The organism is Arthrobacter sp. Y3225116, assembly GCF_059091245.1.
On sequence record NZ_JBNHGL010000005.1, the window covers coordinates 1 to 52,360 of the forward strand.

Consider the following 52,360-nt stretch of genomic DNA (forward strand, 5'->3'; position numbering starts at 1 on the left):
AGCCGCCGCGCCGCTCCGCGCCGGACTGCCCGCGTTGCCGGGCTCTCGCCGCGGGCTGTACCTCTGGGGTCCCGTCGGACGGGGCAAGAGCTGGTTGGCCCGGGCATTCTTCGAGGCCATCGACGTGCCGGACAAGCAGCGCTGGCACTTCCACGACCTGTTCCGACAACTGCACGTCCTCCGCCGGGACGCGCAGGACCCGGAGGCCAGGCCGCCGGGCACCAGCGCCATCGAGGTGGCCATCGACGGCTTGCTGCGCGGCTGCGCCCTGCTGGTCCTGGATGAATTCCATGTCCACGATCCGGGGGACGGCCAGTTGCTGGCCCGGCTGCTGCGCGAGATCCACCGCCGCGGCATAGTGCTGGTCACCACCTCGAACTATCCGCCCGAGCGGTTGATGCCCGGCGAGGCCTTCCATGAGCTGTTCGAGCCCACCATCGCCCTGATCCGCCGCACCATGCACGTTGCCTCCGTCGCCGGGCCGGTCGACTACCGCACGCAGACCGCCGGTCGGGCCGACGCCCGGTTCGACGACGGCGGTGCCCGCCCCGGCCGGTTCGACGACGGCGCCATGGTCGTTGCCCCGGATGGTCCCGGGGACCCGCGGATTGCCGAGGCAGGCCTTGACTGGCCGTCCGCGGCAGAAGCGCGCGAACTGCGGCCGGCGAGCTGGCCGCTGCCGGTCCTTCGGAGCACGCCGGCCGAATTGTGGTTCGATTTCCGCGACCTGTGCGAAGGACCCACGGCCGCCTCCGATTATCTGGGCCTGCTGGCGCATGCAGCCCACTGGATTATTTCCGGTGTGCCGGCCCGGGAAGCGATCAGCATGAACGGCTGGCAGCGCTTCAGCAATATCGTGGACATCCTCTATGACGCCGACGTGCCGTTGACGGTCATCAGCGCGGAGCCGCTTGATTTGGCCCCCTCAGCCAGCCCGTCCGCCGTCGACATCTCCCGCATTGCCAGCCGGTTGGGCACGCTCGGCCGGGTGGGTGCCGAGGCCTGACTGCCTTTCCCGCCGGTCGCGCCGGCGGGACAGCGCTACGCCCAGCAGGCACACCCCGCCGCCGATGACGGCCAGCACGGTTGGCGTCTCGCTCAGGAACATCCACCCCAACACGATGGTGACCGGAGGAACAAGGTAGGACGAAACGCTCAGTTGCCCGGCCGGCATCCGGGCCAGGGCATAGGCCCAGGTGCTGAAGGCCAGGGCCGTGGGCACCAAGCCCAGATACACCACTCCCAGGGTCGCTTCGGCCGGAGCGCTGCGCAGGTCCGCCAGGAGGTCACCGGCAAACGGCAGCGACGAGAGTGCACCGATGCTGCAGGCCAACCAGGTGACCTGCCCGGCGGGCACGCTGCCCAGGGCAGGCTTCTGGAGCAGCACCCCGGCGGAGTACGTCACCGCCGCTGCCAGCGCCCAGAGCAGCCCGACGCCGCCGGCGGCACCGCCACCGGTGCCGAAGCCGATCATGACGACTCCCGAGAAGGCGACGCCGGCGCCGATGGCAAGCCACCTGGGGATGCCTTCGCCCAGGAACAGTCCGGCGCCCAGGGCCGTGAGCACGGGTGCGAGATTGACGATCATGGCGGTGGTGCCGCCGTCGAGCGTTTGCTCCGCGGTGTTGAGGGCGAAGTTGTAGACGCCGAACCACAGCAGGCCGCAGCCGACGATCAGCAACCACGCCCGGCGGCCCGGCCTGACCCACGGCCGCCCGACCAACAGCAGCGCCAGCGCGGCCGAGCCGATGGCAAGCCGCATCAGGCTGAGCGGCCCGGGCCCGAAATGCGGCAGCACGCCGCGGATCACGACGAAGGCGCTGGCCCACGCCAGGACCGTCACCGTTATGGCCGCAAGGACCGAAAGCGGGACGGCGGCGATCCGCGGGACGTGCGTCATGGTCGCAACGCTAACCCAAGCGGCAGTGCACCGGCCGGGGCCGGAGCGGAATGTCCGCTTCCCGCGCCAGGTGTCGGGGCCAGCACCGGCCCTGCTGCGGCCAGGCGGAAGGTCTCACAGGGTTTGCCGTTTGGTGGTCCGCACGCCGACGACCAGCCCAACCGCCGCGGTGAGCACCGCCGCGACCAGGCCCCACAGCGTGTCCGAGCCGATGGCGCCCGCGAACAACTCCCGCTCGGCATTGACCAGATAGGTGAGCGGATTGAACCGGCTGAGCACCTGCATCCAGCCGGGCCCGGCCTCTACGGGCAGCATGATGCCGGAGAGGATCATCAGCGGGAACAACAGGGTCTGCTGCACGCCCCAGAACACCCATTCCGTCCCCTGCGTGACCAAGGCCAGCGTGTAGGAGAGCGCCCCGATGCCGACCCCGAAGATCCCGAGGATCAGCAGACCCAGCAGGACCTGCAGCGGATGGAAAACGAACCCGAACGGGATGCAGACCACGGCGATGAGCAATCCCTGCGCCACGAGCGGCGCCCACTCTTTCAGCGCCCGTCCGATCATGAGCGAGGAGCGGGACAGCGGTGTCGCCAGGACCCGCTCATAGGAGCCGGTCATCAGTTCGTATTGCAGGTTGGAGCCGGTCATGGTGGTGCCGAACAGGGAGATCATGACGACGACGCCCGGCAGGAACCACTGGAGCGAGCTCTCCCCGCCGAAGGCCTCGGTCCCGACGGCCGCGCCGAGCAGGGGGCCGAAGAGGGCCAGGAAGATCAACGGCTGCAGCAGCGAGAAGATCAGCGAGAACGGATCCCGCAGCACCAGGAGCAGCTCGCGCCAGAAGACAAACTTAGTGTCCCGGACGATTTTGCCCAGGCCGGGTTTGGTCACAGGGGCGCTCCCGCTGAGGTTTGCCGCGTCTGTCCGTTGCGGTTGCATCAGGCCTCGGCTCCTTCCCGCAGGCTGCGCCCGGTCAGTTCCAGGAACACGTCGTCCAGGGTCGGCGGGTTGAGCTGGAGCGACGTCACCGGGGCGCCGGCATCGTCGAGCGCCTTGAGCAGTCCCGGAGCCAGCCGGGCGCCATCCGTGAGGCGGACGCGGAAGCGGGCGGCGCCGTCGTTGCTGCTTTCTTCGAAGTCACCGTCCGCGGCAGCGCGGCCGAGGATGGCTCGGGCGGACTGGGCGGAGTCCCGGGAAACCTCCACGGCCAGCAGGTCCCCGGCCAGGTTGGCTTTCAGTCGGGCCGCCGTATCGTCGGCAATGATGCGGCCGTGGTCAATGACGATCACCCGCTCGGACATGGAGTCCGCCTCGTCCAGATAGTGGGTGGTCATCACGATGGTGGTTCCGTGCTCGGCCCGCATCCGCATGATGTGCTCCCACAGGTTCGCCCGGTTCTGCGGATCCATCCCCGTCGATGGTTCGTCGAGGAACAGCAGTTGGGGCGAATGCATGAGCCCCAGGGCCACATCCATGCGGCGGCGCTGGCCGCCGGAGAGCTTGACGACCGTCCGCTTTTCCAGTTCCTGCAGGTCGAGCGTTCGCAACAGTTCGCGGGCGCGCGACCGGGCGTCGGCGGCGTTCATCCCGTAAAAACGGCCCTGCATGACCAGCTCGTCGATGACCCGAAAACTGTGCCCGCCGCCGTTGCCCTGCCCGATGTAGCCGATGCGTGAACGGACCCCTGCAGGGTCGGCCGTCACGTCCACTCCTGCGACGGTGGCGCTGCCCGAGGTGGGCCAGAGCAGCGTGGTCAGCATCCGCAGAGTGGTGGACTTGCCGGCGCCATTCGGGCCCAAAAAGGCCACCAGTTCGCCGGGCGACACGTCGATGTCGACGCCCTTGACCGCCTCCACCGTTTCCTTCTTGTTTTTGAAATGTTTGGTGAGTTTGTCCGTATGGATCACCGGGGGCTCCCAGTCGTTGCGATGGAAAAACGCTACGCCCGCCGGGAGCCTGGAGTCTACGGACACGAAGCCATCGCGGACAGCCTAGGTCCTGGAAGCACGCAGCGGCCTTTCGGGGCCGGCTACGGGGGAGGGGTGCGCGCCGGAGGCAGGAGGGAACTTCCCGTCGTACCGGTGGGAGCACTGCTACTCTTCATTCATAACGTCGGGGGGCCGGGACGACGCCGGGCCGCGTTCAATGCAGGAGGAATGCAGTGCGGACCGTTGCAGGTGAGCCCGGGGCGGCAGCGCGCCCAACCGTACTGGTCGGCGCGGTGGACCCTGAGACCCGCGGGTTCCTGCGCAGCGTCCTGAGCGATGCCGGCATATCGGTCGCGGCGTTGACTTCCGCGGCCGAGGTGTTGGCCGAGGTGCAGCGCAAACCGCCCGACATTCTTTTGGTGGACGCCGCCGATATGTCCCTGGCAGGGATGGAAGCCGTGCGACGGCTGTCGGACAGCCAGCCGGGCGCGCAGTGGCGGGTGATGCTCATGGCCACCGAGGACGAGTTGCACTTGGTGGAGCGCGGCTATGAGCTGGGCGTCTCCGACTACCTGATCAAGCCGTTGACGGCCGCCAGTGTGGTGAACCGTGTCCGCGTGACCCTCGCGAGATCGGAACACCGGCGACGGGAACGCAACGGGGTGGCCGTCCTGCGGGAGCGGATCCGGAATGTGTCCGACGGCATTCGCAGTACGAATGACCCGGACGAAATGATCAACCTCGCGTTGCGTGGCATCGGCGAGGCCTTCGAAGCCGACCACGTCTGGGTGCGTACCCTGGCGGACGAGCGGGTGCCGCATACCACCGCTCAATGGATCGGCGAATCCACCCAGGGCTCCATGCCCTACCGCAGCGACGAACAGGTGCTGGAGCTGTCCTCGGCGCTCTGGGCCAAGCACAGCGTGCTCACGTCGGCCGACGACGGCGGCATCGACATCGCCGCATATCCCCATGTGGCCGAATGGCTCGCCACCCCGCGGGGTAAATTGTCCTTGCTCGCGCCCTTGGGGCAGGGCCCGCAGGCTTTCGGCTTGCTGTGCCTGATCCGCACGGGGCAGCCGCGGCCATGGTCGCCGGCCGAGATTTCACTGCTTCAGCACGTAGCCGGCAACCTGGCCCACGGTCTGATCCAGGGGCACCTGATTACAGTCCAACAACAGGTCGTGGAAAAGCTCCGCGAGCTGGACCAAGCCAAGTCGAACTTCGTGGCAACGGTCAACCATGAGCTCCGGACTCCGTTGACCTCTATCGCCGGGTACCTGGAGCTGGTGCTGGATGGAGACGCCGGTGAGGTCCCGGAATCAGTGGCGCGGATGCTGAAGATCGTGGGTCGCAATGCCGCGCGGCTCCGCGAGTTGATCGAAGACATGCTCACCCTGTCCAGGATGGATTTCCAGAGCAGCGGGTTGAAGACGGAACCGGTGGACCTGCCACGCCTCCTGCGCACGGTTTCCACCGCGCTGGAACCGGTGGCGCAGGCCAAGAACGTAAAGCTGGTCGGTGAGGGGCTGGACACCCGGCTCGCCGCTGACGGCGATACCAAGATGTTGGAGCAAGTCTTCACCAACATCCTGTCCAATGCCGTCAAGTTCACGCCGCAGGACGGGGAAGTGCGGGTCACGGTCGGCCTCGGCGGCGAGAACGACGACGGCGTCCCCTGCGCCGTGGTCAAGGTCGCGGACAGCGGGATCGGCATCCCGGAAGAAGACCTGCCCCAGCTCTTTTCGCGTTTCTACCGGGCATCCAACGCCCATGCCATCCAGGGCACCGGCCTGGGCCTGGCCATCGTCAAGGGGATGGTCGACCAGCACCGCGGCGATATCTCCGTGGAGTCTAGGGTCGGCATCGGCACGACCTTCACGATTACACTGCCGCTGGATTCCGGACCGAAACAGCAAACCGCCGATGCCTCGGACGCAGTCGCGGTCTCTTAAACCACAAAGGCCGTGGCAGGCGTCCGAAGATGCATGCCACGGCCTCAGCCGGAGAGCGGAACTCCCGCTCTATTTACTTACTTAGTGCGGCCAGTTGCCGGTCTGAATCGAAAAGCCACCAGAAACCGGTGCCGACTTGACTGTAGTGGCCGGCGCAATCGCTGTTTCTGCTGCTGATGCAGCCGTCGCGCCGGTAATGGCCAGAACTGCAGCAATGAGTACTGATGCCGAGAACTTTTTCATCGGGTGCTCCCTCGTTTTTTATGCATAGACTCGCAAATCGATGCAGTGGTGATGACACTGTTTAGTGTACAGACAGGGGGACGTTCTAACTACCAGTTAAACGACACATTTCACGGCTTCCCCAGTTGGCGCGCCGGGCCTAATAGGATGATGCAGATGGGACCACTTGCCTGTCTGAATAAACTTCGATGCATGGAGGATAGGCACCATGGCTCCTGATCCGTCCGGAGATAGTTTCCTAATCGAGCTGCGCGCGCGGGAAGCTTTCGGCCGAAGGGACTTTCTGCACGGGCTGGAGCTTGCACTCCAGGCCGCGTGTCGTGCGAAACAGGCGGGTGATGAAACGGCATGGTGGCAGATGACCTTGTTCCAAGCCGAATGCCAGCGCGGCATGGGTGACATACGATCTTGCATTAATACGGCAGAACTTCTCCGAAATCATCCCATCACGCTGGGGTCGCGAGAACTCGAATGCCGTGTGCTCACCCTGCTGTCGGATGTTTGTCAAGCAGCGGGTGAGCTAGACCGAGCTGTTCAGTTCGGGGCCAACGCGGTTCACATTTCCTCGCACATAGACGTAGGTGAGAACCTGAGAATAGGTTCTTTCCTGGCCTTGATCGCTTCCCTCGCGGAGAGCGACGAATTGGAGCAGGCCTGGCAGGAGTGCCTGAAGCTTGTCGGAATCTTGGGGTCAGGCATCGATTCACAGGCTACAGGTAAGGGCTACTGGGTCATCGGTAATGTGGCCTTCCTGCGGCATGAGGCCGAGGACGGGATTAAATACCACAAGCTCGCAGCTGAGTACCTGTCGCCCTTGAATGATCTGGCTCTGTGGGCTTGGTTCAATCGCGCTTCTGCGTCAATGCGATTGTCGGCAGGTGTGGCAGACGCAGAAACAGAACATTGCATGGAGCGCGCTGAGTTGGCCGCGTCGATTATCGGTGAGGATGGCAGCGACCGGTTTAAGAACCGCTTGAACCGCGCCAACTGGCACGTCCTAAACCAGGAATTGGATCAAGCCGTGGCGATACTCGTCGCTATCTGCAGCGAGTCGGAGGCAATGGGCCATCAGACCGCGGGAGAAGCAAATCTTCTCCTGGGCAGGGCCCTGCGGGAGCAGGGCGACTTCATGAATGCGCTGCGTTGCCTTAAGGACAGCCAAGCGTATTTCACCCAAGCCGGTGCCAAGGATCGGGCGGCGCAGGTCGCGGCTGCAATCGCCGAGTTTCCGAAGGCTTCGTAACATGCATTCTTCACCGTGTCATTGAGCGTGTCGTGAACTCCGTTCGTTTACGCTGTGAACAATTGGCAGTTCTGAAGCAGTAAGTTCTGGATTTGTTGGACGGGAGCGTAAGCTTCCACCGAATCGTTGGGGAGCGGATGCACGTGCTAGGTCATGGCTGGCCCGAGAGGGTTGCAGGAGCGGTATCCAACGATGACGCGGCCGCATGAGGCGCGTGGTTGACGCGGCAGATGCCGTTGCAGCCGATGTGATCAGTGCCGGCCACGGCATCATCAGCGTCGATCTTCCGCGCGGAGCGGCCTTTACCGACGAAGTCGCGGCCCACACGTCAACGCAGCTTCGCGTGCTTTCCGGCGGCCACCCTTGCCGCGTCCTGATGCGGATGACGGGAGTCACCTCGATTTCCCGCATGGCCCGGTCGATGCTCGGGCGGCAAACCAATGCATCCGCCATTGCCCTCGTGGGCGAGTCTCCGGTAGACCGGGTGATCGCCAATTTCGTGCTGGGAACCGAACCGTCCGAATGCCCGGTCCGCTACTTTGATTCCGAACCACAGGCCCTCGCGTGGCTGGAACGGGACAATGCCGCATAATTCCGACCCTCGGCTCCAGCAGTTGGTCGACGGGATGGTCCGCCTGGCCGGAGGCGATCTGACCACTAGGATCGCCCCTTCCCCGGCACGCGACGATATTGACGCCGTCATCACCGGCGTCAACCTCTTGGCCGAGGAACTGCAGCTTAGCTACATGGAATTGGAACAGCGCGTCGAGCAACGGACGGCCGAACTGCGCCAGGCCCATCGGGACATGAGCCGGATGGCCCTCACAGATGCCTTGACCGGGCTGGCGAACCGCACGGCCTTGGCCAAGGACATGGACGTCGCGCTCGATGATGCGCGGTCCGGCCAGCGCGCCCCGGCATTGCTCCTGCTGGATATGGATTCCTTCAAGCAGGTCAACGACAGTTTTGGCCACGACGCCGGCGACCGCGTACTCACGGTCGTGGCGAACAGGCTGAGGTCCGTCGTGCGCGACGGCGACACGGTCGCACGGCTGGGCGGCGACGAATTCGCGGTCCTTCTTCCGCGCGCGACGACGGACCTCGCGCTCCAGGTGGCCCAGCGGATTTTGGGCGTGCTCAATGACGAAATCCAACTGGACGAAGTCACCGTCTGGCCCCAGGCCAGCATTGGCGTCCGGGTGGCAGATGCGGGACAAACCGCACAGAGCCTGCTGCTGGACGCGGACACGGCCATGTATGAGGCGAAAAAAGACCCTCAGAACCGCACCAAGGTCTTCCAGTCCCACATGCTGCAGGCGCGCCAACTGCACAATCAGATGGCGTCCGAACTCCGCGGCGCCATCGCGACCGGCGGCTTCGAGCTCGAGTACCAACCGGTGGTGGACCTGTGCACGGGCCTGCCGATCGGGGTGGAAGCGTTGATCCGGTGGAATCACCCGGTGCGTGGACGGGTGATGCCGACCGATTTCATCCCCGTGGCGGAACAGACCGGCCTGATTGTTGACCTGGGCCGGTGGACATTGTCGGCGGCCGCACACCAGTTTGCCCAGTGGTCCGCCGAACTGAACCTGGACCCGGCGTTCCAGATCCGCGTAAACCTCTCGGTAGCCGAGCTCCAGCGCATCGACCTGGTGGAGCACGTTCGGGGCGTCTTGAGGGATTCCGGAATGCCGGCCGAGTCGCTGGTGCTGGAAATCACGGAGACCGGTTTGGTTACCGGGGGAGAAGTCGAGACCTACTCCTTGCTGGCCCTTCGCAAGCTCGGCATCGGCATCGAAATTGATGACTTCGGAACCGGCTACTCATCGATCAGCTACCTGCGCCGGTTGCCCGTTGACATGGTGAAGGTGGACCGGTCCATCATTGCTACGCATTCGGCCGACGGCTCCCAGCAGGATTTCATCGGTGCCGTACTTCAGCTCATTCGTGCTGCGGGGCTGGACGCGATCTTCGAGGGCATCGAGACGCGGGAACAGGCCGAACAATTGCGCGATCTTGGCTGTAGCGGTGGCCAGGGGTTCTACTTCAGCAAGCCGGTGCCTGCAGCACTCATGACCCAGCTGTTGCGCAGCGGTACCAGCCTGCCGGCGGCCCTCGAGCCATCCTGTGAGGACGTACCAAGCCTGGCGACCGGGGTGGAGTGACCGGCACGAAAGCCATGTGTCGGCGGCCCGTGCCGCCGAGTCGCATCGAGGTTGGCAAACGTGGCAAAATGGACACTTGTGCCACCGGGTCAGTGTTCTTGGCGGCACGGTCCGCCCTGGTGTAATGGCAGCACCCCGGCCTTTGGAGCCGTGGAGTATAGGTTCGAATCCTATGGGCGGAACGACCACCGGCCGGTAAACCGGAGGTGCCGCGGCAGGTAGGATGCCGTTAACCCAAATGCACCGGCCACACCGGAATCACCGCAGCGAGGAGTGCTACTTAGTGAGCCCCCAGGACGTCCCTGAACAAAACGTCACAAACGCTTCAACACCGGCAGCGGTCATCGTCCTGGCCGCGGGGGCGGGCACCCGGATGAAGTCCAAAAAGCCCAAGATCCTGCATGAGATCGGCGGCGTCTCCATGGTGGGCCACGCGCTCGCTGCGGCCCGCGGCCTGGCACCCACGGTGCTCGCCGCCGTCGTACGCCACGAGCGTGACCAGGTGGCGGAGCATATCTCTTCGCTGGATCCGGACGTACTGATCGTTGACCAGGACGAGATCCCCGGTACCGGGCGCGCAGTGGAGGTGGCGCTGGAGGCCCTTCCCGCCGAGCCGGACGGACCCGTGGTGGTCACCTACGGCGATGTTCCGCTGCTGACCACGGCGCTGCTGAAGGAACTCGTCGCCGAACACGCCTCCAGCGGAAATGCCGTTACCGTGCTGACCGCGGTCCTCGATGACGCCGGCGGATACGGGCGGATCATCCGCGCCGACGATGGCAGTGTCCAGGGCATCGTCGAGCACAAGGACGCCACGGACGAACAGCGCGCGATTCGTGAGGTCAACTCCGGAATCTATGCCTTCGATGCCGGAGTTCTTCGCGCCGCCCTGTCCAGGATCACCACGGACAACGCCCAAGGCGAGAAGTACCTGACCGACGTGCTGTCGCTGGCCCGGGCCGACGGCGGTCGGGTGGCCGCCGTCGTCACCACCGACCGATGGCAGGTGGAGGGGGCTAACGACCGGGTCCAGTTGGCGGCCCTGGGGGCGGAGCACAACAGGCGGGTCTTGGACGCGGCCATGCGGGCCGGCGTCAGCATCGTGGATCCGTCATCCACCTGGATCGACTCGACGGTGACGTTCGGCACCGACGTGACGCTGCTGCCCGGCACCCAGCTGCACGGCGCCACGCACGTCGCCTCCGATGCCGTGGTGGGGCCGGACACGACCCTGACGAACGTGACTGTGGGCGAGGGCGCATCGGTCATCAGGACGCACGGCACCGATTCCGAGATCGGGCCCGGCGCCACCGTTGGCCCGTTCACCTACCTGCGCCCCGGCACGGTGCTGGGCGAGAAGGGCAAGATCGGCGCGTTCTACGAGACCAAGAACGTGACCATCGGCAAGGGCGCCAAGCTGTCCCACCTGGGCTATGCCGGCGATGCCGAGATCGGTGAGTATGCCAACATTGGCTGTGGCAACATCACCGCCAATTACGACGGCGAAAAGAAGCACCGTACCGTCATCGGCTCGAACGTGCGCACCGGCTCGAACACCGTCTTTGTGGCTCCCGTGCACGTGGGTGACGGTGCCTACTCCGGCGCAGGTGCGGTGATCCGCAAGGATGTGCCGCCCGGAGCGCTCGCGGTCAGCGTCGCACCGCAACGGAACCTTGACGGCTGGGTGCAGAAGAACCGCCCCGGCAGCTCATCTGCAGAAGCTGCCACCCGAACTTCCTCCACGCAATCCCCAACTGCAGAAAGTGATCCTTCATGAGCGGTATCAAGGCACAGGGCGAAAAGAGGCTGGTGCTGGCCTCCGGACGCGCCCATCCGGAACTGGCGCGGGAGATCGCCAAAGAGTTGGAGATCGACCTCCTGCCGACGTCCGCCTACGACTTCGCAAACGGCGAGATCTACGTCCGGTTCGAGGAAAGCGTGCGCGGTACCGACGCCTTCGTGATCCAGGCGCACCCGGCTCCCATCAACGAATGGCTGATGGAGCACCTGATCATGGTAGACACGCTCAAGCGGGCCTCGGCCAAGCGCATCACCGTGGTCGCTCCGTTTTACCCGTATGCCCGGCAGGACAAGAAGCACCGCGGCCGGGAACCGATCTCGGCCCGTCTGGTGGCCGACATGTACAAGACGGCCGGCGCGGACCGGCTGATGTCCGTCGACCTGCACACGGCGCAGATCCAGGGCTTCTTCGACGGTCCGGTCGACCACCTCATGGCCATCCCGCTCCTGGCCGATTACGTGCGCACACGGGTTGACCTGGACAACGTGACCGTGGTGTCCCCGGACACCGGCCGCGTCCGCGTTGCCGAACAGTGGGCCGAGCGCCTGGGCGGGGCTCCGCTGGCCTTCGTGCACAAGTCCCGCGACGTGAACGCGCCCAACCAGGCCGTGTCGAAGCAGGTCGTCGGCTTGGTTGAGGGCCGCACCTGCGTGCTGATCGACGACATGATCGACACCGGAGGAACCATCTCCGGCGCCGTCCAGGTCCTGAAGAACGCCGGCGCCAAGGACGTCATCATCGCGGCAACGCACGCCGTGTTCTCGGATCCCGCCGCCCGCCGGCTGTCCGAGAGCGGTGCCCGGGAAGTGGTGGTCACCAACACGCTGCCGATCCCACCGGAGAAGAACTTCAAGGAGTTGACCGTCCTGTCGATTGCTCCGCTGATCGCCCGCGCGGTCCGCGAAGTCTTCGAAGACGGCTCTGTCACGAGCCTCTTCGACGGCAAGGCCTGACAACGGTGGGCTGACTTAGTTTCAACCAATTTTCACGGGTTCCTGAGCGGGGCCGGCGACGGGGGGTGACTGCCTGCCCCCGTGGTCGGCTCCGTTCCCGTCTCAGGAGGCTTCCCGTCTCCGGAGCCGTGGCCGCGGGGTGGAGTAGTCCTTCGAGACCGGGACTGTACCTTCGCCGCCGTGGATCATCTGCCGCTGCCGTTCCCGGCCCACCCGCCTGCTGCTCGTGTACAAGGCCGGACTCGCTGGCTATGGTTAATTCCACGTCCGATGGGGGTTGGGCGTTGGGGGCAGGGGAAGAAAGACGGTCTCGCCATGAAGGCTGACACTTTATTCAGTCATGCGCTTGTGCCCGGCCCGGACACCGTTCTGATCGGCCGGGTGGAGGCCGCAGGAGCGGTTCTTGCAGCGCTGACGGACAGGGGATCCGCGGGCGCGGTCGTCGTCGCGCCCTCTGGATACGGGAAGACCCTGCTGGCACGGCATGTGGTTGAACATCTTGGGGAACGCGTCCTGGTCGTCCAACTGCGCGGCACCGAGTACGCGCGCAGCCGCTCCTACGGGGCGCTGACATACTTGCTGGCCGAGTTGGATGACTCGCAACTGACGCACCCGATGCTGGTTTTGGACGGATTGTCACAACAACTGAGCCAGGCAGCCGGCGGCAGAGACATCGTCCTGCTGATCGACAATGCGGAGCATATCGACGGCGACTCCGCGACACTGCTCGGCCAACTGGTCACGAGGGGAGACGTACGAACCATTATTCTCGCCCGGGATTTTTCGGCGGTTCCGCCGGCGTTCCTGAGCCTGGGCCACGACCCGCGAATGCGGCGGATCGACCTGCCTCCCCTGAATCAGTCGGAAGTTGGGCAGCTGGTTGCGACCGGGCTGGACGGACGGCTTTCACGCGAAGCGGCGCGGGTGCTGCAGGCGCATTCCGGCGGGAGTCCAAGGCTGGTTCCGTTGCTGGTCGGGGATTACGTATCCTCAGGTGCTCTCCGGGAACGGAACGGCGTATGGGTCCACACCGGAAAACCGGTCCGGCTGGGGCCGCCCACGGTGAGCACTGTGTGCGCGACCCTGAGCGGTTTGAACGACGACGTTCTGGATCTCGCCTGCCAACTCGCGGAATCCGGCGGTCTTCCGCTGTCCGATCTGCAGGCGACCGGGCGCGGCGGCGCCTTGGACCAGCTTCAGTATCGCGGGATAGTTGGCATCGGTTACCGTCCGGCCCCAGTGGCCGAAATCGCTGACCGGCTCATGGCCGAGGCCCTCCGCGCTACGTCGCCCGACGGCCACTATCGGTCCCGGCCACCGGCCGTGACCCGGACGGCCCTCCACAGCCACCCGGAACCAGTCCGGAACGGCTTGGTGCCGCCGCTGGATACGGCCCGGTCCATGGTCTTCCGGGGTGAGTACGCTGGCTCGGTAGACCTGCTTCGGCGCTGTGCAGAGGATCCCTTTGTCCCGACGTGGCAGAGGCTGCTCAGCCGGGCCCTGCTCTGCGAGTCCTTGGCAGTCACCGGGCGCAGCGACGATGCGCTGGCGGTTGCCGACGAGCCGTGGCCCGACCTTGCAACGGTGGCTGAAGAACGCCGCCTGGAGATCCACCAGCACCGCGCCGCAGCCTACTTGCTGTCCGGCTCCTGGTTGGACTCCGCCGGGCATATCCGCCAGTGCGGTCGCCGTGGTGATCCCGGCGGTACGTGGGAGGAACTCGTTGACGGCATCGTGCTGGCCTTGACCGGTGACCTGCACCCTGCAGCGGGCCTGCTGCGCTCTGCCCGCGCGCAGTTGTCGGAAGCGGATCCCGACGGCTTGGGACCTTTGGCCGAAGCGGCCTCGGCTTACTGCCGGGCCATGCTCAATGAAGCCGGCGGCGAGGCGGGAACAGAGCCACCCGGCGGCGGGGCAAGCCCCTGGCTCATTGACCGCCTGGAACGGCACTTTCGCGCCATGGCACGGGCGGCCAGCGGCGACGTCGAAGGTGCGCTGCGGCTGCTGCGGCAGCACGCGGCTGCGGACCGGTCGGCGGCGGTCGGCGCACTCGAGATGATGGCGCTGGCGGCCATGGCGCGTCTATCCGGGGTGGACGAGGATCAACGGCTGTTGGAACTTGCCACGCGGTGCCAAGGACCTTTCGCCGGTGTCTGCGAAACGTATGCGAAGGGCCTCGCTGCCGGAAACGCCAGCCTGCTTCTCCAGGCGGCCGAGCAAGCGGCTCGAGCCGGTCAACTGACCTTTGCCCGCGACGTGGCCGGCCAGGCTGAGGAGGCCGCAGACAGATCGGGACGGGCCGATGTACTCCGCAGGGTCAGGCGCAAGGTTCGTACACTCCTTGAGGACGGGACGGAATCAGGCTACGAGGCCGCCTGGCGCGGGCGCCTCACGGCGCGTGAACAGGCTGTTGCCAGGTTTGTTGCCGAGGGCCGCAGCAATCACGCTGTTGCCCGGGAACTGGGTGTCTCGACCAGAACGGTCGAAGGCCACTTGTACCAGGTATTTTCCAAACTGCTCATTCGCAGCCGTCAAGAGTTGGCCGAGATGCTGGCTCCTGAGTCCCCTGGCTCAACCGCATGAACGTGTCCGGCTCCGGGGGCGGGCGCCGGAACCTCGTCGATGCGGTGACCGCTTGCCTCGCCGGCCAGGCAACCGGCGGCGCGGTGCTTTACGGAGACGCGGGCATTGGGAAGTCCACTGTCGCGGATGAGGTTGTCCGGAACCTGGGGGACACGGTGCGGGTGCAGCGGGCACGGGCCGAACCAACCCTGGCACAGGTGCCCTACGGCGCGCTCTTTCCTTATCTGAGGGGAGTGACCCCCGCGGAGTTGGAATCTCCACTGGCAGTCCTGCGGACGGTGCGCTCCTCCCTTGCCAAGGGCCCCGCAGGCGAGGCTCGTCCCCTGTTGCTGATTGTCGACGATGTCCATGATCTGGACGACGCGAGCAGCCACCTGCTGGCACAACTGGTCATGGCGCGCTCGCTCAAGATCCTTGCGCTCTGTAGAAGCTGGAGCGCGCAGCCGCGGGAGCTCCTTGAATTGTGCCAGGACGGGATCCTGGAGGCCTTCGAAGTGTCGCCGCTCACGACGGCGGAAGTCCGCAACGCCCTTGAACAGATGTTCGGAGGGACCGTAGCAGGCGGGACGGTGCTGATGCTGCAGCACAAGTCCTTGGGAAATCCGCACCTCCTGAAGGCCCTGGCCGCCCACGCTGCTGCAGCCGGCAATGTGGTGCAGCACCACGGAGTGTGGCGGATGATCTGGGAACCCACTGGCCTGGATCCAGGTACCACTGATCTGTTCAAGGGACTGGTTAACGGGCTGGAGGCATCTCAGCGGCGTGTAGTGGACATCGCGGCGTTGGCCGGCTCCGTGCCCGCTGCAGCGGCCGATGCCCTCTTCGACAGTACGACGATCCGATCCTTGGAGGAGATGGGGCTGTTGGCGGATATGCGCACCGGAAACCTCGCCGTGCGGCTTCGGTTCCCGCCGTACGCGGACGTTATCCGATCCATGGTGCCCGCAGGCTGCAGCGGGGAACTTCTCAACCAATTTTTGGACGTCATGAACCGTCTGGAACCTGCGCCTGAGAGAGCCAGGGTGGAGCTGGTGCGCTGGCAGGTTGACGCCGGCCGGCCGCCGTCACCTGAAGAATCACTGCGTGCCGCGTGTGCCGCCAATGACGAGTGTGACCATCCGCTGGCCTTGAGGCTTGCCGATGCCGGCACGAACGGCCAGCCTGCCGCTCTGGTGGAACGAGCGCGCGCTCATTGGGGGCTGGGTGACAGCTCGGAGGCCAAAACGGCACTGGACCTGATCCATGAGAACGTGGACCATCGGACAATCGCGGCCGCCGCGCTGCTCCGGGCGTCCCTCGTGGAGCCGGAAGCCGGCTACCGGGCCCAGCTTGAAAAGATTTCCTCCGGTTGGATGGAAGCAGCGGGGGCGCAACCCACGACAGCCCCGGGCGACGCTCCGGTCGCAGCGGCCGCGTGCCTGGATGCAGCAACCGGTGCTTGGTTGCTGCAGGCTTATGCCCACATGTTGGAAGGAGACTTCGGAACAGCCCTTGATCGGCTGGCGAACGCCCCTGCCCCTGGGCCTGAGGATGCTGGAGTTACCCGGCTGCTTGCCGGTACCGTCAAGGCGCTTTGCCTGGCGGAAACCGGCCGCTTCCGGCAGGCGGCGGAAGCCGGGACAGAGGCCCTGAAGTTGGTCGCGGCAACTCCCTCGCTGCGGGCCTTTTATCCCTTTGTCTTCTCCCGGAATTTGGAGTCTCTGTTGATCGCCGGCCGCTATCAGGAGGCCGAACGCGCCCTGGATGAATACAGCAGGACCGCGCCGTGCCGGCACCGTTGGTTTTCAGGCAATGAATCCGCTCTGCGGGGACTGCTTCTCTTTCGAAGGGGCCGGATGAAGCCCGCAGTCCAATCGTTGGCGGAAGGTATCGGCCCGCTGCGGCATGAGGATCAGGGGATGCTGCTTCCCTCCGTGCTCGGAGCTGCAGCAGCCGGAGCGGCTCTGTTGGGCAACGGCGGGCAAGCCAAGGACTTCCGGATTGGCCTGCAGGAAGAAGCGGGCGCCGGGAGCCGCCCGCGCCTGCTTGTAGCCTCTGCCTACGCTGCGGCTGCTGCAATAAACCGCGAGGGCCTGCCGGGAACGGCAGGCCCGAATCCGGTTTTTCTACTGGACGAACTTCAAGCCGGCGCGGCAACGGCCAGTGCCGCGGGATGGGTCAGCGCAGAGAAGGAGATCCTGGAGCATCAGCTCCTGCTCGGGGACGGTAGCGGGGCGGCCCGTCTCGCGGAACTGTGCGCCCCGTTGGACGGACCTGAAACCCAGGCTTTGGCGGCTGTGGCGTCCAGCAGGGCCTCATCGGATCCGGGGGGTTTGATGGCAGCAGCCGAGGTGGCAACGCAGGCAGGCAAAGATCTTCTAGCGGCCACGGCGATGTCCTGGGCATCGGGCATCTACGAGCGGCAAGGGCTTCAACGCCAGCACAACGGTGCACTGCACCAATTGCGGGTAGCCCTGCGCCGACTCGACGGCGTCACGACTCCTGCGACCGAGCGTGCCCGGGGGAGTGCACCGGCTTTGACCGCGCGGGAGCAACAAATTGTCCTCTTGGTGCGCCGGGGCGCCAGCAACAAGCAGATCGCGGAGTCCTTGACGCTCTCTCCTCGGACCGCCGAGGGACACCTGTACCGGATATACCGAAAACTCGGGGTCGAGAACCGCCAGCAGTTGATCCGGTATGCCGAAGTACTTGATCAGTGAGGGCCAACAGCGAGTATCTGACGCGCGGATCCAAGTACCGCCCGCGGAGCAGCAAGTAGGTCATCGGTCATGCCGGGGCAGGAATCAGCCGAATTGTCGCTCCAAGTCGAGTGTCGGCTACTTGGGCATACAACGTGGCCGCTTCCTAGGCTGAAACTGTCGAAAGCTTCGGTAGAAACCAAGGGGGCGTGAGGCTTTCGACGGTTATCGGTTCCGGGACAGTCCGCGGACATGCGTCGGCGGGCTGTGACATCCATCCCGGCAGCCGTATTGGGGTACGGGCCTCGTTTGGGACACGGGCAGCATCGCGCATCCCCGCAGGAGCACAGCGCGCGCTGGTCGATCGCAGAATCCGTCTGGCGGAACGGATTGGGGACCCGGTTGGACAGATTGGGGAATCGTCATGATCGAAGAACTCGTCAAGGTCTCGAGGGCCTGCCACACGCATGGTCACACATGCGGCGGTCCCGCACGGTCCGAGGCAGCAGGACGGGACGCCGGGGTTGTCCGCGCCTGCATCCCGGCACTCACACGCTCCCCTCGCCCAGAGGAGACGTGCCCGGGGCGGCGGCCAACGACAGCTAAGGCAGGCAACTGATGGATATTTTTACCTCTCTGGAGTCGGAGGTCCGCAGCTACTGCCGGACCTGGGATACCGTTTTCGACTACGCCGCCGGGGACACGCTGCATAGCGAGGACGGCAGGGAGTATCTGGATTTCTTTTCGGGCGCAGGAGCACTCAATTACGGGCACAATAATCCGCTTCTGCTGGAGCCGCTGATCACTTACCTGCGCTCCGGGTCGGTCATTCATTCACTCGATATGAAGACGACGGCGAAGCGGCGATTCTTAGAGACGTTCCTGGAACTAATCCTGGCACCGCGCGGTCTCGACTATAAGGTCATGTTCACCGGCCCCACCGGGACGAACAGCGTCGAAGCGGCGCTGAAGCTGGCGCGCAAGGTTACCGGCCGTCACCAGGTGTTGAGCTTCACCAATGCGTTTCACGGGATGACCCTCGGTGCCCTGGCGGTAACGGGGAATTCACTCAAACGCCAAGGGGCAGGAGTTCCGCTCAATAACGCAGCCAGCTTCCCTTACGACGGCTACTTCGACCAGCCGTCGGAAGATTTCCTGTGGCTGCAGCATGCGTTGGAGGACAGCGGGTCCGGACTGGACAAACCCGCCGCGGTCATAGTGGAGACGGTTCAGGGCGAGGGAGGGCTCAGAGCGGCCAGTGGAAGGTGGCTGCGGCGACTCTCCGATATCTGTCACCAGCACGGCGTGCTTCTGATCGTCGATGATGTCCAGGCCGGGTGTGGACGCACGGGCACGTTCTTCAGCTTTGAGGAAGCAGGCATCCAACCCGATATTGTCTGCCTGTCGAAATCACTGTCCGGTTTCGGACTGCCGCTTGCCGTCATGTTGTTAAAGCCCGAATTGGACATCTGGAAGCCGGGGGAGCACAACGGTACCTTCCGCGGCCATAACCCGGCCTTTGTGACCGGGACCGCGGCCCTGGAACACTTCTGGAACGGCCGGGGATTCGAAGGAGACATCGCGGCACGGTCTTCACAGCTGCACGCAGCTCTGGCAACGATGGCGGCCGGCATCGAAGGCGCCCTTGTCCGCGGTCGAGGGCTCTTGGCCGGCGTGTATTTTCCGGACCGGACAATGGCACGAAAAGTTGCCGCCGAATCCTTCGCCCGTGGCTTGCTGGTAGAAACCTCCGGGCCGGAGGGAGAAGTGCTCAAAGCCATGCCTGCATTGACTATCAGCGCGGAAAACATGACCCGCGGACTTGACCTGCTGGCAGAGGCAGTCCGATCGGTTGCCGGTGACCGGCCCGACGAAGCGCCGGGCAGCGGCGGTGGCGACGTCCCTAGGCCACGGGCGTCCAGCTCGGCGCTGCTGCAGGCAGTGAGCACGCCGAGCCGAGCACACATTGGCAAATAGGCGGTTCGCTCTGGACGGGCGCAGCAGGGCAATCCGGAGTTGTGGCGGGGCAGCGACCGCACCCGAGGTGCAGCGGCAGCCCAACCAGATTGGGGGTCAGGGTGAAAAACTTCAAACGCATAGATGAAGCCATGGATGAAGCTGCTGTCCGCATGGCGCAGGACTCATTCGAGCTGCCGCGCAGCGCCTCGAGGCTCGGCGAGCCGCTGCCGTGGGGCGAACGGGCGGAGGCGGCGGGCACGGCAGGACGCTCAACGAACATCATCGTGCAGAAGTTCGGTGGCTCGTCGGTGGCGAATGCCGACGGCATTCGACGCGCCGCTCACCGAGTGGCTGAGACACAGGCGTCTGGATACCAAGTCGTTGCGGTGGTCTCCGCCATGGGCGACACCACCGACGAGTTGTTGGATCTCGCGGCCAGTGTTTCGCCGCATCCCCCTGCCCGCGAACTCGACGCCCTGCTGACGACCGGCGAACTCGTTTCCGCGGCCTTGCTGGCGATCGCCCTGGCCGATCTGGGCGTTGATGTCCGGACCTTCACAGGCAGCGAGGCCGGCCTCATCACCGACGACTGCCACGGCAAAGCGCACATTATCGATGTCGAGCCGCGCCGAATCCGTGCCTGCTTGAAGAACGGTCAGGTCGCCGTCGTGGCAGGGTTCCAGGGCAAAAGCCGTAAAGGGAAGACGGTCACCACTCTTGGGAGGGGAGGTTCGGACCTGACCGCCGTCGCGCTCGCCGCAGCATTGGGCGCCGGCGTCTGCGAGATCTATACGGATGTCGACGGTATTTATACGGCAGATCCGCGGATCGTGCCCAATGCGCGCAAGATCGATGTGCTCGCCAGCGAGGAAATGCTTGAGTTCGCAGCCGCGGGGGCAAAAGTTCTCCACCTCCGATGCATTGAATACGCCCGCCGCTTCGGTATTCCGATTCATGTCCGTTCATCGTTCGTGCAAAAGCGGGGCACCATGATCCTGCCCAGTCTCGACCAGCCCCGTTCGGATGCGCACGCAGGCGAACAGACTCTGGTGTCGGGCGTGGCAAGCGTCAACTCCGCGGCGCAGGTCACGATCGCCGGTATCCCGGCCTGCTCGACGACTGCCCCACGACTGCTTCAGGAACTCGCCGCATCGGGGCTGAACATCGAAATGATCGCCCAAAATCCGCGGGATGCGGGGACCGGAATCGCCGACATCAGCTTCACCCTCCCATCCACGGAGGCGTCGGCAGCCATTGCGGCTCTGGACGCGGCGCGGAGCCGCATCGGATTCGAAGCCCTGTATTACAAGGGAGAAGTGGGCAAGGTCTTGCTCACTGGACTCGGGATGCGCTCTTCGCCCACTACCCTCAGCACTTTCTTCAGAGCACTTTCGGACGCCGGGATCAGTCCGGAAATGATCTCGATTTCCGAGCTGTGCATTGCTGCCGTGGCACGGGCCGATGAGCTTGCCGATGCTGTCCGCGCGCTCCAGGACGCTTTTGGTCTCACGCCGCAGGAAAAGGAAGCGGCGGATGACCGTACGCCAGACACGCTTCCGCAGTTCGAGGTTCAGGCGCTTGCCGCTACACGGCCAGGATCTTCCGCGTGACGTCGGACTGGGAAGAAAAGGTGCAGGTTAGGCACTTTGCCGAGCCGGCATCAGGACATCAACTTTTTGCCCCAGCGGGCAGGGACTGGCCCCAGTGACCCCTTACACCCACGTGCACCGCCGAAACGGGAGGCACCAATGGCTCCAGCCGAGAACTCGTACCTTGGATCAGAGGACACGACCATGCTGGTCAGGCGGCAGTCCCACGCGCGGACACCGTCGGCCGAGGCGCATAAGGCGGCGCCCAAAGAATTAGTCGCGCTGGCTGCTCCAAGGGACCATGCCCCGGCAGGAGCCAACGAGCAGGCCGGCAGCACAATCACGCCCGCCACCGGAGTGTACTCAGGGGGGCCTGCCCCGATCCCTCGAACTTTGCTGGACATCCTCTTTGCCACCGTGGACGAGTACCCGGACGCGGTAGCGGTGGATGATGGCACCACCTCATTGAGTTACCTGGCGCTGCTGGATCGGATCGAGTCCCTGGCCCTGGACCTGTACGAACGCGGGATCAGTGCCGGAGACCGGGTCGGCATTCTGGTGGCTCCAAGTACGGCCGACCTCTACATCGCCGTACTGGCCGTGCTCGTCCGCGGAGCGGCATGCGTCCCTGTCGATCCTGACGAGCTCGGTGACCGGGCCGCGTTGGTATGGGAAGAGGCTAGAGTATGCGCGGTAGTCGGACCCGGGCTTCGGGTCCGTCCCGTCATCGGAGCGCCCGCCCATGGGGAAGCACGACCGCCTACCGCCGACGACGATGCATGGGTCACCGTCAGCTCAGGCTCAACCGGCCGATTCAAGGCAATCGCCGTGTCGCACCGGTCGGCGGCAGCCTTCGTGGACGCTGAAGCGTCGGTCTTCTGCGCCGAGGACCCGCTCGGGCCCCGCGATCGTGTGCTGGCCGGTCTCTTCGGCAGGTCCGGCCTGTGCGACGAAATGTGGCTGGCCTGGCGGCACGGCGCCTGCTTGGTGCCGGCACCTCCCGAAGTCATCCGCTCCGGCGAGGACTTGGGCCCGTGGCTGGTGTCACGGGGTATCACCGTAGTCCCAACTGTGCCTGCCCTGGCTGCACTATGGCAGACGGAATCGCTGCAAGACGTCCGTTTGCTGATCTTCGGCGAGGAATGCCCACCGGATCTTGCGGCGCGGCTGGCTGCCCCCGGCCGGGAAGTATGGACCACGTACCGTCCCATCGAGGTCGCCGTCGCCTGTGCTACGGCCCATGGGGCGACCCCGGCAGTCATCGGCCGGCCGCTTCCCGGCTGGCAACTGGCCGTCGTGGACAGGAACGACCAGCCTGTCGCCTGGGGCGAAGAAGGAGAGCTGGTCATCGGCGGGGTGGGCCTGGGCCGGTGCCTCGATCCCGGTGAGGATGCCGAGAGATATGCCCCCCTGGACTCCCTCGGCTGGCCCCGGGCATACCGCACTGGAGACCTTGTCCGCGCCGATCCCGAAGGACCGGTATTTGTCGGCGGCGCCGGCGGACATGCCGGACCCGCGGGACGCCGAGCCCCCGAGACTGGGCTCAGCGCAGCGCCGCACGAGGTTCGCTCGGAGGATCCGGCACGCGGGGCTGACGTAGCCCAGGAGGCGATGACAGCCACTTTGGACCCGTTGCTGTTGCAGTCCCCGCACCACCAGAGCGTGCGGTGGTCTCCGGGGGAGCGGCTGGAAGCGCTCTTCGAGAGCCGCTGCGACTCGTTGCGCCGCGAAGGCCGGGCAGGCCAGTTGGCGGTCGACTCCGGGGACTCGACCTTGACCTACGATCAGCTTGACGCACGGGCCAATCAGCTGGCCCGGTACCTGCTCGCCGACGGTGCCCAGGCCGGCGACCGTATCGCGCTGCTGTTCGACCACGCGGTTTGGTCCTACGTCTCAATACTGGCGGTGCTGAAGATTCAAGCGGCGTATGTGCCGCTGGACGCCGGATTTCCGCCGGACCGGCTGGGCTACATCATGGAGGACTCCGGGGCCAGCCGCGTGCTGACCTTGAGCCACCTGGCCGGTCTCTTGCCGGAGGACTGCCCGCGCGCCCTGAGTTTGGACACGGCCGCCACGGACATTGCCTCCCTGTCCGGCTCCCGGCTCACAGACAGTGAGAAGCCCGCCCCTGTCGAGAACTTGGCCTACGTCATCTACACCTCGGGGTCCACGGGCCGCCCCAAAGGGGTGGCCATTGAACACACCAGCATCTGCAACTTCGTCCGGGTCGCCGCCGAGGTCTACGGATATCAGAGCGACGACCGCGTCTATCAGGGACTGACGATCGCCTTCGACTTTTCTGTCGAGGAGATGTGGGTGCCGTGGATGGTCGGCGCGACCTTGGTGCCCAAGCCGAGTTCGAAGAGCCTGCTCGGGGCCGACCTGGAACGGTTCGTGATCGACAACCATGTCACAGCGATGTGTTGCGTACCCACCCTGCTGGCCACACTGGAGCATGAGCTCCCCGACCTGCGTTTTCTGCTGGTCTCCGGGGAGGCCTGCCCGCGCGATCTGGCCGAGCGCTGGCACCGGCCGGGCCGGAGATTCCTCAATGTGTATGGGCCTACCGAAGCGACCGTGACCGCCACGTGGGACGTTATGCACCCCGACAAACCGATCACCCTCGGCCAGCCGCTACCGACCTACACGGTCATGATCCTGGACCCCGAGGAACCGCGGGCCCTGCCGCGGGGCGAAATGGGGGAGATCGGCATCGCCGGGATCGGGCTGGCCGTGGGTTACGTGAATCATCCCGAGAAGACAGATTCAGTCTTTATCCCCGACTTCCTGGGCATCCCGAACAACCCTTCGGGACGCATCTACCGCAGCGGAGATCTTGGGCGTATCACCGACGACGGGCTGATCGAGTACTACGGCCGGATCGATACCCAGGTCAAGATCCGCGGCTACCGGATCGAGCTGTCCGAGATCGAATCGGTGCTTCTGCAAATCCCGGGGATCGCGCAGGCAGTAGTCGAAACGCACGAATCAGCACCGGGGATGACCGAGCTTGCCGCGTTCTATACGTTGCGCAACGGCGTCTCCGCCCTCGCGCCCGAGGAGATCAGGGAGGAGCTCCGCGACCGACTGCCGAGCTACATGATCCCGGCCTTCTACGAGCAGCTTGAGACCATGCCGATGCTGCCCAGCGACAAGGCCGACCGGAAGAATCTGCCGACGCCCAGCAACCGGGTGAGCGCTTCGTCCGACGCCGAGTACTGCGAGCCGACGACGGACGCCGAGGCCGCTCTGGCCGAGCAGCTTGCCGCCGTGCTGGGATTGGGACGCGTCTCCGTCGAGGCTCACCTGTTCGACAACCTTGGGGCCAACTCCCTGTTAGTCGCGCGCTTCTCCGCCGCGCTGCGCACAAACACCGACCTGCCGCCGGTCGACCTGCAGGTCATCTACGAGCATCCGACGATCCGGGCCCTCGCCGCGGCGATCACTGCTCCGGCCGCCGCGGACGCGTGGGCGGAACAGGAACCGGACCCGCGGCCCAAACGAGGGCGTATCGCCACGTTCGACATCGCGCTTTGCGGTTTCCTGCAGGCGGCGCTCGCCATCGGTTACTCCTATGCTTTCATCACGGCGATCGTGGTCGGCTACACCTGGGTCATAGCAGGGGCCGGCATCCTGGAGATCTGGGGACGTGCGGTCGTCGTCGGGGTCAGTTTCTTTCTGGCCCTTAGCATCGTGCCAATCGTGCTTAAATGGCTGATCCTGGGACGGTGGAAAGAGCAGAACATCCGCATCTGGTCGCTGGCCTACGTCAGGTTCTGGTTTGTCCGTGCACTGGTCAGGCTCAACCCGCTGGCCTACTTCGTCGGCACCCCGATTCTTCCCTTCTACCTGCGGTTGATGGGGGCAAAGGTCGGCGCCAACGTCACCATCCTCACGCCCATCACTCCGGTGTGCACCGACCTGTTGACGATCGGCAGCGGGACGGTGATCAACAGGGATACGTTTTACCTGTGTTACCGGGCCCACAACGGCTGGATCCAGACCGGCCGGGTCACGCTTGGCCAGGACGTCTTAATCAGCGAGAGGTGCGTGCTGGACATCGGCACTTCGATGGGTGACGGGGCGCAACTGGGCCACTCGTCGTCGCTGCAGAGACAGCAGTCCGTCCCCGCCGGCGAAAGCTGGCACGGATCCCCCGCGGTCCCGACCGACGTGAACTACCGGCTGGTCGAGCCGCTGAGGTGCAGCCGGGCGCGGCGGATGATTTACAGTGCCTTCCTCCTGGTCAGTAACACGGTCCTGTTCGGCCCGCTGCTTCTACTGGCCATCGCGCTGCTTTTGCCGGCCTACTTGGGAAGCGGCCATTTGAACCATGCCAACCCGGGGTTCTACCTGGACCTGGCCTTCGCTTCTTTCGTCGTGCTGTTCGGGGGCATGCTCGCCGTTCTGGCGGCAATGTCGACGGTTCCTCGAGTGCTTAACCTCTTCCTCAAACCGGGGCGGGCCTATCCGCTGTACGGTCTGCGCTATGCGGCCCACCGACTCATCTTCCGGATGACCAATGTCTTCCAGTTCATGCACATCAGCGGGGACAGTTCCCTGATAGTGCACTACCTCCGTCTGTTGGGTTACAAACAGCCCAACCTGGAGCAGACCGGATCAAACTTCGGGACGGAACTCGACCACGACAACCCTTACCTGACCACCGTGGGATCCGGGACCATCATTTCCGACGGCGTGTCGATCATCAACGCAAACTACTCAAGTACGTCCTTCCAAGTTTCCGAGGTAAAAATCGGGGCAAAGAACTTCTTCGGTAACGACATTCCGTATCCCGCCGACGCCCGTGTGGGCGACAACGTTTTGTTCGGCAGCAAAGTCATGATTCCCATCGACGGCGAGGTCCGGCAAAACGTCGGCCTGCTCGGTTCACCTGCATTCGAGATTCCCCGGTCGGTCGATCGGGACACAGCGTTCCTCAGGATCGACCGCCGGGAGGAAATCGTCCGCCGGCTGCCGGCCAAGAACCGGCACAATGCACTGTCGATCGGGCTGTACCTCGCCAGCCGCTGGGTCCTCGTCCTCGCCGGCATGCTGGCGTTCTCCTTCGCCATCATCCTGTTCCCGGGTGTTCCGGGCCTCGGCCTCTACCTGGGCACCGTCTGCTTTGGCGCCTTCATGATCGCCTTCTTCATCGTGCTCGAGCGTGCCGCGCAGGGGTTCAAAGCGATGGTCCCGACCGTATGCTCGATTTATGACGTGAAATTCTGGCGACACGAACGGTTCTGGAAGTTCATCACGTATCCGCTCTATTTCTTCGACGGGACCCCCTTCAAGCCCTTGTTCTGGCGCCTGCATGGTGTCCGGATGGGCAAGCGGGTCTTTGACGACGGGTGCGTCATCCCGGAGAAGACGTTGGTGGCCATCGGGGACGACACGACTCTCAATACCGCCAGCGTTGTCCAGTGCCACTCAATGGAGGACGGCGTCTTCAAACTCGACACCATCACCATCGGCCGGGGAGTCACCTTGGGGGTGGGCGCCTATCTGCTCTACGACGTCGTGATGGGCGACGGTTCGGTGCTGGAGGCCGATTCCTTTTTGATGAAGGGCAGCCAAGTGCCGGAAGGCACGCGGTATGGCGGCAACCCCGCACGGGAAATTGTCTAGGCACCGGAAGACAAGGACGACGATGGGCGCTATCCAGGACAGCCAGGGACGCGACGTCGACCCTGCAGGCGCTCAGGCGGTGCAGAACCGGAGGCGGCTGGCCGGCATCGATGCGGCCCGCGGACTGGCCCTTCTCGGGATGATCGCCATTCACATCTTGCCGGACGCGAACGAGGACACCGGCGAGCCGACCCTGGCATGGATCCTGTTCGCCGGGGACTCCGCCGCGCTGTTCGCCCTCCTGGCCGGAGTGGGCCTGGCCCTCTCCTCCGGTGGGTCCAGGCCGCACACCGGGCGAAGGATGGCGGGGGACCGGCTGGGACTGGCCGTGCGGGCCGTCCTGATCGGGGTGATAGCCCTGGCGATCGCGCCCTTCTTGCAGCAGGAGGATCCTCCCGCCTACGGCATCTTGATCTACTACTCGGTGTTCTTCCTGCTCGCCATTCCTTTCCTCCACCTGCGGCCAAGGACATTGTTCATCAGTGCGGCCGTCTTCGGCATCGTCTCGCCGATCCTGCTGCAGAAGTTGGATCCAATGCTCCCGACATCGTCGACGTTCAACCCCGCCGTGGGGCATCTCTTCTTCGAACCGACCGGCGTCGCCTCGGATTTACTACTGACCGGCTCATATCCGGCGCTGCCGTACATGTGCTACATCCTGACCGGTATGGGGATCGGACGACTGGATCTGCGAAAGCCCAGAGTGCAGGGATACATCGCCGGTATCGGTGCAGGCCTGGCAATCTTCGCCAACGCAGCCTCAGCCATCCTGCTGTACGCCATGGGAGGCTTCGAGCAGTTGCTCGCCACCAGCGGGATGACGGAGGAAGAGCTGGACTATGGTCTCGTCTTTGGGCCGGGGATCATTCCGGACACCTCCGCGTGGTGGCTCGCCATCGCGACACCGCACTCCAACATGCCGCTGGCAATCGCCAGCAGCCTGGGTCTCGGCCTGTTGGCGACCGGCCTTTTCCTCCTCGCCGAGCGGGCGGACGGACGCGTGCTGGCACCACTTGCCGCGATGGGCACGATGACACTAACCCTTTACTCCGCGCACCTGCTCGCACTCAGCCCCGAGGTGCACTACGAGGCACCCTTCGTGTGGTTTATTGTGCATCTAACGGTCGCCGTGGCGTTCGGTTTGATCTGGCGCCGCTGGCTGGGACAAGGCCCCTTGGAAAGACCGGTCGCCGCGGCCGCCAAAAACTTCGGGCAGATCGTGGACGACGGATCGTCCGGCTCCCCTGCTGCCTCAGGAACGGCTCCCCGCTGATCCGGGACCTCCTGCCTACCGGGGGAGTGCTTTGGGCTGCACCGACCCTTAGGTACCGCCTCATGATCCGGCCCCGGTTCCCCTCGGGTCTCCCTTCATTCCTGCTCATCCTGACGAGTCCAAACCTGTCATCGGACATTGCTTGGCCGATGGAGTCGGCAGCTAGAATGCTGTGGTGATGTTGCACACATGAGGACGACATGAAACTGCACTGGCCCCGGCGCCGGAGATCCCTTGTCGTCGTCGCGGCGCTCGGGCTGGTTGTTCTCCTCGGCGCGCTTGTCCTGGCCTCTGTGCGGGCGGAGCAATCCGGGCCGCAGGCGCAGGCTTCCACGGTGTACGAGCACCTGGAAGAGTTTCAAGCAATTGCGGATGACCACGGCGACCGAGCCATCGGCAGCGACGGATATGAGGCCGCGGCTCAGTACGTAGAACGGCAACTCGAGAGTGCAGGTTATGAAAGCACGCGCCAGTACTTCACGTTCGAAACGCGTGGCGAAAGCTACGAGTCGTTCAACATCATTGCCGAGACGGCTGGCGGCAGCGCCGACAACGTGATCATGCTTGGCGCCCACCTCGACGGGGTGCGGAACAGTCCGGCAATCAATGACAACGCCTCCGGTGCTGCGGCTCTTTTAGAGGCCGCGCAAGAACTCAGTCAACGGGGTGAACCCAACAATAAGGTGCGCTTCGCGTGGTGGGGGGCGGAAGAATTTCCGGAGGCGTTCGGCTCCAGGCATTACGTCGAGGACTTGGCGGAGCACGACAGCGGCGAACTCGACCACATCGCCGCCTATCTGAACATCGACATGGTGGCTTCACCCAACTACGTCATCGCCGTCTACGACCCTCGGGAACCCGATGACGACTCCTGGTGGAATGTACCCGACGGTTCGGTGGAGATCATGGAGTTCTTCACGGACTACTTCGACTCCCAAGCCCAACCTTGGGTGCCCACGGGATGGGAATTCTATTCCGATCAAGTGGCGTTCATCGAGGAAGATATTCCTGTGGGCGGTCTCTTCACCGGCAGCAACGAAAAGAAGTCGGTCCGGGAGTCTATCCTCTTCGGCGGCGCTGCACGGCAACCACGCGATCCGAACTACCACAAGCCGGGCGATGACATCAGCAACGTCGACCTGGAGGCGCTAAGCATCATGACCGACGCGATCATACATGCCGCCACCAGCCTGGCTGAGGACAGCAGCGCCCTGGAGTAACCGGCTGCAGGATTCGGGCCGGCGGCCTTACCCTGATAAACTTCTGGCATTGCCTAGGCGAGGGAGGGCCGGAACCGGTCCTCCGTTATCGACGGTGGCTAGTAGCTTCGTTTCTCTGCACTGGTATCGGTGCGGCGGGTCGGTCTCTAGGCACCCGCCTCAAAACCACCCAGCACAAGGAGAACATCATGTCCGATCAGAAGCTTGCAGCTGAAGTCCGCAGCGAATTCGGCAAGGGCGCCGCGCGCCGGGCCCGCCGCAACGCCCAGATCCCCGCCGTCATCTACGGCCACGGGGCCGAGCCGCTGCACGTGCTGCTCCCGCAGAAGGCCACTACGCTGGCGCTGCGTACCTCCAACGCGCTGCTGACCCTGGACGTTGACGGGAACGAGCACCTGGCCCTGGCCAAGGACATCCAGCGCGATCCCATCGCCCAGATCATCGAGCACGTTGACCTGCTCACCGTCCGCAAGGGCGAGAAGGTCCACGTCGACGTCAACATCCATGTTGAGGGCGAAGTCGCCCCGGGCGCTATCTTGGACCTGGAAGAGTTCACCGTTCTGGTCGAGGCCGATGCGACCGCTCTGCCTGAGTCGCTGACCATCAACGTTGAAGGCCGCGAGGTTGGCGAGCACGTTCACGCCACCGACATTCAGCTGCCTGCCGGCGTCAGCCTGCTGATCCCCGAGGACACCGTGATCGCCGCGGTTTCCGCTCCGACCGTGGCCGAGCCTGAAACCGCTGAAGAGGGCGCAGCCGCCGAGCCCGCTGCCGAAACTCCGGCCGAGTAACGACGCTGCCTCCAAAGCCCCCGGCGATGCCTTCGCGCATTCGCCGGGGGCTTTGGTCTATCCCTAGGATGATCTTGAATCCTTTGCATCTACCGTCCGAGGAGCACCCGTCTACGTGAGCACCGACACTTGGCTGATCATCGGTTTGGGCAACCCGGGCCCCGGCTACAGCGGCAATCGGCACAACGTCGGCCAAATGGCCCTCGACGAGCTGGCCGGCCGGGTCGGCGGTTCGTTTAAGTCACACAAGGCGCACGCACAGGTCCTGGAAGGGCGTCTGGGAATTGGCGGGCCCAGGGTCGTGCTCGCCAAGCCACTGACGTTCATGAATCTGTCCGGGGGGCCGACGTCGGCGCTGTGCCGGTTCTTTTCGATCGAACCGGACCACGTGGTCGCCTTGCACGACGAGATCGACATCCCCTTCAATACGATCAAACTCAAGATTGGCGGGGGAGAGGGCGGGCACAACGGCCTCCGCGACATGTCCAAGGCGCTGGCGACCAAGGACTACTACCGGGTCCGCATAGGCGTTGGCCGCCCGCCCGGCCGAATGGACACGGCGGACTATGTGCTGCGTGATTTCTCAGGTGCGGAGAAGAAAGACCTGCCCTTCCTTCTGGACGATGCAGCAGACGCCGTCGAACTGCTCTTGGTAGACGGGCTCCTGGCCGCGCAGCAAAAGTTCCACGCCAGTGCCAAGCAGGGGTGAGTGTCAGGAGACCGGTGGGGTATCCCGCGGTTCATAGGCGCAGCAACCCGGCCGAAGAACGAGTGGCGACTACTCGTGTCAGCTCACCCTCGCCTCTTTACGCTGGGAGAGTGGTGCTGCGCCGCCAAGGCGGTGCCGCCATGCCGTGCGCGTGGGGCTCAAGTCCCACGCGCATCCAGCGGACCGGCGGGGTTGGTGAAAGCCAGAGGAACCGCGCAGGCGGAACCTTCCCCCCAGGCCCCGTCGGTCCTTGCTGGATAACCAAGACATGCAGGCTCGAAAGAAAGACGGTCAGATGCGGGAGCAACAGGGATCGCCGTAGCGGACGTCAGCTGAGCCGCCGTCGAGCACAGTCTGCGATGGTGGGCAGGGCCCCCGCGGGCGTCACACATCCGTCGACTGGCACGCCCGCACCAATCATGCATAAAATCGTTTCAGCCTGAGTGGCTCCCTGAGCGGGGCCGACGATGGGCGGCCTCCGAGACTGGGCCACCCCCATCCCATCGTCGGCCCCTTTTTCATGGCCATTCCGAGGCAGGCGTGCCGCGGGCAAACCTCGGGTTGCGCTGCGTCGGGGGCGTTTAACGCAGCGCAACCCTTTGGTCGGGGATTCTGCCCGCCTGCGCAGGGCGGGCTCGTCCCCGTCTAGTGGGACTACGGCAGTTCCGGCTCGATCCGGACTGCCGTAGGCCTGGTTTCGGACGACGCGGGGAGTTTTCGCCCCGCGTGTGGGTGGACCTCCTTCTGCCGCAGCGCCAGAAGCTGCCGGATACGGCGAAGGGCAATGGGCCCGGTGGGTGTCTTCTCCAGCCGTTCGACTGCCGCGCTGAGTCGTTCGGCAGCCTCGGCTGCCAAAGAAACGCGCGGCGTCGTACGAACAGACGAGGGGTCGAGCAGCGCCTTCTCGAGTTCGGCGGCCAATGACCGCTGGTCCTGCGCGAGGATCGCGTCGCCGTGCTGCGCCATCGTCTCGGTAAACGCGATCTGGTGCCCGTCGACGACCTCCCGCAGTTCCGGCCGCCGCGGCACCGCGATCGGCAAGTGGCCGGCTTCACGGGCGTCCAGGATGGAGCCTGGCCCGCCCTGGACGACGACGACGGTGGCAGTTCGGTACAGTGCCAGCAAGTCCTCGCGCGGCATCCTGGTGACCCCGTCGGCGTGGCGGGGCGCACGGCTGGCTCCGTGCTGCACCAGGCACGACGGTGGATCGGGAATACCGGCCAGCCACTCGTCTATCCAGTCGACCAAGCGGTCGAACGTGTGATGGTCCGTTCCCAAAGAGACCACGATCTGCGGAGCGGGGTGCGCGCCGTTCACAGGACCGGTCCGATGTTCACGGCTTCGGGATAGAAGCGCCGCTGTTCTTCCCACTGGATGCAGAAAAGCTCGGATAACGGATAGCAGAGGCGGCCGCTCAGGGTCGGCATGGTAATCCGGTCGAAGCACTCTATGTACACCGTGTGGATGCCGAGCAGGCGGGCGACCAGGAAGAACGGGACACTCACGCCGGCGCCAACGGAAACAACCACGTCGGGGCGCTCCCGGCGGAGCGTCGGCCAGGCCAGCAGCAGGTTTCTGACGGCATTGCGGACATTCCGGGTGGTGGGATAAAAGCACCAGGTGACGTTTTCGTTGTGCAAAGCAGCCTCGACCTCGGGCCGCTGGAACGTCACCCAACTGCGGGCGTGCTGGCTCCACCACTTATCCAACGGCAGCAGCTGGGCCAGATGCCCGCCCGCCGACGTCACGAACATGATTTTCATGCGCGATCCTCCCCCTACCGGGATGCGCCTCAAGGCACCCCGGATCACCGACCTCTGCGGTGATGAAGCGAGCCTATTGACCGGTGGCGGCGGATACACGAGTGGTGCTTACCGGGATCCGGGAGCTGCGCCGGCCGGGGCCGTTTCCGCTACCGGGCTTGCCGGTCAATTGGCCCGGGGAAACACGTTGCTTCCCCGGAGCAGGGCGGTAAGACACTCATCTTTACGGTGACTGCTACGGGCATTACCCGACCACGGCGCATCATTGCTACCTGCAGGTTGCACAAACGGAGGCGCTCCCTCCGTAGACGCCGCATGAAATCGGCTTTAGACTGTGGACCACACCGGTTGGGGATCGGGCCTTGCGGACCTTGGGGGAACGCAGCCTGCGGCCGGTGCGAAGGCATGGCCGGTAGTAACGTACCGCCGTGCCTGAGCGACTTTGGGGGGAGACGCTGATGACTGCTGTATTTAATGGGCCGCTGAGTGGCCCGCTTACCGACTCTATTTCGCCGGGGCGCCGCCGCCTTGCAGAGGACATCTTCGCGGCACTGAAACCCGGGCACCACGGAGTGCTGCTGATCGGTGCTGCCGGCATGGGGAAATCCACCATCGCCCAGCAAGTGCTGAAAATGTTCGGCCCGGAGACGCACCTCGAATTTGTCCGGGGAAGCCACGCCTCGTCGCGCACCCGTTATGCCCCGTTGGGAATCCTGCTCGGGGGCATGGGCGACGACGGACTGGAGCACCCGGCGCTCGTGCTCGAGGGAATCGCCGCCACGCTGCTGAACCGTGCCAAGGGCAAACGGATTGTCCTGTTTGTGGACAACGCTGAGAACCTGGACGCATTCACTGCAGCTGCCCTGGCCCAATTGGCACGCGCCGGAGTCGTCACCCTTTTGGTGGCCAGCCAGGGCGTCGCCGCCGGCGACGGCGCCTTCATGCAGCTGTGGATCGATGGAGATCTCCGCCGATTCGACGTTGCGCCGCTGGATCCGGCAGACAGTGAGGCGCTGCTGACCGAGATTCTCGGAGGCAACATATCTTCCGTCGCGGCACGCTCGTTGTGGCGGAACACCGGTGGAAATCCCCGCTACCTGCGGGTCTTGGCCCAAGACCAGGTGGCAGCACGGACTTTGGTTGAGCAGGACGGGACATGGGTGCTGGCGCAGCCGCTCGTCTTCACCGGCGACATTGCAGACGTGATACGACCGCGGCTGCAACAACTGCCTCCCGGGCACCGCCGGCTGGTCGAGCAACTGGCATTGGCAGGCGGCATCACGCTCTCGGCACTACAGCGGTTGGCCGATCCGCTGGCTCTCGAACACCTGGAGGCCCGGGGTGTCATCACGGTCGATCTGGGCGTCGACCCGCTGGTGCGGGTGGGCGGACATTTCCTGGGCGGAGTCGTTAAGAGCACGCTCACCCCCGGCCGGACGCGTGAACTGTGGGATGAGGTGGCGCACGTCCTGCACCCGGGGGAAGCGCCGGAGCGCTACCTGCCGGATCTCGGCCTCTGGGCGTTGGCAGGAGGCGCCGCGCTGAGTCCGGAAGAGACCCTGCGGGCTGCTGCTGCCGCCAACGACGAACTGGAGCCGGGGCGCGCCCTGCAGTTGGTCAGGGCGCTGGGCCGGCAACAGCGCGGCGCGGCCGGCCTCCGGGAAGAAGTCCGGGCCCTGCTCCTGCTGGGAAAACCGGGCCAGGCCGCTGCCCTGCTCGCATCCTCCGGTCCGCAGGACCGCAAGGAACCTGCGGCCGCCCTGGCCGCTCTGGCCGGCGAACGCCTCGCCGTTTCGCGGGCCACGTGCGGAACCGTAGACGACGGATTGGAGGATCTGAAGCGCCTGCGCGAAAGGCTCGGCGCGGAAGTGCGCACGTTGGCGGTGGCCGACGACGGCGGCCAGGCATTCGGTGCTGCCGCCCGGACGAAGGACATGCTAGAAACCGCGTTGGATGAATCCTTGCTGATGGAAGCAGAGCAGGCCGCTTTCGACGGCCGCTACGGCCGAGTCCCCGAGCTAATCCAGCTGCTGCGGGACGACTGGGATAAGCCTCCGCAGATCAGGCTCCGCGCCGGAGCCCTTCTCTGCGAAGCCTTTGCGGTCATGGGCCGGCAAACGGATGCCATCAGCTTGGGAAACATGCTGATGGCAGAGCTGGCGGATCAGCGCTTGCCCAGGGGGCTGCGCAACTTTGTGGGGACCCGGGTCTTCGCGTCGCTCATCGTGGCAGGCCAGCTTGATGCGTGCCTGGACTATTGCCAAACCTCCGCGGCGCAGGAGGGGGCGTCCCTGTACGGCGACGGGAGCGAGCTCGCCTTGGGGCTCGTCCACGCCCGCGCCGGCCGGGCCGAAAAGGCACTTGCTGCCCTGTTGCCGGCCATCAGCCAGCTGAAGGTCGCCGGCAACAGCGGCGGCGCCGGCCTTGCCAACGCCGCGGCCGCCTACGCCTACTCGCTGCTGGCGGACGAGAACAATACCCGGCGCCATCTGGCCGCTGCCGCTGCTTCACCAGCAGGTTCACGCCGGCTGGCGCGGCGCGCCACCGAATACTTCAGCATCCTTGCGTCCCAGCGGCTGCGGCGGGGGGACGACGCAGCAGCGGTGCTGGATCAGACCGGTGCCGAGGAACTGGCCGCCGGAAATTCTGCCGCGGCCATGATTTTCCATGCGGCAGCCGCGCGGGTCGGCGGCAGGTCCTATGCACGGAAGCTACAGACATCAGCTGCCGCCTGTGACGGCGAAGCCGCACGGCTCTGCGGTGAGTACAGCGAGGGCCTGATGTCCCAGGACCCCGAGATACTGCTTAAGGCGGCCGATGCCGCGGCCGCCCTGGGCGACATCCTTTTCAGCTACGACGCTGCGCGAGCCGCCCAAAGCGCCGCGGTAACCGGAGGCGACCGCGCGGCGGCCCGCAAGGCGCGCGCCATGGAAAACGCGGGATACCGCATGCTCCGGGACAGCAGCACCATCGTTGCGATGCTGGCGTCCCTGAGTCCCTTCGAGCTGACCTTGGCGCAGTTGGCCGCCGAAGGCAGCAGCAGCGCGGCACTGGGCCGAAGGCTGCACTTGTCGCCGCGGACCGTTGACTGGCACTTGGGCAAGATGTTTGCCAGGCTTCATGTCTCCGGCCGCGCCGACTTACGCGACTTGCTGGGAGCGGCGGGTGGTTCGGCGTCATGATTGATGCAGGTCAAGGACGCCGGCTGGTGGGGCGGGACGCCGATGTCATGGCTGCCGCCGAGAACATCCGCAGTGGCAACGGGACCTGGATCGTTGCTGAATCCGGACTCGGCAAGAGCGCCCTTGCGACCGCCGTACTGCAGGAATTGGCGGACGACGTACGGCCGTTTCGCGTCCACGCCAGCCGGACCTTTTCCTCGGTCCCGTACGGCGCCTTGGCGCCGCTGCTCACAAACTTGACCGCGCAACAACTGGGCTCGCATTTTTCCACCATGCGCACGCTGACGGAGCGGCTGCAGGCCGACACCACCGGCTTGCAGCCAGCCCTGCTGGTGGTCGACGATGCCCACGACCTGGACGCGGGAAGCGCGGAAATTCTCGGTCAGCTGGTCGCCTCGATGCAGGTCAAAGCGCTGCTGCTCAGTCGACCGAGCCTGGCCGAACCGCCCACGGTCCTGGGAGAGGCGGTCGAGGGGCTGCTGCACCGCCGGTCATTGGAGCCGCTCAGCGAGAGGCAAGTGCACCAACTGTGCAACCAGGTCCTGGGCGGGGAAACCGCGGCCAGTGCCAGTGCCATCCTTGCCCGGGCGAGCGGCGGTAACCCGCTCTTCCTGCTAAGCCTGCTGGATCAGGCACGGCAGGCTGGGCGCTTGGTACAGACCCGCGGCATTTGGCTCGTGCGCGATGTGCTCCCGGAGGCGGACGTCCACCTCTCGGAGCTGATCGAACGGGAGCTGCGCGAATTGAGCGCCGACGAGCGCGAAGTATTGGATTTCGTGGCTCTGCTCGGGGCCGTCCCCCTGACCATGATGTTCGAATACGGGAACGTGCAGGCCATCGACCGGCTGATGGAAAACGGACTCATCGAGATCTCGCCGCCGCCCGAACCTCGGGTTTGGTTGCGCAACCCGGTTCATGCCCGGGCACTGCCGGCTTTGGTTCCGGTGTTCCGAAGGCTTCGGCTGTACCGGAAGATGGAGGCGGTCCTACAGGACGGCGGGTCGGGCGAGATGCTGTTCCGGCGTGCGAAGTGGGCGCTCGACAGTGGTGTACAGCTGCCCGATGATGAGCTGGTGCAGGCGGCGATATCCTCCAACAACGCGGGCGAAACAGAGCTTGCCCTACGGTCGGCCGGCGCCGTGCTGACAGTTGAGTTCCGCTGGGCGGCACAGCTGCAGCGGGCCAGGGCGATGTGCCCTTCCGATCCCACGTCCGGGCCCCTCATCGAGGAGTTGGTTGCCGCGGCCGGTAATACGGAGCAGGCCCGGGAGGCAGCACTGCTAACAGCACAATGGCCGCATCCCCTCCACCATTGGGCGCACCGCAGCCTCAAGGCCTGGTCGGCAGGGGCAAAGGGTGCGCCAACCCGCTCCGATTCAGCGTCTGGTATGGAGCAGGCCGGGATGCTTGACCGGAGCCTCCGGCTGCTCGAGTTGCGCGCTCTGATGGCCGACGGCGGATATACGGCCGCGAGCGGCCCCCTGGCGGCGCTCGTTGCGGAGGCGTCCACCGCCCAGGATCTGGAGTGCCAGGTGGTGGCCGGCGCGCTGTTGGCACAGGTCTATACGGTCACCGGGCGAGCCGATACCGCGGTAGGGGAAACAACCAAAGCGCTCCAGTCGCTCCAGTTGCATGAGCCGCGGGTAGCAAGCCGGGAATTTGTCGTTGCCCGGCACATCACCGCGCTGCTGACGGCGGGGCGCTGGGACGACGCCGCGGAAACAGTAGCTGGATTTCGGGTTACAAGGCCGAATGGGCTGGTCCATTACGGCGGAACGGTCGACCTGGCGGCCGCGATCATCCTCGGACGCCGGGGCGACTATGCCGAGGCTTACCGCACGCTGGCCGGGGCTGCGGGGGAACTGGAACACCACGACCCGTTGTTCCTGCGCCCGGTGGCGCTCGCCGTCGGCGGGTATCTCGCGATGTTGAACGGGCAGGATGAGCAGGCCGGGCGGTACTTGTCCGATTACGCGATGGCGGAGAACGGCAGCGCTACTCCTTCCGGCCTTTTCAGCGCCGGAATGGCTGCTGCCGCCCGGTTGCTGCAGTTTCCCGGCACCAAGGCGCTGTCCGAACTGCAATCCCTGGCAGACAGTGCGGGGAATCAGGGGTGGAGTTCCCTCGAACTCGCCTTGAGGTTCCTGGCTATTCAGCTGGGCGACATGGGCAGGATCGGCCAGATCGGCACGTTGGCCGCTTCCATTGAGGGGAGTGAAGCCGAGTTGGCAGCCCTTTACTGCGAGGCGGCGGACGCAGGCGGACTGGAGCAAATGGTGCACACGGCCGAGGAGGTGCATTCATCAGGGCTGGTCTCCCTTGGGCTCCACACCTTGTCCGAGGCGCTGCGGATTGCCAAGGCGGAACGCAACCGGCCCGCCCAAAGGCGCATCAACGCACTGCTGGCGCAGTGGCAGGAGGCGGCACCCGTCGCCCGGGAGGTCCCGTCCTCTACGTCGCTGACACGACGGGAACGAGACATCGCGGCATTGGTCATCGCGGGCAAACGCAATGCGGAGATCGCGGAAGCGCTCTCGCTGTCGGTACGCACCGTCGAAGGCCACATCTACCGAATGTTCGAGAAGCTGGGCATCAACCGCCGGGAGCAACTGGGGCGCGAACACCTGTAGCCGCAGCCCGATGGGACGACCACTGCCAGAGACAAGTACGCCGCCGGTAGTGGTCGTTCCATGTGCAGGTATCCGGCGTTCCGATACCGGCAAAGGCCCCCTCTTCGCGCCCGCTGCCGTTCCCTGCGCCGCAGAATTGGAGGCAGAAACGTGAGTAGCGCCGCAGAGAATCCGGTAGCCGATACGCGCACGCCCTCAGGTGCGCTTCCGTAGGCTTCTGAGGGTACGGAAACACCGGCCCTGCAAGGGCGCAGGGAGTCCGCGGATTGTCGGGGGGCGTTACCCGTACAGGTATAAAGGACGGCTGCGGCATCCGCTGCCGGACAAGAGTGGGAAGTGCATTTCTGGGGGGAGATGTGCCATGGGGGATTCTGCGACTCGTGTGCTGCTGGTGGCTGCCGGAGGACTGGCCCGGGAAGTCCTGTCTTTGATGCGCTCTGCAGGTGGATGGGACGTCGTCGGCATGATCGACGAGGACCCGGGCCTCCACGGACGTTACCTGGACGGTGTGCAAGTCATCGGACCTGCCGAAGCGGTGCGCCGGAATCCGGATTGCCGGCTCCTGGTATGCCACGAATCACCGGCCATCCGCCAGCAATTGGTGGACCGGCTGGCGGAGTGTGGAGCCGGGTCGGAACGTTACGCCACCTTCATAGGCCTCCGAGCACCTCTTGCGGCCGGCGTACGGGTAGGCGCAGGCACCCTTGTCCTGGCGGAAAGTGTTGTGGCCGCGGGAGTGACCCTTGGAGAACACGTCGTCGTGATGCCGCGGGTGTCGCTGGCGCACGATGTCGTAGTGTCGGCATTTGCCACCGTGGGGGCAGGGGCTGCCCTGGCCGGCCAGGTGGAAGTTGGACGCGGTGCTTGGCTAGAGATGCGTTGTAGTGTCGCCTCCGGTGTTGCCATCGGCCGGGGCGCCACGGTGGGCATGGGTTCGGCGGTTTTGGACGACGTGCCGCACGAAGAATGCTGGGCGGGAGTGCCGGCACGCCCGATAGCCGGCTCCGGAGACCGGCGGGCACCACGGGAACTCTCTTATGGCGGGGGACCGCAGGATGCCACGCCCGGCGGAAGCGCGCAGGGAAGCGTCCGCCGCTCGGCTTTCGAACGACTGGCTGCGGCGGCAGCTCTGCAGAGGGCGTTATGAGAGCGGCAAAAACATCGGTTGTTTCCGAGGTCGCCGGCACGCCGACTCTGGCCGCCGCCGCTCCTTTCCGTACCGGTCCACGACAAATACGCCGGACTTTCCGGCTGGTGAAGGGAAACGCTAGCCATGCATGATGCCCAGGTGTCCGCGGACGGCTACCTGCAACGCACGGTCGCCCCACTCGTGGGTGTCGCCGCGGAAACGTTCGGGTTCGAGACACCGGCCACGCCCAAACTCGCCATCCCCACGCTCCCGAAACCGGCTCTGCCACGCCTCGGCATCCGCGATGGCACGTCCAAGCCGTGGGCCCGTCGCTACCAGGCCAAACTGCTGGCAACGGACACGGCCATCATCCTGCTGTCGGTGGGGATGGCCCTGCTGCTCGCCGGTGAGCAGGTGACCAGGGGCGGTGCGGCCCTGGCCCTGGTCACCGGTGCAGTCATTGCGTGTGCCCTTGCAGTGGGCAAGACCCGGGACCTGCGGGTGATCGGTGTCGGAGCCAGCGAATACAAGAAGGTGATCAGGGCAAGCTCCGGTGCCTTCGGCATGCTCGCAGTCGTGCTCCTGGCCCTGCAAGCCGACGAGTTGGCCCCACTATTCGTGACGGGGGTACCCGTCGGCGTCGTCGCGTTGCTGGCAGGACGCTGGGGCTGGCGGCGGTGGCTGACGAGGCAGCGGGAGAACGGGCACTATCTCTCGAAGGTCGTCGTCTTGGGTGCCTACGACGACGTGGTGTACGTCATCGACCAGATCGCGAAGAAATCCGGCGCCGTGTATCAGGTGGTGGGGGCAGCGCTGGACGGCGTTCCGGCCGACGGCAACGCCCTCGCGGCTCGGCAAGTCCCCGTAGTGGCCGGCCTGGACGACGTCGAACGAGCCGTGGGAATCCTGGGCGCAGACGCGGTCATCGTGGCCGGGCAGGTGGGGCAGCGCAGCGGCTACCTGCGGGAACTGGGCTGGCGGCTGGAGGAGAGCGCCACCGAGCTGGTGGTCGCGCTGTCGCTGACCAACGTCGCAGGCCCCCGGATCCAGATGCGTCCGGTGGAGGGCCTGCCGCTGATGCATGTCGAGATGCCACAGTTCTCCGGGTACCGGTACCTGCTCAAGCGGATCGTTGACGTCGTGGTTTCCGCCACCGCGCTTGTTATCCTGCTCCCGCTCTTCGCGGTGCTCGCCGCACTGATCCGCTGGGACACGCCCGGCAGTGTCATCTTCAAGCAGCGTCGGGTGTGCCGCAGCGGACAGACGTTTGAGATGCTCAAGTTCCGGTCAATGACCGTTGACGCCGAGGCGCAACTTGAAAGCCTGAAGGCATTGAACGAAGGCAGCGGGCCGCTGTTCAAGCTCCGCTCCGACCCTCGTGTCACCAGGGTCGGTGCCTGGATGCGCAAGTACTCGCTGGATGAACTCCCGCAATTCCTCAATGTCCTGCGGGGCGAAATGTCCTTGGTCGGCCCCCGGCCGCCGCTGCCATCGGAGGTGGCGGGCTACGAAGGACATGTCGGCCGCCGGCTCTACATCAAGCCCGGGCTGACGGGGCTCTGGCAGATCAACGGCCGGTCCGACCTGAGCTGGGACGAAAGCGTCAGGCTCGACCTCTACTACGTGGAGAACTGGTCCCTGACCGGGGACCTCATGATCATGTGGCGCACGTTGAAGGTGATGGTGAATCCAACCGGGGCGTATTGAGGGCCCGCTGTCCATGCGATAAGCGCTCGCTGCAAGCAGGAACAAGCGGACCAAACGGTGAAGGGGGAAACGATGGGGGCGGAGATACAGGCGGTCAACCGCTTGGATTTGGGACGGTATGTCCCGGATACCGCGCTGGCGCCGGAGCTGGCTGGCAGGGCCGGGACCATGCTGCGGCAACTGCAATGGGACGCCGCGGCCCGGGGGTGGACAGCCGAGCGGCTGAAAACAGAAGGTGATGCGCGCTCGCATGATCTGCTGGCCGCAGCGCTTCGGCGGTCCCGGCCGGAGGACCTGGTGCTGTCGGAAGAAGGCGAGGACGATCCGGCGCGCTTGGGGGCTGAGCGGGTCTGGATTATCGATCCGCTGGACGGCACCCGCGAATTCTCCGAAGGACGCCGGGACTGGGCGGTCCACGTGGCCTTGTGGTGCAGGGGAAGCCTGCGCGCGGGGGCCGTCGCGCTGCCGGGACTTTCCATGACCCTGGATACTTCGGACCCTGCAGTCCGGTTGCAACCGTCCCGCTTCCCGCCGGCCCGCCGGTTGCGTATCGCAGTATCGCGGACCAGGCCTCCCGCCGTCATTGGCCGGCTGGTGGAGGAAACGGGCGCGGCAGTGTTGCCGATGGGCTCTGCGGGCTACAAGATCGCCGCTGTTATCCGCGGCGAGGCGGACGCATACCTGCACAGCGGCGGTCAATATGAATGGGATTCGGCGGCACCTGTAGCCGTGGCCCGCAGCCGGGGCCTGCATGCCAGCAGACTGGACGGCTCGCCGCTGCTCTACAACCAGCCGGGCGCGTTCCTGCCCGATCTGCTGGTCTGCCGGCAGGAACTGGCGGGCGACCTGTTGCAGCGGCTCAGCCTATTGTCCCGGACCTAGCCCGCGGCGTACCGGCTGCCACGAACAAAAAGGGGGAAGAAAGAAATGAACGATTCGACTGTTAAACCGCACTATAGGGTGAGCCACCTCAAGCTCCTCGAGTCGGAGGCCATCTACATCATCCGTGAAGTCGCGGCCGAACTTGAGAAACCGGCGCTTATGTTCTCCGGCGGCAAGGATTCGATCGTCATGCTGCATCTCGCGGCGAGGGCTTTCGCGCCGGCGCCGATACCGTTCCCGGTAGTGCACATCGATACCGGCCATAATTTCGACGAGGTCTTGCAGTTCCGCGACTCCTTGGTTGCCGAACTCGGCGTGAACCTGGTGGTGGGCTCGGTGCAGGATGCCATCGACCGGGGGCTGGTGCAGGAGGAGCCCAACGGGTCCCGCAACCGCATCCAGACAGCGGTCCTGCTGGAGACTGCCGAAAAATACGGGTTCAACGCACTCATGGGCGGGGCGCGCCGTGACGAGGAAAAGGCCAGGGCCAAGGAACGGGTTTTTTCGTTCCGTGATGAGTTCGGCCAGTGGGATCCCAAAAACCAGCGTCCGGAATTGTGGGGCCTGTATAACCCCCGAATCCACCTGGGCGAGAGCATCCGCGTGTTCCCCATTTCGAACTGGACGGAACTCGACATCTGGAGCTACATCGCGCACGAGCAGCTCACGGTCCCGCCGATCTACTACGCACATGAGCGGGAAGTTTTCGAACGCAACGGGATGCTCTTCGGGGTGCATCGCTTCTGTCAGCCGCGAGGCAACGAGCGGACCTTCAGGGAGACGGTGCGCTACCGCACCGTCGGCGACGCCACCCTCACCGCCGCCGTCCGCTCCACCGCAACGACGGCTGCGGACGTGATCTCCGAGGTGGCGGCGACCCGCATCACCGAGCGCGGCGCCACCCGTGGGGACGACCAGGTAAGCGAAGCGGCCATGGAAGACCGCAAGAAGGAAGGGTATTTCTGATGGATCTGTTGCGCTTTGCCACTGCGGGTTCGGTAGACGACGGCAAGAGCACCCTGATCGGGCGCCTGCTCTACGACTCGAAATCCATTTTCAGTGACCAGATGGAAGCCATCGAACGCACCAGTCGGGAACGGGGCGACGAGTACACAGACCTGGCGTTGCTGACCGATGGGCTGCGCGCCGAACGGGAACAAGGGATAACGATCGACGTTGCCTACCGGTATTTCGCGACGCCGAAGCGCAAGTTCATCATTGCCGACACCCCGGGCCATTTGCAGTACACCCGCAACATGGTGACCGGCGCTTCCACGGCGGACGTCGCGATCGTCCTGGTGGACGCCCGAAAGGGGTTGGTGGAACAAAGCCGGCGCCACGCCTTCCTCGTGTCGCTGCTGCAGGTGCCGCACCTGGTGCTGGCCGTCAACAAGATGGACCTGGTGGGCTGGTCGCAGGAAGTGTTTGAGCAGATCCGCGAAGAGTTCACCGGATTTGCCAGCAAGCTGGAAATCACCGACCTCTCGATCATCCCGGTATCCGCGCTGCAGGGCGACAACGTTGTCTCACGCTCGCAGAACATGCCGTGGTTTGAGGGGCCGTCGCTGCTGCACCATCTTGAGAACCTGCACATCGCGAGTGACCGCAATCTCGTGGACGTGCGCTTTCCGGTGCAGTACGTGATCCGGCCACACCAGAACCGCAACCACGACTATCGCGGCTATGCCGGCCAGGTCTCCGGTGGCGTCATGAGGGTCGGCGACGACGTGATCGTCTTGCCCAGCGGCCTGCCTTCGCGGATTTCCGCCATCGATACGCCGGACGGGCCGGTGGACGAGGCCTTCGCTCCCATGTCGGTTACCGTGCGGCTCGAAGACGACTTGGACATCTCCCGCGGCGACATGATCTGCCGTCCAAACAACAAGCCTGTCGTGGCTCAAGACATCGAGGCGATGGTGTGCTGGATGAGTGACAAGCCGCTGCAGCGGGGGCAGAAGCTTGCCGTCAAACACACCACCCGCAGCGCGCGGGCCTTGGTCAAGGATTTGCAGTACGGGCTGGACATCAACAGCCTGCATCGCCGGCCCGACCCCGACTCGCTCAGCCTCAACGAAATCGGCCGGATCAGGATGCGGACCACATCGCCGTTGCTCGCGGACGAGTACAGGAGGAACAGGCAGACCGGCGGTTTCATCCTGATCGACGAGGCCACCAATGCGACGGTCGGTGCCGGAATGATCGTCGCCACGGCCTGATACCGGCGCCTGCACCAGCAGCCCTGTCCGTGGACTCCAGCCACGGGCAGGGTTGCGGGCATCGTGGCCTGAACTCGAAGCCCTGTCGAAGGCCGGTCGGGGCGCTAACCGTTGGAGGCAGTAGCCGGCATCTTCCCGGATACGACCAGGTTGAGGAGCTTCGTGACCGTCTCCTCGACGTCGACCCGGGAAGTGTCTACCGCGTAATCGGCGTCCTGCGGCGTCTCGTAGGGTGAACTGATGCCGGTGAAGTCGGGAATGAGGCCGGCCCGCGCCTTCGCGTACAGACCCTTCCTGTCGCGGGCCTCACAGATCTGAAGGGGGGTCGAGACGTGCACCAAAAGGTAACCGCCCGCCTCCCGGGCCATGGCCGCTACCTCCCTGCGTGTAGCTTCGAAGGGCGCAATCGGGGCGCAGACAGCTATGCCCCCGGCCCGTGAAATCTGTGCCGCCACCCAACCGATCCGGCGGACGTTCAGCTCACGATCGGCAGGCGAGAAGCCCAGTCCCGCCGACAACATCCGGCGCATTTCGTCACCGTCCAGCAGGATGGCTTCGCGTTCATCCAAACTTTGCAGACGTTCGGCGAACCGGCGGGCCAAGGTCGACTTGCCCGAGCCGGAGAGCCCCGTGAACAACACCACCAGGCCCTCCCGCCGCGCTGCAGCCGCAGGGGCGGCGAGCCGCGCGGGTGAGGTGCCGGGCACAGCATCCGCAGCGAAATCAAGGACAGCCGCGGCGCCGAGCCGTCCCAGCGCATGGCTCCGCAGCAGGGAATGGTCCTCTGCATCCGGTATGACCAGCAAACGCACCACGGCGCCGGAAACTTCTTGGGCACACGCGTCCAGGCCGTCCAGCAGGTTCCTGAGTCTCCCTGTGGCGGAGGCGGAGCTGCTGACCACGGCTGTCAGTAACAGGCGGCAATCGGCCTCATATGCGGCGGTTACCGCCTTGGCGATCTGTCCCGGCTCCGGCAATACGCCGAACGCTGCAACCAGGGAGGGGCCGTCCGCCCCCGACAGGGGAGCGGTCAAGCGGAGTCTCCGCGCCGGCGGGTGCTCTGCCAGCTGTAACGGCTTCAGTGTTCCGCTCACATAGAGGACACCGTTGCCGCCCGGGCACGCCGCCTCCGCATCCGGCTGTCCGTGGCTGACGCATTCAACAACAGTGAGCCGGGCAAGCGGCGTACCTTCCGGATCAGACAGGAGGAGGGCGCCTTGGGCGGCGGCTTCCCGGGCGATATTGGACGGCACGGGCAACGTGAACTCGTGTGGCCAGCCGTCCGGTTTGTTGCCCGGCCGGCAGTAGCCGTCCGCCGGCGCAAACAAGCCGCCCGTGAGCAGCTCGAGCTCGTCAAGCCTGGCGCCGGACAACGCGAAAACCGGTTCATGCAGCGAGTCGGACCAGTCACTCACTGCGCCACCTCCGGCGCCGGCTGGCCGGCGGCCGCGCGGACGCGTTCGTGCTTCTCGGTCCAGGCCAGGGCAGGGAAACCCCGGCGCCGGCGGATATACATCCACACCAGGGGTGCCACCAGCAAGACCGCGACTAGGATGAATCCCGTGGCGGTGTTGTCAACGCCGAGCATCTTCAGCGAGGAAGCCAGCAGGACGAAGGCCAGGGCCCTCCTGACGAAACCCCCGCTGAGCCGGGACGACATCTGCGCCCCCACCCAGACGCCCGGAATACTGCCCAGAATGAGTGGCAGGGCAATCCCCAAATCCAGCGAACCGAACAGCATATGCCCGACGGCAGCGGCCATGACCAGCGGTACGGCTTGCACCAAATCCGTGCCCACCAGCTGGGAAGCCTTGAGCCCCGGATAGATCATCATGAGACCGATGATGATGATCGAACCGGACCCGACGGACGTCAGGCCGACGATCATGCCGCCGACGACGCCGAGCAGCACCGTCGGCAGGATCCGGGCGGCTACTTCCGGTTTATCCAGCGGCAGCTTCGCGCCCTGCCCGTCGCGTGATTTGGCTCGTTCGACCAACCGGATGTAGGCACGGACGACCAAAAGCACGGCGGTGAGCATCAGGGCGCAGCCCAAGGCGAGCTTGATTCCGTCTTGGACCCGGGCGTCGTCGCCGAGCGCCTTGAGTATCAGGACACCGCAGAAAGCCGAAGGAACGGCTCCGATAGCCAGCCACTTAACCAGCTGCAGGTTGACGGTCTTTCGGCGCAGGTGGACCGCCGATCCGACCGGCTTCATGACTGCGCTGGCCAGGAGATCACTGGAGACGGCCGTTAGCGGCGGAACATTGAAGAAGAGCACCAGCATCGGTGTCATCAAAGCGCCGCCGCCCATGCCGGTCAGCCCGACGACTATGCCGATGCCGAACGCGGCGAAGCCGATAGTAACGTCCATGAAACGATATTCTTGCAGCCCTGCCGCCGGGGAAATAGAGTATTTTCCCGTGCCGCTACTGGAGTAGCTACCCCAATTCCCGTCGCAGGAAAATGCGCCCGAATATCACACGCGTCCCATTGTTATTCACCCCGCAAGCCCCCGCCGCTGCCGCTTCAATCGTGCGCCAGACGGCACGCAGAAGGAGAATTCAGGACGTCTTCGCCGACGAATTCCCGAAAAGCGGCCAAATCGTCCGGATGCGAGTCAATGGATGTGTCTCCCACCGCGGGATGGTCGTCCTGCGTGGGGCCGGAATAGTTCCAGTAAATCAACGCGCGCAGCTTCGGCAATTCAGCCAGGTCATCGGCTGCGCTCCGGAAGAAGTCGGCCTTGGCGCCGGCCGGTGGCAGGTCGGCGGCAACACCCCACTCGGCCAGCATCTGTGGCTTGTCCGGGTAATGCTCGGCCGCCCAGTCATAGAAACCGGGCCAGGCCCCGCCACTCGAGCGGTTGACGAGCCCCGCCAGGTCGGTGGTGCCGGATTCGGCATAGGCGTAGGGATCCTGCGCAATCCAGTCGACCACGTCGTCGCCGGGGTACAGGTCGCCGAACCAGTCTTTCAGGGCCCACTTTTCGGCACCCGTGTAGTTCATCACCGTCACCACGTTGTCCGCGCGGTTGCTACGCAGTGTCGACACGACATGGCGGAAGAACCGACGGAAATCATCGGCAGTCTGGCCGGAATCCGGGTCCCTGTCCACCTCGTCTTCCATCTCCGCATTCAGCGACAGGAAAAACGGCTGATCCTCATGTGCGGCCAAGCGGCGGGCCAACCGGACAAGGAAATCATCGGCGCCGCCGTCGGCAACCTCGCGCCACGTGAGCCCGTCTGGTTTCCAGTTGTAAAAAAGTATCCTGTTTCGACCAGGTTCGCTGCTGCGTGCGAGCTCGATCTGGTCGGGAAACACCTTCTCCTGGCCTCGTTTGTAATAGCGCACCAGGTCCACATTCCGTCCGGCCGCTGCTTCAAAATCCGTCAGGGCGGCGTCCCAGTCCTGGCCCGGCAGGGGGTTGGGGGCCACGCCGAGCAGGATGTTGCAGGCCGGCTGCGCCCGCCGATCCATCTGCGGAAAGTGCAGCGAGCAGGAGGCGAGGGACACCACGGCAGCAACGGATGCGACCAACACACGTCGTCTCATCTGCAATCCTCCTCCGGCGTGGGCATTCACAACGGATGAGTGGCAGCCTCCGCCGGGCTGACCGGGCTGACCGGGCCGCCCCGGCCGCCCGCGGGAGTGCCGGCCGGCCCGGCAGGGGCCTCCGGAACTTCCCGCAGCCGCGTCCCGTTCAGCAGGGATGCCCGGCGCCGCCAGGCCGCCGCCACATAAAGCACCGCGGCTGCCACCAGCACCGCCACCTGGGCCGCCGGCGGCCAGACCAGCAGATGTGCGGCCAGCCACGGGGCCGCACCGAAGACCAGCAGCAGGAAGGCGGCCATCACCAGGACCTCCCGCGAGGTCGGCACCAGGTGCAGCGTCCGGTGCACCTGGATCAGGCACAGCACATTCTTGAGCACGATCGCCGAGGCCCACGCTGCCGCCGCACCGAAGATTCCAAGCACCGGGACCAGCAACAGGCAGAGCACCACATCGGCAGCCAGCGCCAGCGCGATGTTGATCAGCGACAGGCTGCTCCGGCCGGCCATCAACAGCAACACGTCCAGCGGACCCATGGCCGCGCCGATGAGCATGGCGCAGGCCAGCACTTGCAGGCTTCCGGCCGCGACGGCGAAGGACGAACCGAACAACAGCTCCAGCACCCATTCGGCATACGCGGTGATCAAGAGGTAGCCCGGCCAGGTCAACATCACCGCCCACAGGGTCATCTTCCGTGCCACCATCTTGGCCTGGTCCAGTTGTCCGCGCGCCAGGAGCCGCGCCAGCTGCGGTTCACTGACCTGTTGCATCGCGCTGGTGGCCATCTGGCCCATGACCAAAAATCGCGTTACCGCGGTGTACAGTGCGGCGGCGGATGGACCGGCGAGCACCGTCACCAGCGCGATGTCCGCACGCTGCAGCCCGACCTGCGCCAGCCGGGCCAGGCCGCGGGGGACCGTAAACTTCCAAAACGCGGCGCGTGCTGCGTTGGCCTCGAGGGGGTGGTCGACGACGGCCGTTCCCGACGGGGCACCGGTCAGCAAGCCCGGCGTCACCCGCAGGATCCGCAGCAGCCCGGCCGCCGCCAGAATCAGGCACAGCAGGTAGGGTGCCGTCCACGCCAAGGCCAGCCCCACGGCATCGGCACCTGAGACGCCTGCCAGCAGGACGCAGGCAAGCTGTAGGCAGGGGCGCAGCAGGCGCTCGACGACGATCGTTGGCCGCATGTGCGCCAGTCCCCGTGAGACGGCCAGCAGGAGCTCGTACGTTGCGCCGATAGGCAGCGCGGCCGCGAACACCACAATCACGTCCTGTATCGCCGGCGCGCCGCCGAGCAACTGTCCGAGTGGGCCGGCCAGCAACATGCCGGCGGCCATCACGACCAGGCTGGCGGCCAGCGCGGCCAGCAGGCCCTCCACAACCAGCCGCCGGTTGTGCCTGCTCTCGTCGCGGGCGTTGTTCCACGCGATGAACCGGATGAGTCCCTGGTCCACGCCCAGCTGGCACAGTGCCAAGGCAATCAGGAACAGCGACGTCACGGCGAACAGCGAACCGGCGGTCTCCAGGTCCCAGAGCCGGGAGATCAGGACGATGAGCACAAAGTTCGTCCCGGCAGAGACCCCGCTGCCCAGGATGTTCACGCTGCCGGAGCGTGCTATCCGGCGGACTGCAGCCTGGCCGTCGTCGTCATCCTGCCGGACGGGCCCGTTTCCCTTGGCGAACACGGATGACGCCACCGGGTCAGCTGCAGGAGAGCGGCCGGGACCGCTCACCGGTCTCGGTTGTGCCTGGTTCGTCGGACATGCTCCCATCGGCGTCGGATCCGCCGACCGCTACCGGTTCGGGGCCGGCAGCTTCCTGGCGCTGAAGCGAGGGCTGGGGCGGCGTGGCTTTGCGTCGCCGGGAACTCCGGCGGAGGAGCACCGACCCAAGCATCGAGGCACCACCGTTGCCCAGCAGTTCGCGGGCCGCCGCAGCTTCCATGGCCGTGGACCGGCCCAGTGCCGCGACCAACACCACCTCACGGCAAGCGCGCATCAGCGAGCCGCCGGTGGCCGAGTCGGCCGCCGGTCCAACAACGAGCACCAAATCCGAGGCGTCCTGCAGCGTGGCCAGCAGCGTGGCCAGGGCACGGTGCTGGACCAGAGCCGACAGGCGCTGCGGCTCCCGCCCCGTTTCCAGCACAGACACGTGCTCGGAGACCTGCACCAGCAGCGTCCGGGCCTCGGTGGGCGGAAGTTGGCCGTTCAGGAGCTCGCTCAGGCCATTCCTTGCCGCGCCGCCACCGTGGGCAGAAGCGGCCCGTTTGCCATCGAGCAGTGCCGTGCCGTCCGCCATCACCACCACGGTGCGGAGACCGGCCTCCTCGAACGCCTGCGCGAGCCCTTCGGAGACCTGCCGCGCCGCCGTTCCTTCCGTGAGACCGGCCAGCAGAACAGTGTTGTTCGGCAGGAACGTCACCCGCTGCAACGCGTTGCTCAGCCGGCGATAGTCGTCCAGGGCGGCCTCCGCATTACCCTCTGCCGCGAGGGGTTCCACCGTGCCGAGCACCGGGCCTATTCCTGCGGCAACCAGATCCGGCCCGTCAAGAATCCGCTGATGAAGGTGCTCGCGCCACATAGCGAGCCCGATGCCCGTTGCCACGGCCAGGAGGACTATCCCCCCGGCAATCAGCAGCGGGTCCACGCCGTCAGGCACGGTGGGAAGGCTGGCCGGGTCGATAATGTCTCCGGGGTCCAAGGATCCCGCCTGCGCGTCCGAAGCCTCGAGCCTTATCTCCGCCAGTTGGTTGGCGTACAGGGAGACCTGCTGCTCGAGATCCAGGACGGCTGCTTGGTCTGGTCTTTCCGCGGTCCGCGCGGTGTTCAGGGCGGCGGAGGCCTGGTCCAGCAGTTGCGTCGCAGACGCGATCTGCTCGTCGTGCATCGCCGACCGGGCCTCCAGCACGTCAGCGGCCCGCTCGCTGCGGTACTGCAGGTAGGCCTCGGCCAACGCCCCGGCCACGGTCCGGGCCTGAGCCGGTGAGTCCGCGGTGTAGGTGATGTGCACTACCTGGGAATTGGACGGCACCTCCGTGGCGATGAGCTGCCCGGCGTCGTCGCCGAGCGCATCGCCGACCGATTCCCTGGCGAGTTCGACCACGGCCTGCGTGTGGACCAACCCGGCCTCGGTGGTCAACGCGGCCAGCTGCTCGTTTCGCGTCGGCGGCGTCGCCGGCGAGAACGGGTTGCCCGCCAGCGGTTCCAGGAAGACAACGCTGGTCGATGAATATTTGGGCACGCTGCCCGCGACATATGCCCCGGCGCCAAGCAGCCCCAGCAGCACCACAGCCAGCAGCAACAGCCAATGCCGGCGCATGGAACGGCCAAAGAATGCTGGGCGCGCCGATGAATCGTCCATGATCAAACCCCCAACTTTTGCCGACGGGCTTTCGCCTCCGGCATCCCCAAAGTTTCCCCACAAAGCGCCCGCCACCTGCCCCCAAGCGATGCGTGTGGCCCAGTCTTGCACACAACCACAGAGTGCGGAATAGCCCGCGGCGGCAAAAATTAACGCTTTCATCAATAGCTCCTTGGTTTTCCCGAAATCCTTGACAGGAATCCGTGCCCCGGTGAGTATGGGCAAATCTGGGGGCGAACGGACGGTGCATTCCCGTGCCGCGGGGGAACGGCTTCCAGCCATGGGGGAGTCGTGATGGGGATCAACATGCCAAGCGGTCGACCGGCCGTTAGGCCGCGGACGGCTGACGCGGCAAAGCCAGGGGGCGTCGGAGCGCCCCGCACGGAGCCCGCTACGCGGGGGAAGCACGCCGGCGCGCTGCAACGGCGGCAACGTCCGGCGGTCCTGATGCTCGGCGGATTCGGCCGCAGCGGGTCCACCCTGCTGGAACGTTGCCTGGCGGAATGCCCGGATGCCGTCGGCGTGGGCGAAGTGCTCCACCTCTGGGAGCGGGGGCTGCGCGACGACGAACTCTGCGGCTGCGGCCTGCCGTTCAGCGAGTGCGGGTTCTGGCAGCAGGTAGGCGAGGCTGCCTACGGCGGCTGGACGCGGGTGGACTCCGGTCGGGCGATCCAGGACCGCTTCGCGGTCGTGCGGAACCGCTTCCTGCCGGAACTGGCCTCCGGGTTACCGTTGCCCGGACACAGGAAGCCCAGGGAACGCCTCCTGCATCGGCTCGACTCACTGTACGGGGCGATTGCCCAGGTCAGCGGTGCCCGTCTCATCATCGACTCCAGCAAACATCCCGCCTATGCATACTTGCTTCGGGCCGCCAATATCCGGCTCCGATGCGTGCTGGTGGTCCGTGACCCGCGCGGGGTGGCGTACTCATGGGCCAAGACCGTGAGGCGTCCCGAGAGCACCGGCGCGGATGCGCTCATGCCCCGGTACTCGACGGCGGCCGCGGTCACCCGCTGGACCCTTTACGGGGTCCTTTTCCACGCCCTCACGCTGCTGCGGATTCCGGTCATGACGGTCCACTATGAGGATTTCATGGCTAAGCCTCGCGAAACAGTTCAGGATGTCCTCCGATTCGCCGGCGTAAATCCTGGCGCGGCCATGGAGCGCATCACGCCGGAAGAGGTGCAGCTCGCTGCCCACCACACGGTGGCCGGCAACCCGATGCGCTTCCGCACCGGCGCGCTGCCGATCCGGCTGGATGAGGCCTGGCGGCGGCAGATGCCGGTCCGGGACCGGCGGATCGCCGGCGTGCTCA

35 protein-coding genes and 1 tRNA gene are annotated in these 52,360 nt (G+C 65.4%); 25 read left to right on the forward strand and 11 right to left on the reverse strand.

Annotated features, from left to right (window positions below; translation table 11 throughout):
• Positions 1 to 1,006, forward strand: a 1,006-nt coding sequence (gene zapE, locus AC5RV2_RS01290) for a cell division protein ZapE (RefSeq protein WP_494090813.1), incomplete at its 5' end; no start/stop codon positions are given.
• Here the strand turns inward: zapE and AC5RV2_RS01295 are convergent.
• From AC5RV2_RS01295 to AC5RV2_RS01305, 3 genes are all read right to left on the reverse strand, one after another.
• Positions 926 to 1,900, reverse strand: coding sequence for a DMT family transporter (locus tag AC5RV2_RS01295; RefSeq protein ID WP_494090814.1), 975 nt, complete (start codon positions 1,898 to 1,900; stop codon positions 926 to 928). The two genes, zapE and AC5RV2_RS01295, sit on opposite strands and share 81 nt — an antisense overlap.
• Before the next feature lie 114 nt (positions 1,901 to 2,014).
• Positions 2,015 to 2,794: an ABC transporter permease gene (locus AC5RV2_RS01300; protein WP_494090815.1), complete on the reverse strand. Its 780-nt coding sequence runs from the start codon at positions 2,792 to 2,794 to the stop codon at positions 2,015 to 2,017.
• 47 nt (positions 2,795 to 2,841) lie between these two features.
• A complete protein-coding gene (locus AC5RV2_RS01305; RefSeq protein ID WP_494090844.1) occupies positions 2,842 to 3,810 on the reverse strand; it encodes an ATP-binding cassette domain-containing protein in 969 nt (322 codons plus the stop codon).
• A gap of 254 nt (positions 3,811 to 4,064) precedes the next feature.
• Between AC5RV2_RS01305 and AC5RV2_RS01310 the strand changes: the two genes are divergently transcribed.
• Positions 4,065 to 5,786, forward strand: a complete 1,722-nt coding sequence (locus tag AC5RV2_RS01310) for an ATP-binding response regulator (RefSeq protein WP_494090816.1) — start codon at positions 4,065 to 4,067, stop codon at positions 5,784 to 5,786.
• An 81-nt stretch (positions 5,787 to 5,867) separates the two neighbouring features.
• On the opposite strand, the gene AC5RV2_RS01315 is transcribed toward AC5RV2_RS01310, so the two are convergent.
• Positions 5,868 to 6,029, reverse strand: a complete 162-nt coding sequence (locus AC5RV2_RS01315; RefSeq protein ID WP_493978674.1) for a hypothetical protein — start codon at positions 6,027 to 6,029, stop codon at positions 5,868 to 5,870.
• Positions 6,030 to 6,237: 208 nt separating this feature from the next.
• On the opposite strand from AC5RV2_RS01315, the gene AC5RV2_RS01320 reads away from it, so the two are divergent.
• From AC5RV2_RS01320 to pth, 15 genes are all read left to right on the forward strand, one after another.
• Positions 6,238 to 7,272 (forward strand): hypothetical protein, encoded by a 1,035-nt coding sequence (locus AC5RV2_RS01320; RefSeq protein ID WP_494090817.1) that lies wholly within the window; start codon positions 6,238 to 6,240, stop codon positions 7,270 to 7,272.
• A gap of 205 nt (positions 7,273 to 7,477) precedes the next feature.
• Positions 7,478 to 7,864, forward strand: coding sequence for a SpoIIAA family protein (locus AC5RV2_RS01325; RefSeq protein WP_494090818.1), 387 nt, complete (start codon positions 7,478 to 7,480; stop codon positions 7,862 to 7,864).
• Positions 7,854 to 9,437, forward strand: a complete 1,584-nt coding sequence (locus AC5RV2_RS01330; protein ID WP_494090819.1) for a bifunctional diguanylate cyclase/phosphodiesterase — start codon at positions 7,854 to 7,856, stop codon at positions 9,435 to 9,437. Before AC5RV2_RS01325 ends, AC5RV2_RS01330 begins: the two co-directional genes overlap by 11 nt.
• Positions 9,438 to 9,547: 110 nt before the next feature.
• Positions 9,548 to 9,619, forward strand: a tRNA-Gln gene (locus AC5RV2_RS01335).
• A gap of 56 nt (positions 9,620 to 9,675) precedes the next feature.
• Positions 9,676 to 11,214 carry a bifunctional UDP-N-acetylglucosamine diphosphorylase/glucosamine-1-phosphate N-acetyltransferase GlmU gene (glmU, locus tag AC5RV2_RS01340; RefSeq protein WP_494090820.1) on the forward strand — a complete coding sequence of 513 codons (1,539 nt, stop codon included), beginning with the start codon at positions 9,676 to 9,678 and terminating at the stop codon, positions 11,212 to 11,214.
• Positions 11,211 to 12,191 (forward strand): ribose-phosphate diphosphokinase, encoded by a 981-nt coding sequence (locus AC5RV2_RS01345; RefSeq protein WP_494090821.1) that lies wholly within the window; start codon positions 11,211 to 11,213, stop codon positions 12,189 to 12,191. Before glmU ends, AC5RV2_RS01345 begins: the two co-directional genes overlap by 4 nt.
• A 315-nt stretch (positions 12,192 to 12,506) precedes the next feature.
• Positions 12,507 to 14,774, forward strand: a complete 2,268-nt coding sequence (locus AC5RV2_RS01350; protein WP_494090822.1) for a LuxR C-terminal-related transcriptional regulator — start codon at positions 12,507 to 12,509, stop codon at positions 14,772 to 14,774.
• Between the two features lie 2 nt (positions 14,775 to 14,776).
• Positions 14,777 to 17,473: a helix-turn-helix transcriptional regulator gene (locus AC5RV2_RS01355; RefSeq protein WP_494090823.1), complete on the forward strand. Its 2,697-nt coding sequence runs from the start codon at positions 14,777 to 14,779 to the stop codon at positions 17,471 to 17,473.
• Between the two features lie 597 nt (positions 17,474 to 18,070).
• Positions 18,071 to 19,429, forward strand: a complete 1,359-nt coding sequence (gene ectB / locus AC5RV2_RS01360) for a diaminobutyrate--2-oxoglutarate transaminase (RefSeq protein ID WP_494090824.1) — start codon at positions 18,071 to 18,073, stop codon at positions 19,427 to 19,429.
• A 152-nt stretch (positions 19,430 to 19,581) separates the two neighbouring features.
• Positions 19,582 to 21,021, forward strand: a complete 1,440-nt coding sequence (locus AC5RV2_RS01365; protein ID WP_494090845.1) for an aspartate kinase — start codon at positions 19,582 to 19,584, stop codon at positions 21,019 to 21,021.
• 138 nt (positions 21,022 to 21,159) lie between these two features.
• Positions 21,160 to 26,631 (forward strand): Pls/PosA family non-ribosomal peptide synthetase, encoded by a 5,472-nt coding sequence (locus AC5RV2_RS01370; RefSeq protein WP_494090825.1) that lies wholly within the window; start codon positions 21,160 to 21,162, stop codon positions 26,629 to 26,631.
• Positions 26,632 to 26,653: 22 nt separating this feature from the next.
• Positions 26,654 to 27,904 carry a heparan-alpha-glucosaminide N-acetyltransferase domain-containing protein gene (locus AC5RV2_RS01375; protein WP_494090826.1) on the forward strand — a complete coding sequence of 417 codons (1,251 nt, stop codon included), beginning with the start codon at positions 26,654 to 26,656 and terminating at the stop codon, positions 27,902 to 27,904.
• 200 nt (positions 27,905 to 28,104) lie between these two features.
• On the forward strand, positions 28,105 to 29,124 hold the full coding sequence (locus AC5RV2_RS01380) for a M28 family peptidase (RefSeq protein ID WP_494090827.1): 1,020 nt from the start codon (positions 28,105 to 28,107) through the stop codon (positions 29,122 to 29,124).
• A gap of 188 nt (positions 29,125 to 29,312) precedes the next feature.
• Positions 29,313 to 29,915 (forward strand): 50S ribosomal protein L25/general stress protein Ctc, encoded by a 603-nt coding sequence (locus tag AC5RV2_RS01385; RefSeq protein ID WP_494090828.1) that lies wholly within the window; start codon positions 29,313 to 29,315, stop codon positions 29,913 to 29,915.
• Between the two features lie 115 nt (positions 29,916 to 30,030).
• On the forward strand, positions 30,031 to 30,624 hold the full coding sequence (gene pth / locus AC5RV2_RS01390; protein ID WP_494090829.1) for an aminoacyl-tRNA hydrolase: 594 nt from the start codon (positions 30,031 to 30,033) through the stop codon (positions 30,622 to 30,624).
• A 654-nt stretch (positions 30,625 to 31,278) separates the two neighbouring features.
• Here pth and AC5RV2_RS01395 read toward each other — a convergent pair.
• Positions 31,279 to 31,941, reverse strand: coding sequence for a glycosyltransferase (locus tag AC5RV2_RS01395; RefSeq protein WP_494090830.1), 663 nt, complete (start codon positions 31,939 to 31,941; stop codon positions 31,279 to 31,281).
• Positions 31,938 to 32,387: a PssD/Cps14F family polysaccharide biosynthesis glycosyltransferase gene (pssD, locus tag AC5RV2_RS01400; protein ID WP_494068159.1), complete on the reverse strand. Its 450-nt coding sequence runs from the start codon at positions 32,385 to 32,387 to the stop codon at positions 31,938 to 31,940. The genes AC5RV2_RS01395 and pssD overlap by 4 nt, the downstream gene beginning before the upstream one ends.
• A 428-nt stretch (positions 32,388 to 32,815) precedes the next feature.
• Here pssD and AC5RV2_RS01405 point away from each other — a divergent pair, with 428 nt between their 5' ends.
• The 7 genes from AC5RV2_RS01405 (at position 32,816) to cysN (ending at position 44,133) form a co-directional block, all read left to right on the forward strand.
• Entirely contained in the window at positions 32,816 to 35,569 is a 2,754-nt protein-coding gene (locus tag AC5RV2_RS01405) for a helix-turn-helix transcriptional regulator (protein WP_494090831.1), read from the forward strand.
• Positions 35,566 to 38,199: a helix-turn-helix transcriptional regulator gene (locus AC5RV2_RS01410; RefSeq protein ID WP_494090832.1), complete on the forward strand. Its 2,634-nt coding sequence runs from the start codon at positions 35,566 to 35,568 to the stop codon at positions 38,197 to 38,199. Before AC5RV2_RS01405 ends, AC5RV2_RS01410 begins: the two co-directional genes overlap by 4 nt.
• Positions 38,200 to 38,560: 361 nt before the next feature.
• A complete protein-coding gene (locus AC5RV2_RS01415) occupies positions 38,561 to 39,346 on the forward strand; it encodes an LbetaH domain-containing protein (protein WP_494090833.1) in 786 nt (261 codons plus the stop codon).
• A 126-nt stretch (positions 39,347 to 39,472) separates the two neighbouring features.
• The gene (locus AC5RV2_RS01420; RefSeq protein WP_494090834.1) at positions 39,473 to 41,035 is read left to right on the forward strand and encodes a sugar transferase; all 1,563 of its coding nucleotides are present in this window, start codon (positions 39,473 to 39,475) and stop codon (positions 41,033 to 41,035) included.
• Positions 41,036 to 41,107: 72 nt separating this feature from the next.
• On the forward strand, positions 41,108 to 41,917 hold the full coding sequence (locus AC5RV2_RS01425) for a 3'(2'),5'-bisphosphate nucleotidase CysQ (RefSeq protein WP_494090835.1): 810 nt from the start codon (positions 41,108 to 41,110) through the stop codon (positions 41,915 to 41,917).
• A 45-nt stretch (positions 41,918 to 41,962) separates the two neighbouring features.
• Complete coding sequence (gene cysD / locus AC5RV2_RS01430; RefSeq protein ID WP_494090836.1) at positions 41,963 to 42,883, forward strand: sulfate adenylyltransferase subunit CysD; 921 nt, start codon at positions 41,963 to 41,965, stop codon at positions 42,881 to 42,883.
• Positions 42,883 to 44,133, forward strand: coding sequence for a sulfate adenylyltransferase subunit CysN (cysN, locus tag AC5RV2_RS01435; RefSeq protein ID WP_494090837.1), 1,251 nt, complete (start codon positions 42,883 to 42,885; stop codon positions 44,131 to 44,133). The genes cysD and cysN overlap by 1 nt, the downstream gene beginning before the upstream one ends.
• Before the next feature lie 104 nt (positions 44,134 to 44,237).
• Here the strand turns inward: cysN and cysC are convergent, their stop codons facing one another.
• From cysC to AC5RV2_RS01460, 5 genes are all read right to left on the reverse strand, one after another.
• Positions 44,238 to 45,548, reverse strand: a complete 1,311-nt coding sequence (gene cysC, locus AC5RV2_RS01440; RefSeq protein WP_494090838.1) for an adenylyl-sulfate kinase — start codon at positions 45,546 to 45,548, stop codon at positions 44,238 to 44,240.
• A complete protein-coding gene (locus AC5RV2_RS01445) occupies positions 45,545 to 46,507 on the reverse strand; it encodes a sulfite exporter TauE/SafE family protein (protein ID WP_494090839.1) in 963 nt (320 codons plus the stop codon). The genes cysC and AC5RV2_RS01445 overlap by 4 nt, the downstream gene beginning before the upstream one ends.
• A gap of 155 nt (positions 46,508 to 46,662) precedes the next feature.
• Positions 46,663 to 47,688: a glycoside hydrolase family 26 protein gene (locus tag AC5RV2_RS01450; RefSeq protein ID WP_494090840.1), complete on the reverse strand. Its 1,026-nt coding sequence runs from the start codon at positions 47,686 to 47,688 to the stop codon at positions 46,663 to 46,665.
• Positions 47,689 to 47,714: 26 nt separating this feature from the next.
• A complete protein-coding gene (locus AC5RV2_RS01455; RefSeq protein ID WP_494090841.1) occupies positions 47,715 to 49,382 on the reverse strand; it encodes a lipopolysaccharide biosynthesis protein in 1,668 nt (555 codons plus the stop codon).
• Between the two features lie 4 nt (positions 49,383 to 49,386).
• Positions 49,387 to 51,045, reverse strand: coding sequence for a GumC domain-containing protein (locus tag AC5RV2_RS01460; RefSeq protein ID WP_494090842.1), 1,659 nt, complete (start codon positions 51,043 to 51,045; stop codon positions 49,387 to 49,389).
• Between the two features lie 447 nt (positions 51,046 to 51,492).
• Between AC5RV2_RS01460 and AC5RV2_RS01465 the strand changes: the two genes are divergently transcribed.
• Positions 51,493 to 52,360: sulfotransferase (locus tag AC5RV2_RS01465; protein WP_494090843.1), on the forward strand; the 868-nt coding region annotated here is incomplete at its 3' end.

What these genes read in the sequence shown, in the direction of transcription:
- AC5RV2_RS01295 (WP_494090814.1), bottom strand. Translation starts at nt 1,900, where the DNA reads ATGACGCACGTCCCGCGGATCGCCGCCGTCCCGCTTTCGGTCCTTGCG.
- AC5RV2_RS01315 (WP_493978674.1), bottom strand. Translation starts at nt 6,029, where the DNA reads ATGAAAAAGTTCTCGGCATCAGTACTCATTGCTGCAGTTCTGGCCATT.
- AC5RV2_RS01320 (WP_494090817.1), top strand. Translation starts at nt 6,238, where the DNA reads ATGGCTCCTGATCCGTCCGGAGATAGTTTCCTAATCGAGCTGCGCGCG.
- AC5RV2_RS01325 (WP_494090818.1), top strand. Translation starts at nt 7,478, where the DNA reads ATGAGGCGCGTGGTTGACGCGGCAGATGCCGTTGCAGCCGATGTGATC.
- AC5RV2_RS01330 (WP_494090819.1), top strand. Translation starts at nt 7,854, where the DNA reads ATGCCGCATAATTCCGACCCTCGGCTCCAGCAGTTGGTCGACGGGATG.
- glmU (WP_494090820.1), top strand. Translation starts at nt 9,676, where the DNA reads ATGCACCGGCCACACCGGAATCACCGCAGCGAGGAGTGCTACTTAGTG.
- AC5RV2_RS01345 (WP_494090821.1), top strand. Translation starts at nt 11,211, where the DNA reads ATGAGCGGTATCAAGGCACAGGGCGAAAAGAGGCTGGTGCTGGCCTCC.
- AC5RV2_RS01350 (WP_494090822.1), top strand. Translation starts at nt 12,507, where the DNA reads ATGAAGGCTGACACTTTATTCAGTCATGCGCTTGTGCCCGGCCCGGAC.
- ectB (WP_494090824.1), top strand. Translation starts at nt 18,071, where the DNA reads ATGGATATTTTTACCTCTCTGGAGTCGGAGGTCCGCAGCTACTGCCGG.
- AC5RV2_RS01365 (WP_494090845.1), top strand. Translation starts at nt 19,582, where the DNA reads ATGGCGCAGGACTCATTCGAGCTGCCGCGCAGCGCCTCGAGGCTCGGC.
- AC5RV2_RS01370 (WP_494090825.1), top strand. Translation starts at nt 21,160, where the DNA reads ATGGCTCCAGCCGAGAACTCGTACCTTGGATCAGAGGACACGACCATG.
- AC5RV2_RS01375 (WP_494090826.1), top strand. Translation starts at nt 26,654, where the DNA reads ATGGGCGCTATCCAGGACAGCCAGGGACGCGACGTCGACCCTGCAGGC.
- AC5RV2_RS01380 (WP_494090827.1), top strand. Translation starts at nt 28,105, where the DNA reads ATGAAACTGCACTGGCCCCGGCGCCGGAGATCCCTTGTCGTCGTCGCG.
- AC5RV2_RS01385 (WP_494090828.1), top strand. Translation starts at nt 29,313, where the DNA reads ATGTCCGATCAGAAGCTTGCAGCTGAAGTCCGCAGCGAATTCGGCAAG.
- pssD (WP_494068159.1), bottom strand. Translation starts at nt 32,387, where the DNA reads ATGAAAATCATGTTCGTGACGTCGGCGGGCGGGCATCTGGCCCAGCTG.
- AC5RV2_RS01410 (WP_494090832.1), top strand. Translation starts at nt 35,566, where the DNA reads ATGATTGATGCAGGTCAAGGACGCCGGCTGGTGGGGCGGGACGCCGAT.
- AC5RV2_RS01415 (WP_494090833.1), top strand. Translation starts at nt 38,561, where the DNA reads ATGGGGGATTCTGCGACTCGTGTGCTGCTGGTGGCTGCCGGAGGACTG.
- AC5RV2_RS01420 (WP_494090834.1), top strand. Translation starts at nt 39,473, where the DNA reads ATGCATGATGCCCAGGTGTCCGCGGACGGCTACCTGCAACGCACGGTC.
- AC5RV2_RS01425 (WP_494090835.1), top strand. Translation starts at nt 41,108, where the DNA reads ATGGGGGCGGAGATACAGGCGGTCAACCGCTTGGATTTGGGACGGTAT.
- cysD (WP_494090836.1), top strand. Translation starts at nt 41,963, where the DNA reads ATGAACGATTCGACTGTTAAACCGCACTATAGGGTGAGCCACCTCAAG.
- cysN (WP_494090837.1), top strand. Translation starts at nt 42,883, where the DNA reads ATGGATCTGTTGCGCTTTGCCACTGCGGGTTCGGTAGACGACGGCAAG.
- AC5RV2_RS01445 (WP_494090839.1), bottom strand. Translation starts at nt 46,507, where the DNA reads ATGGACGTTACTATCGGCTTCGCCGCGTTCGGCATCGGCATAGTCGTC.
- AC5RV2_RS01450 (WP_494090840.1), bottom strand. Translation starts at nt 47,688, where the DNA reads ATGAGACGACGTGTGTTGGTCGCATCCGTTGCTGCCGTGGTGTCCCTC.
- AC5RV2_RS01460 (WP_494090842.1), bottom strand. Translation starts at nt 51,045, where the DNA reads ATGGACGATTCATCGGCGCGCCCAGCATTCTTTGGCCGTTCCATGCGC.